General features: G+C 41.5%; 46 protein-coding genes and 2 tRNA genes (1 of these 48 cut by a window edge). 29 read left to right on the top strand and 19 right to left on the bottom strand.

Going from position 1 to position 57671, the window contains the following annotated elements:
• Positions 1-155: 155 nt before the first annotated feature.
• Genes DW121_RS11040 through DW121_RS11030 form a run of 3 tightly spaced genes read left to right on the top strand, consistent with a single transcriptional unit; the run spans position 156 to position 4320 of the window.
• Entirely contained in the window at positions 156-1295 is a 1140-nt protein-coding gene (locus DW121_RS11040) for a glycosyltransferase family protein (RefSeq protein WP_117713106.1), read from the top strand.
• A gap of 47 nt (positions 1296-1342) precedes the next feature.
• Positions 1343-3391: an RNA degradosome polyphosphate kinase gene (locus tag DW121_RS11035; protein ID WP_118323767.1), complete on the top strand. Its 2049-nt coding sequence runs from the start codon at positions 1343-1345 to the stop codon at positions 3389-3391.
• A gap of 26 nt (positions 3392-3417) precedes the next feature.
• Positions 3418-4320 carry a Ppx/GppA family phosphatase gene (locus DW121_RS11030; protein WP_118323766.1) on the top strand — a complete coding sequence of 301 codons (903 nt, stop codon included), beginning with the start codon at positions 3418-3420 and terminating at the stop codon, positions 4318-4320.
• Positions 4321-4341: 21 nt separating this feature from the next.
• Here DW121_RS11030 and DW121_RS11025 read toward each other — a convergent pair whose 3' ends face one another.
• Positions 4342-8781, bottom strand: a complete 4440-nt coding sequence (locus DW121_RS11025; RefSeq protein WP_118323765.1) for a translocation/assembly module TamB domain-containing protein — start codon at positions 8779-8781, stop codon at positions 4342-4344.
• Between the two features lie 203 nt (positions 8782-8984).
• Between DW121_RS11025 and tsaD the strand changes: the two genes are divergently transcribed.
• The 19 genes from tsaD to DW121_RS10930 all read left to right on the top strand — a co-directional run bounded on the left by tsaD (position 8985) and on the right by DW121_RS10930 (position 25804).
• The gene (gene tsaD, locus DW121_RS11020) at positions 8985-10004 is read left to right on the top strand and encodes a tRNA (adenosine(37)-N6)-threonylcarbamoyltransferase complex transferase subunit TsaD (protein WP_118323764.1); all 1020 of its coding nucleotides are present in this window, start codon (positions 8985-8987) and stop codon (positions 10002-10004) included.
• A 20-nt stretch (positions 10005-10024) separates the two neighbouring features.
• Entirely contained in the window at positions 10025-10492 is a 468-nt protein-coding gene (locus DW121_RS11015; RefSeq protein ID WP_118323763.1) for a CinA family protein, read from the top strand.
• Positions 10493-10613: 121 nt separating this feature from the next.
• Positions 10614-10874, top strand: a complete 261-nt coding sequence (gene rpmB, locus DW121_RS11010) for a 50S ribosomal protein L28 (RefSeq protein WP_004291052.1) — start codon at positions 10614-10616, stop codon at positions 10872-10874.
• Between the two features lie 21 nt (positions 10875-10895).
• The gene (gene rpmG / locus DW121_RS11005; protein ID WP_002560155.1) at positions 10896-11084 is read left to right on the top strand and encodes a 50S ribosomal protein L33; all 189 of its coding nucleotides are present in this window, start codon (positions 10896-10898) and stop codon (positions 11082-11084) included.
• Between the two features lie 13 nt (positions 11085-11097).
• Positions 11098-11256: a DUF4295 domain-containing protein gene (locus DW121_RS11000; RefSeq protein WP_005654275.1), complete on the top strand. Its 159-nt coding sequence runs from the start codon at positions 11098-11100 to the stop codon at positions 11254-11256.
• Between the two features lie 159 nt (positions 11257-11415).
• Positions 11416-12375: a signal recognition particle-docking protein FtsY gene (gene ftsY / locus DW121_RS10995; RefSeq protein WP_117713100.1), complete on the top strand. Its 960-nt coding sequence runs from the start codon at positions 11416-11418 to the stop codon at positions 12373-12375.
• Positions 12372-13670 (top strand): 30S ribosomal protein S12 methylthiotransferase RimO, encoded by a 1299-nt coding sequence (rimO, locus tag DW121_RS10990; protein ID WP_117713099.1) that lies wholly within the window; start codon positions 12372-12374, stop codon positions 13668-13670. Before ftsY ends, rimO begins: the two co-directional genes overlap by 4 nt.
• An 80-nt stretch (positions 13671-13750) precedes the next feature.
• Positions 13751-14023, top strand: coding sequence for an HU family DNA-binding protein (locus DW121_RS10985; RefSeq protein ID WP_117713098.1), 273 nt, complete (start codon positions 13751-13753; stop codon positions 14021-14023).
• Positions 14024-14049: 26 nt separating this feature from the next.
• Positions 14050-15219, top strand: coding sequence for an HU family DNA-binding protein (locus DW121_RS10980; RefSeq protein WP_117713097.1), 1170 nt, complete (start codon positions 14050-14052; stop codon positions 15217-15219).
• 190 nt (positions 15220-15409) lie between these two features.
• Complete coding sequence (locus DW121_RS10975; RefSeq protein ID WP_117713096.1) at positions 15410-16405, top strand: AAA family ATPase; 996 nt, start codon at positions 15410-15412, stop codon at positions 16403-16405.
• A 181-nt stretch (positions 16406-16586) separates the two neighbouring features.
• Positions 16587-17456, top strand: a complete 870-nt coding sequence (locus tag DW121_RS10970; protein WP_118323762.1) for a DUF58 domain-containing protein — start codon at positions 16587-16589, stop codon at positions 17454-17456.
• A 7-nt stretch (positions 17457-17463) separates the two neighbouring features.
• Positions 17464-18537 carry a hypothetical protein gene (locus DW121_RS10965; protein ID WP_118323761.1) on the top strand — a complete coding sequence of 358 codons (1074 nt, stop codon included), beginning with the start codon at positions 17464-17466 and terminating at the stop codon, positions 18535-18537.
• Between the two features lie 57 nt (positions 18538-18594).
• Positions 18595-19578, top strand: coding sequence for a vWA domain-containing protein (locus DW121_RS10960; RefSeq protein WP_117713093.1), 984 nt, complete (start codon positions 18595-18597; stop codon positions 19576-19578).
• A 76-nt stretch (positions 19579-19654) separates the two neighbouring features.
• On the top strand, positions 19655-20683 hold the full coding sequence (locus tag DW121_RS10955) for a VWA domain-containing protein (protein ID WP_117713092.1): 1029 nt from the start codon (positions 19655-19657) through the stop codon (positions 20681-20683).
• A complete protein-coding gene (locus tag DW121_RS10950) occupies positions 20680-21387 on the top strand; it encodes a tetratricopeptide repeat protein (RefSeq protein WP_118323760.1) in 708 nt (235 codons plus the stop codon). The genes DW121_RS10955 and DW121_RS10950 overlap by 4 nt, the downstream gene beginning before the upstream one ends.
• Positions 21388-21409: 22 nt before the next feature.
• Positions 21410-23251, top strand: a complete 1842-nt coding sequence (locus tag DW121_RS10945) for a BatD family protein (RefSeq protein WP_117713090.1) — start codon at positions 21410-21412, stop codon at positions 23249-23251.
• A 13-nt stretch (positions 23252-23264) separates the two neighbouring features.
• The gene (locus DW121_RS10940) at positions 23265-24107 is read left to right on the top strand and encodes a tetratricopeptide repeat protein (RefSeq protein WP_117713089.1); all 843 of its coding nucleotides are present in this window, start codon (positions 23265-23267) and stop codon (positions 24105-24107) included.
• A 199-nt stretch (positions 24108-24306) separates the two neighbouring features.
• Positions 24307-24588 (top strand): DNA-binding protein, encoded by a 282-nt coding sequence (locus DW121_RS10935; protein ID WP_117713088.1) that lies wholly within the window; start codon positions 24307-24309, stop codon positions 24586-24588.
• Positions 24589-24673: 85 nt separating this feature from the next.
• The gene (locus tag DW121_RS10930) at positions 24674-25804 is read left to right on the top strand and encodes a universal stress protein (protein ID WP_117713087.1); all 1131 of its coding nucleotides are present in this window, start codon (positions 24674-24676) and stop codon (positions 25802-25804) included.
• Between the two features lie 215 nt (positions 25805-26019).
• On the opposite strand, the gene DW121_RS10925 is transcribed toward DW121_RS10930, so the two are convergent.
• Together DW121_RS10925 and gyrA are read right to left on the bottom strand one after the other, a co-directional pair.
• Entirely contained in the window at positions 26020-27234 is a 1215-nt protein-coding gene (locus DW121_RS10925) for a tetratricopeptide repeat protein (protein ID WP_187120028.1), read from the bottom strand.
• Positions 27235-27265: 31 nt separating this feature from the next.
• Positions 27266-29794 carry a DNA gyrase subunit A gene (gene gyrA, locus DW121_RS10920; protein WP_118323759.1) on the bottom strand — a complete coding sequence of 843 codons (2529 nt, stop codon included), beginning with the start codon at positions 29792-29794 and terminating at the stop codon, positions 27266-27268.
• Between the two features lie 465 nt (positions 29795-30259).
• Between gyrA and DW121_RS10915 the strand changes: the two genes are divergently transcribed.
• From DW121_RS10915 to DW121_RS10895, 5 genes are all read left to right on the top strand, one after another.
• On the top strand, positions 30260-32791 hold the full coding sequence (locus DW121_RS10915) for an ATP-dependent Clp protease ATP-binding subunit (RefSeq protein ID WP_118323758.1): 2532 nt from the start codon (positions 30260-30262) through the stop codon (positions 32789-32791).
• A gap of 111 nt (positions 32792-32902) precedes the next feature.
• A complete protein-coding gene (gene htpG / locus DW121_RS10910) occupies positions 32903-34951 on the top strand; it encodes a molecular chaperone HtpG (RefSeq protein ID WP_118323757.1) in 2049 nt (682 codons plus the stop codon).
• A 285-nt stretch (positions 34952-35236) separates the two neighbouring features.
• The gene (locus DW121_RS10905) at positions 35237-37534 is read left to right on the top strand and encodes a patatin-like phospholipase family protein (RefSeq protein WP_117713082.1); all 2298 of its coding nucleotides are present in this window, start codon (positions 35237-35239) and stop codon (positions 37532-37534) included.
• A 75-nt stretch (positions 37535-37609) separates the two neighbouring features.
• A tRNA-Arg gene (locus DW121_RS10900) sits at positions 37610-37683 on the top strand.
• 21 nt (positions 37684-37704) lie between these two features.
• Positions 37705-37778: transfer RNA gene (locus tag DW121_RS10895), tRNA-Arg, on the top strand.
• 315 nt (positions 37779-38093) lie between these two features.
• On the opposite strand, the gene dapA is transcribed toward DW121_RS10895, so the two are convergent.
• Both dapA and ligA read right to left on the bottom strand, forming a co-directional pair.
• Positions 38094-38987: a 4-hydroxy-tetrahydrodipicolinate synthase gene (gene dapA / locus DW121_RS10890; protein ID WP_117713081.1), complete on the bottom strand. Its 894-nt coding sequence runs from the start codon at positions 38985-38987 to the stop codon at positions 38094-38096.
• A gap of 103 nt (positions 38988-39090) precedes the next feature.
• Positions 39091-41088, bottom strand: a complete 1998-nt coding sequence (gene ligA / locus DW121_RS10885) for an NAD-dependent DNA ligase LigA (RefSeq protein ID WP_118323756.1) — start codon at positions 41086-41088, stop codon at positions 39091-39093.
• A gap of 97 nt (positions 41089-41185) precedes the next feature.
• Here ligA and trmD point away from each other — a divergent pair, with 97 nt between their 5' ends.
• A complete protein-coding gene (trmD, locus tag DW121_RS10880; protein WP_022219095.1) occupies positions 41186-41863 on the top strand; it encodes a tRNA (guanosine(37)-N1)-methyltransferase TrmD in 678 nt (225 codons plus the stop codon).
• 92 nt (positions 41864-41955) lie between these two features.
• Here the strand turns inward: trmD and DW121_RS10875 are convergent, their stop codons facing one another.
• The 5 genes from DW121_RS10875 to DW121_RS10855 form a co-directional block, all read right to left on the bottom strand.
• Positions 41956-42867, bottom strand: a complete 912-nt coding sequence (locus DW121_RS10875; RefSeq protein WP_005654228.1) for a dihydroorotate dehydrogenase — start codon at positions 42865-42867, stop codon at positions 41956-41958.
• Complete coding sequence (locus tag DW121_RS10870; protein ID WP_118323755.1) at positions 42855-43631, bottom strand: dihydroorotate dehydrogenase electron transfer subunit; 777 nt, start codon at positions 43629-43631, stop codon at positions 42855-42857. The genes DW121_RS10875 and DW121_RS10870 overlap by 13 nt, the downstream gene beginning before the upstream one ends.
• Before the next feature lie 72 nt (positions 43632-43703).
• Positions 43704-44162: a helix-turn-helix domain-containing protein gene (locus DW121_RS10865; RefSeq protein WP_117713078.1), complete on the bottom strand. Its 459-nt coding sequence runs from the start codon at positions 44160-44162 to the stop codon at positions 43704-43706.
• An 879-nt stretch (positions 44163-45041) separates the two neighbouring features.
• Positions 45042-46061, bottom strand: coding sequence for a DNA polymerase III subunit delta (gene holA, locus DW121_RS10860; RefSeq protein WP_117713077.1), 1020 nt, complete (start codon positions 46059-46061; stop codon positions 45042-45044).
• An 11-nt stretch (positions 46062-46072) separates the two neighbouring features.
• Entirely contained in the window at positions 46073-46849 is a 777-nt protein-coding gene (locus DW121_RS10855; RefSeq protein WP_117713076.1) for an AMP nucleosidase, read from the bottom strand.
• A gap of 96 nt (positions 46850-46945) precedes the next feature.
• On the opposite strand from DW121_RS10855, the gene DW121_RS10850 reads away from it, so the two are divergent.
• Positions 46946-47395 (top strand): type I restriction enzyme HsdR N-terminal domain-containing protein, encoded by a 450-nt coding sequence (locus DW121_RS10850; protein WP_118323754.1) that lies wholly within the window; start codon positions 46946-46948, stop codon positions 47393-47395.
• A 5-nt stretch (positions 47396-47400) separates the two neighbouring features.
• On the opposite strand, the gene bla is transcribed toward DW121_RS10850, so the two are convergent.
• The 9 genes from bla to DW121_RS10805 all read right to left on the bottom strand — a co-directional run.
• Positions 47401-48315, bottom strand: a complete 915-nt coding sequence (gene bla, locus DW121_RS10845) for a class A beta-lactamase, subclass A2 (RefSeq protein WP_118323841.1) — start codon at positions 48313-48315, stop codon at positions 47401-47403.
• A gap of 72 nt (positions 48316-48387) precedes the next feature.
• Entirely contained in the window at positions 48388-51507 is a 3120-nt protein-coding gene (locus tag DW121_RS10840; RefSeq protein ID WP_118323753.1) for an efflux RND transporter permease subunit, read from the bottom strand.
• A gap of 37 nt (positions 51508-51544) precedes the next feature.
• Entirely contained in the window at positions 51545-52642 is a 1098-nt protein-coding gene (locus DW121_RS10835; RefSeq protein ID WP_117710567.1) for an efflux RND transporter periplasmic adaptor subunit, read from the bottom strand.
• Positions 52643-52691: 49 nt separating this feature from the next.
• Positions 52692-54116 carry an efflux transporter outer membrane subunit gene (locus DW121_RS10830; RefSeq protein WP_117710174.1) on the bottom strand — a complete coding sequence of 475 codons (1425 nt, stop codon included), beginning with the start codon at positions 54114-54116 and terminating at the stop codon, positions 52692-52694.
• 80 nt (positions 54117-54196) lie between these two features.
• Positions 54197-55027 (bottom strand): zinc ribbon domain-containing protein, encoded by an 831-nt coding sequence (locus DW121_RS10825; protein WP_117710175.1) that lies wholly within the window; start codon positions 55025-55027, stop codon positions 54197-54199.
• 5 nt (positions 55028-55032) lie between these two features.
• Positions 55033-56127: a Nif3-like dinuclear metal center hexameric protein gene (locus DW121_RS10820; protein WP_117710176.1), complete on the bottom strand. Its 1095-nt coding sequence runs from the start codon at positions 56125-56127 to the stop codon at positions 55033-55035.
• A gap of 44 nt (positions 56128-56171) precedes the next feature.
• Positions 56172-56978 carry an ABC transporter permease gene (locus DW121_RS10815; RefSeq protein ID WP_117710177.1) on the bottom strand — a complete coding sequence of 269 codons (807 nt, stop codon included), beginning with the start codon at positions 56976-56978 and terminating at the stop codon, positions 56172-56174.
• Positions 56979-57120: 142 nt separating this feature from the next.
• Positions 57121-57399, bottom strand: coding sequence for a hypothetical protein (locus tag DW121_RS10810; protein WP_117710178.1), 279 nt, complete (start codon positions 57397-57399; stop codon positions 57121-57123).
• A gap of 19 nt (positions 57400-57418) precedes the next feature.
• Positions 57419-57671, bottom strand: partial view of an ATP-binding cassette domain-containing protein gene (locus DW121_RS10805; RefSeq protein WP_118323752.1) — the end only. It continues 371 nt past the right edge of the window; 253 of the gene's 624 nt are visible here — the last part of the coding sequence; its start codon lies off the right edge, out of view; it ends in the stop codon at positions 57419-57421.

Genomic DNA, 57671 nt, shown 5'->3' with positions numbered 1-57671 from the left:
GTTTTCGGACATCTTTGTATCGTTAAAAAGAAAAGAGATATTTCATCCTTTTTACGTATGACAATTCCATAAATTCTCTTGAAGTCATACCTGTGCGACGCCGGTGTGACTTTTTATAGAAAGCGTAAAGTAAACAAAATATAAACTGTATCAAGATGAAGGTTCTTTTTATTGTTCAAGGAGAGGGGAGGGGACATCTCACCCAAGCGATTACCATGGAAGGGCTTTTGCGCCGCAACGGACACGAAGTAGTGGAAGTGTTGGTAGGCAAGAGTAACTTCCGTCATTTGCCCGGATTCTTCAATCGTAGCATTCATGCCCCGGTGAAGCGTTTTCTCAGTCCCAATTTTCTGCCTACACCTGCCAATAAGCGGGTGAGCCTTTCGCGCAGTGTGGCATACAATTTCATAAAAGCGCCTTCTTATTTGCGCAGTATGCACTACATCCATCAGCGCATCCAAGAAACCGGGGCGGAATTGGTCATCAACTTTTATGAGCTGCTGACCGGGCTGACTTATCTGCTCTATCGTCCGTCTGTACCCCAAATCAGTATAGGACATCAGTACCTCTTTCTGCATCGTGATTTCGAGTTTCCCGACAAAGGCAGGGGCAGCCTGTGGCTTTTGCGTTTCTTCACCCGCCTCACTTGTATAGGAGCCTCCCAAAAACTTGCGCTCTCTTTTCGTGACATGGAAGATGACGAGTACGCCCGTATTCGCGTCGTGCCGCCACTGCTTCGTCGTGAAGTGCTTTCCTGTGAGGGTATGGAGGGTGATTACTTGCATGGATATATGGTGAATTCCGGTTTTGGTGAAAACATAAAGGTGTGGCATGGGGAGCATCCGCAAGTTCCGCTTCATTTCTTTTGGGACAAGCCGGACGAAGCTGAAGTGTGCAAGGTGGATGACACGCTGAGTTTTCATCAGATTGACGACGTGAAGTTTTTGCGCTACATGGCAGGCTGCAAGGCTTATGCCACGACTGCCGGGTTTGAATCGGTTTGTGAAGCGATGTATTTGGGCAAACCTTTGCTGATGGTTCCCGCGCATATCGAACAGGATTGCAACGCATACGATGCCGCCCGTACGGGTGCGGGTATTGTCTCTGACGGATTTGACTTACAAAAATTGCTGGACTTCTCCGAAAGTTACAAGCCGGACGCGCAATTCCGTTATTGGGTACGGAGTTGTGACCGGAGGATTATGAATCATATAGAGGCAGGGATGTCCTTGTCACATTATCCGGCACGGAATTTTCCTTATCCGTATTGTAATATGCCCGATATGGCATTGTAATACTTGTTGCATATTTTTGCCGCCGAATCATTGATAAATATATACAGATGATTAATAAGAAAACATTATCGGAAGCGTACGTGGCACGTGATTTGAGTTGGATGTACTTCAACCGGCGTATCTTGCAGGAAGCTACCAAACCACAAGTACCTTTATTGGAGAGGTTGAGCTTCCTCGGCATTTATTCCAACAATCTGGATGAGTTTTTTCGCGTCCGCATGGCTACGCTCAGCCGTATTGCCGAGTGCGAGGATAAAAGCCTGCGCTCGGAGCGAGAGCAGGCGCGACAACTCATCAAGCAAATCAACAAGCTGAATAACAAGTACGCCAAAGAGTATGAACACGCCATTCACGAAGTGACCCGGCAGTTGAGTGAGGAAAACATCTTCCTGATGAAAGAGGACGAACTGGACGAAGGACAGCAACGGTTTGTACGTCAGTTTTACCGTCAAAGGTTGAGTGGCTTTGTCAGCCCTGTATGGCTTTCGGCAGTCAGGCAACTGACTGATGAGACGGATGAAAACATCTATTTGGCTGTCAAGATGCAGGCCGAAGGACGGAAAAGTTTTGATTATGCGCTGATTGCGCTCCCCGTAGCTGAGTGCGGACGTTTTGTGCGTTTGCCGGACAAGGAAGGCAGGAATTATCTGATGTATCTGGATGATGTAATCCGCTACTGCTTGCCGATGATTTTCTCCGGGCTGAATTATGTCTTTTTCAAGGCATATGCATTCAAATTTACAAAGGATGCGGAAATGGAGATAGACAATGACTTGCGCAACGGTATGCTGCAAAAAATATCCAAAGGAGTGAAGAGCCGCAAGAAAGGTGATGCCTTGCGAGTGATTTACGATGCCGATATGCCGAGGGATGTGTTGAAGCGTGTGATGAACAAACTGAATCTGGACAAGCTGGATACGGTATTGGGCGGCGGACGCTATCACAACCATAAGGACTTGATGTCGTTTCCGGATTGCGGACGCAAGGATTTGAAATATCCAGCATGGGAGCCTGTTATAAAACCGGAACTGGACAGTAATGAGAGTCTGCTGAGGCTGATACAGAAAGGAGACCGCTTTATCCATGTGCCTTATCACAGCTTCGATTATTATATTCGCGTGTTGCAGGAAGCCGCGGTCAGCAAAGAGGTGAAAAGCATCAAGACAACACTCTATCGTCTTGCCAAAGACTCAAAAGTGGTGAAAGCCCTTATCTGTGCCGCCCGTAACGGGAAGAAGGTAACGGTGGTTATAGAACTCTTGGCACGGTTTGATGAGGCATCCAACATCGGTTGGTCTAAAAAGATGCAGGATGCAGGCATTCATGTAATCTTCGGAGTGGAAGGTCTGAAAGTCCATTCCAAGATTACCCATATCAGCATGAAAACAGGGAATGACATAGCTTGTATCAGTACGGGAAACTTTCACGAGGGAAATGCGCGTATGTACACCGACTATATGCTGATGACCGCTGCGCGCAATGTGGTGCATGATGTCAATTCCGTATTTACATTCATCGAGAAGCCTTATTCACCTATACGTTTCAAGGAACTGTTGGTTTCGCCCAATGAGATGAAACAGAAGCTCGTAAAGCTGATAAACGATGAAATCAAGAACAAACAAGCCGGAAAACCGGCTTATATCTTTGCCAAGATAAACCATATCACGGACGCGGCTATGGTGAAAAAACTCTATGAGGCTTCTGCCAACGGTGTGCCTGTCGGGCTGCTGGTACGCGGCAACTGCTCCCTGGTAACGGGTATTCCCGGTGTGAGTGACACGATACGCATCAACGGCATTATAGATCGCTATCTGGAGCATTCGCGTATCTTTATCTTTGCGGCGGGCGGAGAGGATAAGACTTTCATCGGTTCTGCCGATTGGATGCCGCGCAATCTGGATAATCGGGTGGAAGTGATAACTCCCGTGTACGATGCGCAGATTAAAGCCGATTTGCGTAAGGTCATCGAATTCGGCCTTCGTGATAATTGTCAGGGAAGTATTGTCGATGGAAGCGGAGAGAATCGCTCTTGGACTACGGAAAGTGATGTCCCGTTCCGTTCGCAAGAGGAACTTTATAAGAGCTACAAAGAATAGAATGTATTAAAATATAAGTAAAGAGAATGAATGGGAAATGTTACGCTGCTATCGACATCGGTTCCAATGCCGTGCGGCTGCTTATTAAAAAGGTGAAAGAAGATGAGAATTTGGTGAACAAGCGTCTTTCTAAAGCGATGCTTCTCCGTGTTCCGCTGCGACTGGGCTTTGATGTTTTTGCTTTGGGAGAGGTTTCCGATGTAAAGGCCGTGAAGCTGCGCCGCTTGATGAAGGCTTTCCGTCAGTTGATGAAGATATACGAGGTGACGGATTATCGTGCGTGTGCTACCTCTGCCATGCGCGACGCGAAGAATGGAAAGTCTATCATCAAAAAGATACTGAAAGATACGGGCATCAATATTGAAGTCATTGACGGGCAGGAAGAAGCGCGGATGATATACAATAATCATATAGAATGTCTGGAAGACCGTATGGGAAATTACATCTATGTGGATGTAGGCGGCGGAAGTACGGAAATCAATTTGCTGACAAACGGTGAACTGGTACAGTCGCTTTCATATAATATAGGTACGGTGCGTATGCTGAGCAATGCTGTTAAGGCGGAGAGCTGGCAACAAATGAAAAATGACTTGCAGCGTCTTACAGCAGACTTCCAAGGAATCAATATCATCGGTTCGGGCGGTAATATCAATAAACTGTATCGCCTTGCCGATAAAAAGGACAAGAAGAAACTACGCCTGCCCGTTCAGTCTTTACAGTCTTTGTATGACGAACTGCAACCGCTTACTCCCGAACAGCGTATGGAAACTTTCAGTCTGAAGGCCGACCGTGCAGATGTTATTGTGCCTGCCGCAGAGATTTTCCTTACAATTGCAGAGGTGGTGAAAGCGGAATATATCCATGTGCCTGTCATAGGTTTGGCAGACGGTATAATTGATAATTTGTACGCTAAGAGCTTGCCTCAATAGTCACACATCAGAACTTTCTGATTATTTTCTTTCCCGTTTGGATTGCGATTCCGAACGGGAATCTTTTAATCTTTTCAGTTTCCACTTGTTCCAGAAAAGTAACTCGTTCCACTTATTGAAGTCTTTCTTAAACACGATGCCTATGCCTTGGGTGGTGAGGTTGGTCTTGGTGTAGTAGCGGTCGTTGGTTTCGTTATACGCTTTCAGGCGTATATCGCCGGAACGGTTTACGAGCCATTCTGCTTGGAAGTCACCCACAAAGTTCGTGTTTGCCATCGGGTTGTCGCGATAGCCGAAGTTGCCGTTGATAAGAAGGCGGTTGTTCAAGAGTTGCCCGGAAAGCATTGTCTCAAACTCCATATCGGTCCAGCCTTTTTCTCCAGTACTGAAGTTTGTGCCGAAATTCCAGTTGTTGCTGTCGATAATCTGTGAAAGTGCATTGTTCAACTGTCCGGAAAGGGTAGAAGACAGTACGCTCGACATCATGTTGGAGTTGCCGGTAGCATCCACATTCTCCGGGGTATAGAACTTGCCGATACCCAAGAGATAGAGTATCTGCATATTCATCTGTTCGTCCGTAGGAATGTAGTTCCGAACCAACGCCTGCACTTCATCGCGTTCGTTGGGCAGTTCCAGGCTCATTTTGATGTCCGGTGAGGTGAGTTGTCCGGTCAGAGCCATAAGGCAGTTCACCTTGATGCTGGTCTGGTTGACGTAGTGGCTGGCATCGGGTATGAGGTCGTTCAGCGAAGCAGAGTTCACAAGGTAGCCGGCCTGAATGTCGAGGGTGGCATCGAGGGGCGGCCCGTTGAAGGTGATGGTACTTCCGTCTTTAATGATGAAGTCCTTGCGGATTACTTCCTGCAAGCTGAATTTGTAGACTCCCTGGCTGATGCGGTAGCTGCCGAACATTTTCACATCTCCTTTATTATAGAATTCGGTGCGGATATTTCCCGTACCTTTTCCGCTGATGTAGTCGCCTGCAATGGGGTCCATGATGATTTTCATGGTAGCGTCCGGGGTGGCGTCTATCAAAAGGTTCAGGCGGATGTCGGTATCGCTTTCTTTTTCCCGGACTTCTCTCTGTGCCTGCTCGTATTCGGACATAAGCACGATGGAATCTTGGAGCACACGTCGGGGGGTCTTGTCTACGAAATGTATGAACTGGTTGCTGACTGCCGAAGCGACTCCCTCTTTCATATAGGTGAAGTTGGTGTTGCGGTTGGTAGTCATTGCCACGTCGATGTTTACTCCCTCTGCCGCATTACCGGCAATGGTGGCATTGCCTGTGCCATATACCGTGCCGTAGAAGGGGAAGTCGGGAGACTCTTTAGTGTTCATTACCAACATATTGTTGACGTCAAACTGGAAGCGGTATTCCAAGTTCTTGAAATGTTGGTAGTGCAGGTAACCGTTGGCTCTTCCCTGATGCCCTTGTGTGTCGAAGATGCGGTTGTTGCGGAAAGTAAGTCCGCCCGGTTCGATAAGTATGCTGTCTTTCAGTGAGAAAGTGGTGTTGAGTACATCTACTTTTAGGGAAGCGTCACCGAATACACGTCCTTCCATTGTCAGCGCCTTGAATTTGCCGTAGAAATGCACATGGCCGCTGGCACGTCCGTTGAATTCGGGAGTGATGCTTTGCATATAGTGGTGGATGAATTTCAAGTTGGTGCTGTCGGCTTCTATCTGCAAATCGAGCGAACTGGTGGGCTTTATGGGGTAGATATAGCCGTAGACATGGCTTTTGGCGATGTCTTCCTCGCGGATATGGGCATCCAGATAGATACCTTTCACGTCGTGATGCCACTCACCGTGTATATTGGCATCACCCAAAAGCCCTTCGTTCAAACCGAGATTGCGGATGAACAGGTCTGTGCTCATCACCGGTGTTTTAAGTACGCCGCTGGCGTATGCAGGACCGGTGGCTTCACCTTTGAAGTTGACACCTAAGTCGGCAATATCGAATACATAGCCTATATTTATCTCTTTCAAATTCAGGCGCACGGTGTCCTCCGGTTGTTCGGATACGGTTCCGTTGATACGCAAGTGACGCTCTTTGTGGCTGAAATAGAAATTGTTGACGTGTATCTTGCCCGAATCGACTACGATTTGTGACGGGTGTATCTTCCAAATAGTGTCGTTGAGGATTACGTTTGTTTCCTGAACGTTGACAATCGTCTTCAAAGCGGGAATGTCTTTCTTGCCTTTGTGAGTGGGGTTTGTATGTTGTTTATCATTATCCGCTTTCTGAGACGATTCGCGGATGAATTGCGTTACGGCTGCCAGTTTGCCGCTATACGTCACAGCGCTACTGTTTCCCCAGTTGAAAATGGCTTGTATCCGGTCGTCTTTGGCTTTGGCTTCCAGAGCGACATTCACTGCGCCGGTTGTCTTCCGATTGGTAAAGCGGATTTTTGCCTGAAACTGTTCGCCCGGATTCTCACAGAGGATTACTCCCGATTCAAAGAACTTCTCTCCGTAACTCAGCCGCGGGAAGTAGCCTTCTACACGCAGTCGTTGAGCCTTGTCGTTGAAGTAACCTTTCAGTGTGGAGTGGGTGTATATTTTCAGCGGTATCTGGAATACGGTGGACAGTATCTCCGTATTGTAGATATGCAGGTCGAAATAGAAGTTGTTTTCGGTTTCCTTAGGTTTCTTGTCCGGTAATATCAAGGCGGGAATATAGCGTCGCATGATGTTGAGCACACTGGTGGGCAAGGTTTGATAGGAGTAGTCTCCTTCGATAGTGCCCCGCAGGAAATTGGAGTTGATAGTCAGATGTTTTTGACGCTCGTCATTCTGGGTGGCGGCAATCCGCAGGTTGTCCATGAAGAAATTTTGGTCGGGAGCGATGTATTGCAGGCTGTCTATGTTTATTTCACCATTCATGTCGTCGATGGAACTGCCGGTGAAGTCGGCCTTTATTTTTACGGATACTTCCGTGTCTTTGTATTTGGGGGTAAGATGAAGGGTGTTTGGACGGAAATGGTTGATGGCGGCGCGAAAGTTGAATGTCGGAGTCTTGCCGGCTGTGTTGATAGAGCCATTCAGTTGTATAGCGCCGTTCTCATCGTCGAATGATACGTTTCCATCGAAGCCGCCTTGTTTGTACTCTCCGTCCAAAGTGATATTTTCGTAAGTATAATCACTGTAATCTATGGATGCAATGAGCCCTTTCATTGTAATGGACGGGTATCTTTGGGCGTAATGGTTTCCTTTGACATCCATGTTGAAGGTTACTTGCCCGAATTTGTCGTTACCCAACAGTTTGCCCAGTCCGAACTCCGAGGTCTTTACTGCACCGGAATAGGAGAAATAACCCTTTTCCTTATCGGAACTGAGCTTGAGGTCTGTCTTTATGGTACCTATATCCGTACGTACTTCACCGTAGGTAACCAAATCCGTGAAGTACCCGGAAATCTCACCTCGGAAGGATACCGTACCCAAATGCCGCAACGCCGGCGGAACTCCCTTGTAGTCTTTGCTCAGGTTGCGGACAAAGAATGCGATGCCTTCCGGGTCGGCGTATAAGTTGGACAGATTGCCGAATATATAAGCGTCCTGAGGGTGTGACAGGTCTTGCAGGGATACATCGCCTTTCAGCAGGAAATGATTGTCGGCAGAGATTAGCAACTTCGGGCAATAAAGTTGGTTCACTGTTCCGCTGGCTTCCGTTTCCAACCGTAGCGTTTCTTTGAAAGGTTTGAAAGCGGGTACAAAGGCTGCCAAGTCTTGCAACACGACTTCCGAAGGCAGCATACGGAATGAGAAGCGGACATCATCGGTGAAATTGCCGAGAGAGCCCAGACTGTCATACTCCATACGGATAGTGTCCATTGTCAGGGAAGTGTTGGGCAAATCAATGGCAAAGTTCTCTATCCGCATCTTTTGGTCATTGGCTACTATCTTAAGGCTCAGTTTCTTCAACTCAAAGCCGGAGTGTTCCTCTTCAACGCTCATTCGCTTAATGGCGGCATTGATAGAGTCGCTTTGAAGCGCCTTCAGTGAAATGTTGGCAAGGATATTGGACAGGCGGATGTGTTGCGGATTAAATTTCCCCGGGGTCTTTCCGGCCGAGAGGACATCATAGGATACCCTTCCGCGACGTATCAGCAGTGAGTTGATGCGAAGGTCCAGATTACTTTTTTTCTTAACGGTGTCTTTGGAAGCAAAAGCGTCGAGTATAAACTGGAAATTGGTTTTAGCTTGAGGGGTAGGTCTTTCCAGATTGGCGTTGAAACTGAACAATTGCACGTTTCCGATGGATATTCTTCCGTTGAACAAGGGGAGTATCTCGAACTTGGCCGACAGACGCCCTATTTTCAGCAACTCTTTTCCCGATTGGTCGTTCAGCATCAGGTCGTCAATGATAATTCGGTTCAGCAGACCTATATTTATCCGCCCGACAGTAAGCCGGCTGCCCAGTACGGAGCTCAGTTCATTGGCTACGAGTACAGACATCTGGTGCTGGACATAAGGAATGTTCAGCAATAAAATTATTCCGATATAGAGTCCCAATACTATACCGATTACCCAGCGTACTGTCGTTTTCAGCGTTCTGATAGGCGATTAATTTTTTGTTCAGCCAACAAAAATATGAAATAATACGTTATGGATACTACTTTTATCACTACTTTTGCAGCGTTTAAACGTAAATAAACACTATGAGTACAATAATCTTAGGAATAGAATCTTCATGTGATGACACTTCTGCAGCAGTCATCAAGGACGGCTACTTGCTATCGAATGTCGTGGCCAGTCAGGCAGTTCATGAGGCTTATGGCGGGGTAGTACCCGAATTGGCTTCACGTGCGCATCAACAGAATATAGTGCCGGTGGTGCACGAGGCGTTGAAACGTGCCGGGGTTACTAAAGAGGAGCTGAGTGCCGTAGCGTTTACGCGTGGTCCGGGATTGATGGGGTCTTTACTGGTAGGAGTATCGTTTGCCAAAGGTTTCGCCCGTTCTTTGGGTATTCCTATGGTAGATGTTAATCATCTGACGGGTCATGTGTTAGCTCATTTCATTAAAGCGGAAGGTGAAGAAAATGTACAACCTGAATTCCCTTTCCTTTGCCTGTTGGTTTCCGGTGGAAATTCTCAGATTATTTTGGTGAAGGCTTACAATGATATGGAAATTTTGGGACAGACAATTGATGATGCTGCAGGTGAAGCCATTGACAAGTGTTCCAAGGTCATGGGGCTGGGCTATCCCGGCGGACCGATTATCGACAAGCTTGCACGTCAGGGAAATCCCAAAGCGTTTACTTTCAGCAAACCTCATATTCCGGGGTTGGATTACAGTTTCAGCGGACTGAAGACCTCATTCCTGTATTCTTTGCGGGACTGGATGAAAGATGATCCCGATTTCATAGAACATCATAAGACGGACTTGGCAGCTTCGTTGGAAGCTACTGTCGTTGATATATTAATGGATAAATTGCGCAAAGCTGCAAAACAGTATAATATAAAGGAAGTGGCTGTTGCAGGCGGTGTGTCGGCCAATAACGGCTTGCGCAACTCATTCCGCGAGCATGCCGAAAAGTATGGCTGGCATATATTCATTCCTAAGTTCAGCTATACAACGGATAATGCCGCAATGATTGCCATTACCGGATATTTTAAGTATTTGGATAAGGACTTCTGTTCGATAGAGGCTCCGGCTTATTCACGTGTTACTTTATAAGACTCTATATATAATAAGGTATGAAACTAGAAGAGGAGATAGGAGAACTGTTGAAAGCGAAGAATTTATCCCTTTCCACCGCTGAAAGTTGTACCGGTGGCGGAATAGCCGCCCTGATAACTTCGGTTCCGGGGAGTTCGGAGTATTTTAATGGCGGTGTTGTGGCGTATTCCAATGAAATAAAGAAGGATTTGCTTCATGTCTCCTCTGAAACCTTGGCCAAATATGGCGCAGTGAGCCGGGAGACTGTTATTGAGATGGTGAAAGGTGCGATGAAAACGCTGAAAACGGACTGTGCGGTTGCTACCTCGGGAATTGCAGGTCCCGGTGGCGGTACACCGGAAAAACCGGTAGGTACAGTGTGGATAGCAGCTGCATATAAAAATGAAATCGTAACCATGAAGCAGGAAGGAGACTGCGGAAGAGCGGGGAATGTACAGTCGGCTATTCAAAATGCTCTGTTGATGCTTTATGATAGGCTAAAATGAGGAAAAAATGTTCTCGCACAATGAATTATTTTGGGAAAAACTTGTTTTATAACGATAAAAGTGCTTACTTTGCGCTCTGTTTGAAATAAGTATAGATAAAAACTATAAAATAAAGATAGAAATGTCGAAGATTTGTCAAATTACCGGAAAGAAAGCCATGATTGGCAACAATGTTTCACACTCAAAGAGAAGAACAAAAAGAACCTTTGATTTGAACTTGTTTAACAAGAAGTTCTATTATGTAGAACAAGACTGCTGGATCAGTCTGAGCATTTGCGCTAACGGCCTGCGCATTATTAATAAAAAAGGTTTGGATGCTGCTTTGAAGGATGCAGTAGCTAAAGGTTATTGTGATTGGAAAAGCATTAAAGTAATTGGCTAAAAGTAGAGGAGAATACTGATTATGGCAAAGAAAGCAAAAGGTAACAGAGTACAGGTGATTCTGGAATGCACAGAACACAAGGATAGCGGTATGCCGGGAACTTCTCGTTATATTACGACGAAGAACAGAAAGAATACTACCGAAAGATTGGAGTTGAAGAAATACAACCCGATTCTGAAAAGAGTAACAGTACATAAAGAAATCAAATAATATAGTATAACCCATGGCAAAGAAAACAGTAGCAAGTTTGCACGATGGTTCTAAAGAAGGTCGTGCTTATACGAAGGTTATCAAGATGGTTAAGTCTCCGAAAACCGGTGCTTACATCTTCGATGAACAAATGGTTCCCAACGAAAAAGTACAAGACTTTTTCAAAAAATAAGATGAATACAGTTGCTGCGAAGCACTGATTACTTATAAAGCTCCTCTCACCGGATAATCGGTGGGGGGATTTTTTTTGTTATTAAATCGCTTCAACTTTTATTATTTGTTAGTTTTGTTATATCTTTGTAGCATAATGTATTGTACAAAAAGGTAGACTATGGGATTTTTTAGTTTTTTCTCAAAAGAAAAGAAGGAAACGTTAGATAAAGGATTATCTAAAACAAAGGAAAGTGTATTCGGCAAGATAGCCCGTGCAGTGGCTGGAAAGTCGAAGGTGGACGATGAAGTTCTGGATAATCTGGAAGAGGTCTTGATAACTTCGGATGTGGGTGTGGAAACTACGCTGAAAGTTATTGAGCGTATAGAGAAACGTGCCGCAGATGAAAAATATATGAACGCGCAAGAGTTGAATATGATTTTGCGCGATGAAATCGCAGCTTTGTTGACTGAGAACAATTCGGATGATGTAGATGATTTTGAAACTCCGATTACAAAGAAGCCTTACGTTATCATGGTAGTGGGAGTAAATGGTGTAGGGAAAACTACAACCATAGGTAAGTTGGCCTATCAGTTTAAAAAAGCAGGTAAGTCAGTTTATTTGGGTGCGGCCGATACTTTTCGTGCAGCAGCAGTGGAACAGTTGGTGATATGGGGGGAACGTGTAGGAGTTCCTGTCATCAAACAAAAAATGGGTGCTGATCCGGCCTCTGTGGCATTCGATACTTTGAGCTCTGCGGTAGCCAATAATGCTGATGTGGTGATTATTGATACAGCGGGACGTCTGCATAACAAGGTGGGCTTGATGAACGAGCTGACTAAGATTAAGAATGTAATGAAGAAGGTTGTGCCAGATGCTCCTAATGAGGTGTTGCTTGTGTTGGATGGCTCCACCGGACAAAACGCGTTTGAGCAAGCCAAGCAGTTTACTTTGGCAACAGAAGTTACGGCAATGGCTGTGACTAAGCTGGATGGAACGGCTAAGGGCGGTGTTGTAATAGGAATTTCCGATCAGTTTAAAATTCCGGTAAAATACATCGGCTTGGGAGAAGGCATGGAAGATTTGCAAGTGTTCCGTAAAAAAGAGTTTGTTGATTCATTGTTCGGTGGAAACGCATGAAACGAAAAACTATCGATATCATAACATTGGGATGCTCTAAAAATTTAGTGGATTCGGAGCATTTGATGCGGCAATTGGAGGAAACGGGATTTAATGTAACGCATGATGCCGAACGTCCGAGAGGGCAGATTGCGGTGATTAATACTTGCGGTTTCATCGGCGACGCAAAGGAGGAATCTATAAATATGATTCTTGAATTTGCACAGGCAAAGGAAGAAGGGAATTTAGAGAAACTCTATGTAATGGGTTGTCTTTCGGAGCGTTATTTAAAAGAATTGGCCGTTGAGATTCCCCAAGTTGATAAGTTCTATGGTAAGTTTAATTGGAAAGAACTGTTGCAAGATTTGGGCAAGGCATATCATGATGAACTGCACATAGAACGCACATTGACTACTCCCAAACATTATGCATATCTGAAAATTTCGGAAGGATGCGATCGCAAATGTTCGTATTGTGCCATTCCTATCATCACAGGCCGGCATATATCCCGTCCGATGGAAGAGATTCTGGATGAAGTGAGATATCTTGTGTCTCGTGGGGTGAAAGAATTTCAGGTCATTGCGCAGGAATTGACTTACTACGGGGTGGACTTGTATAAAAAGCAGATGTTGCCCGAATTAATCGAAAGAATATCTGAAATTCCGGGCGTGGAATGGATACGTTTACACTATGCCTATCCGGCTCATTTTCCTATGGATTTGTTTCGGGTGATGCGCGAACGAGCTAATGTCTGCAAATATATGGATATTGCTTTGCAGCATATCAGTGATAATATGCTGGATAAGATGCGCCGCCATGTGACAAAAGAAGAAACCTATAAACTTATAGAGAAATTCCGTGAAGAAGTTCCCGGGATTCATTTGCGCACCACACTCATGGTGGGGCATCCGGGAGAAACGGAAGCTGATTTTGAAGAATTGAAAGAGTTTGTCCGCAAAGCGCGTTTCGATAGAATGGGGGCATTTGCATATTCCGAAGAAGAAGGCACATATGCCGCTGCCCATTATGAAGATGCTGTTCCCCAAGAAGTGAAACAGGCTCGTTTAGACGAATTAATGTCCATTCAGCAAGGTATTTCCGCGGAATTGAGTGCGGCAAAAGTGGGTAAATGCATGAAAGTGATAATAGACCGCAAGGAAGGTGAGTACTACATTGGACGCACTGAATTTGATTCTCCTGAAGTAGACCCGGAAGTGCTGATTAAGTGTGAAGATAAGGCATTGGAGATGGGTAACTTTTATCAGGTAGAGATTATAAACTCCGATGACTTCGACCTTTTTGGTCGGATTATTTGAATATTTTCTCCGAACTTCTTGTGTATATGGAGAAGATTTGCTAATATAGCACCGTAGTTCACAATTTTAAAGCTTGGATTTTGAATAACAAAGAATTTACTTCTGAATTGTCACGACGATTGGGATATACTTTAAAGGATACCTCGGAATTGGTTACATCCTTGTTGTCGGATATGACGCGGCAGTTGGAAGAAGGAAATACAATTTCCGTACAAGGCTTTGGAACATTCGAGGTGAAAAAGAAAGCGGAACGTATATCTGTGAATCCAACGACTAAGCAGCGTATGCTGGTTCCGCCTAAATTAGTATTAACCTACAAACCCAGTACGTTGTTAAAAGATAAGTTTAAGTAATCCTCCTTATTAAATCTTCCATAATTATGAATGAAAAACTAAACATACAGGACCTGATTGACTTGTTGGCTGAAAAGCATGGCATGAGCAAGAAGAATGCTGATAGTTTTGTGAAGGAGTTTTTCCAGTTGATTGAGGAAGCGTTGGAAAAAGATAAATATGTGAAGATAAAAGGATTGGGAGCCTTTAAACTGATTGATGTTGAAAGTCGTGAAAGTATTAACGTCAATACCGGAGAGCGTTTTGAGATACAAGGACATACTAAAGTTTCGTTTACCCCGGAACCCGCTCTGAAAGATATTATCAATAAGCCATTCTCGCATTTTGAAACGGTTGTGCTCAATGATGACACTGTTTTGGAAGACACCCCTATAGACAATGGCAATGAGGATGAAGAAGAAACAGAACAAAGAACGGAAGAATGCGTACCGGGTGTGACAGAAAAATCTCAAGATGTGACAGAAGCGGCTGTTGATACCTCTGAGGAAGCAGTAACTTTGGAAGAAATGGAGATTCGTTCGGAGGAAGTAACAGTATGTCCGGGTGAAGAGATTGCGGAGACACCTTCCGTTGTTTCGGAAGAGACAGCTGGTGCTGAGGAAACGGAAGTAGTGAAGACGGAAGTGCCGGCAGAATCTTCTACCATGAAATATTTTATCGGTATTGTAGTTCTTGTTGTGCTGTTGTGTTCGGGAGCAGTTGTTTATTTATATTATCCGGACTTATTTGATAAATTATCAACCAAACCACCGGTAGAAGAGATTGTAGATGCCAAAGTTAATAAACAGACAGATAATAAGGTTTTAACGGACAGTATTTCTGTCAAAGACACTACGGCTGTTGCAAAGGCGGATACAGCAGTCCCAAAGAAGCCCGTAGATAAACCTGTAATTAAGAAACCGGACGCAACGGTTGTTGCCAAACAACCTGTCGTTGTTGCTGCATCTGCATCCCAATCCCCAAAACAGTCCGGAGCTGCGTATATTCCCGATTCCACCAATTACACTATTGTGGGAACTGAGGCAACATATACAATTCAGCCCGGAGAAACATTAACCAAAGTGGCCCTTCGTTTCTATGGTACTAAAGCCCTTTATCCATATATAGTAAAACATAATCCGAATGTTATCAAAAAGCCGAATAATGTGCCTGCCGGTACAACGATAAAAATACCGAAATTAGCAAAGAAGCAGTAAAATTTTACTGCTTCTTTTTTTGTTAAATACTAAACTCTATGAAAGTAGTTTAATCTAAAGGTTTCACATCGTTTTTTAATAAAAATTAGTTGCTATGGTTAATTTATTCCTGTACTTTTGGGAGCAAAATATAATCAACGGTATCTAACCGGACTAAAATGAAAATTAAACACTAAAAATACATTGATTTATGGCTGAAACAATTGATATCCGCGAACTGAACGAGCGGATTGAAAGACAAAGCGCTTTCGTTACCAACCTTACTACGGGCATGGACCAGGTTATTGTAGGACAAAAGCACCTGGTAGAGTCGTTGTTAATCGGTTTGTTGTCTGACGGACACGTATTGTTGGAAGGTGTGCCGGGCTTGGCAAAGACTTTAGCTATCAAGACACTGGCTTCATTAATCGATGCGCAATATAGCCGCATTCAGTTTACGCCGGACTTGTTACCGGCAGACGTTATCGGTACAATGGTTTACAGTCAGAAAGACGAGACTTTTCAAGTAAAGAAAGGGCCTGTATTCGCTAATTTTGTGTTGGCGGATGAAATTAACCGTGCTCCTGCCAAAGTCCAGAGTGCATTATTGGAAGCCATGCAGGAACGTCAGGTTACCATAGGCAAGGAAACCTTCAAGTTGCCCGAACCTTTCTTGGTACTTGCAACCCAAAATCCCATTGAGCAAGAAGGTACATATCCATTGCCGGAAGCACAGGTAGACCGTTTCATGCTGAAAGTAGTCATCGACTATCCTAAATTGGAAGAAGAAAAACTGATTATACGCCAGAATATAAATGGAGATAAGCTGAATGTGAAACCTATCTTGAAAGCTGACGAGATTATCGAAGCGCGTAAGGTTGTGCGTCAGGTATATCTGGACGAAAAGATTGAGAAATACATTGTCGATATTGTATTTGCAACCCGTTATCCGGAGAAATACGACTTGAAGGAACTGAAAGATATGATTGGATTCGGCGGTTCACCCCGTGCATCCATTAACCTGGCACTGGCTGCCCGCAGTTATGCTTTCATCAAGCGTCGCGGCTATGTTATTCCGGAAGATGTGCGTGCCGTGGCACATGATGTACTGCGCCACCGCATCGGCTTGACCTATGAGGCTGAAGCAAGCAATATGACTTCGGACGAAATCGTCAGCAAGATATTGAATAAGGTTGAAGTGCCCTAATGTAAACATATATCGTAACCGCAAGGTAGATGCTGAAAGAGCGTTCCTGTTGTTTTACTAAAACAAGGGAAGAGATTTACTAAATCTTTGCCGACGTTTTAGTAAAAGAGGAAGATAAATTTAGTAAAATACGTTTGTAGTATACTAAGTGATTGTTTACTAAATATTTATGTATTACTGAATGGAAACCACTGATTTGTTAAAAAAAGTCCGTCAAATTGAGATAAAAACACACGGATTATCCAATAATATCTTTGCAGGCCAGTATCACTCGGCTTTCAAAGGTAGAGGTATGGCTTTCTCCGAAGTGCGCGAATATCAGTTTGGCGACGATATACGCGACATAGACTGGAATGTAACGGCTCGTTTTCATAAGCCTTTCGTGAAGGTGTTTGAAGAAGAACGTGAACTGACCGTAATGTTGCTGGTAGATGTTTCCGGTAGTTTGGAATTCGGTACGGTGAAGCAGATGAAAAAAGACATGGTGACGGAAATCGCTGCTACATTAGCTTTTTCTGCTATCCAGAACAACGATAAAATAGGTGTTATCTTCTTTTCCGACCGGATAGAGAAATTCATTCCACCTAAGAAAGGACGTAAACACATACTATATATTATTCGTGAGTTACTTGATTTTCATCCGGAAAGCCGGCGGACAAATATACGTCTCGGCTTGGAATACCTTACGAATGTTATGAAACGTCGTTGCACAGCTTTTGTCTTATCAGACTTTATCGACCGGGAAAACTTTAAAAATGCCATGACCATTGCCAATCGCAAGCATGATGTCGTAGCTATTCAGGTTTATGACCGTCGTGTAGAGGAGTTGCCGGCCGTAGGTTTGATGAAGATTAAGGATGCGGAAACCGGGCATGAGCAATGGATTGATACTTCTTCGCGTGCTGTGCGTCGTGCCCATCATGATTGGTGGGTGAACAAGCAGGTGGAGCTGAACGATACGTTTACCAAGAGCAATGTTGACAATGTGTCGGTACGTACGGATCAGGACTATGTTAAGGCATTGATGAATTTGTTTGCAAAACGAAATTAATCGGATAATGAAAAGATATTTATTTCTGATAACGCTGTTGGCAGCATTGACGGGCAAGACGGTAGCCCAGTCTGTGACGGTGGATGCTACAATTGATTCCTTGCAAATCCTCATCGGGGAGCAAGCCAAAATTAAGCTCCAAGTGTCATTGGACACAGACAAGCGTGCTATTTTTCCCGCCTATACCGATACTTTGGTGCGTGGAGTGGAAATTATAGACATAGCCAAGCCGGATACGCAATTGCTGAATGACGGAAGACGCTCGTTGATAACTCAGGAGTATACTGTTACTTCTTTTGATTCGGCGCTGTATTATTTGCCGCCAATGGAGGTGCTTGTCGATAACAAGGCATATCGTTCCAAGGCTTTGGCGTTAAAGGTATATTCCATGCCGGTAGATACGTTGCATCCCGACCAGTTCTTCGGGCCGAAACCGGTAATGAAAGCACCTTTTGCATGGGAAGATTGGTATATGTCTATCACTTGTGCCGTGCTGCTTGTTCCGTTTCTGCTGTTGCTGGTATATCTCGTGAAACGTATTCGTGACAATAAGCCGATTATACGTAAGGTGAAAGTGGAGCCCAAATTGCCGCCGCATCAATTGGCTATGCAGGAGATAGAACGCATCAAGAGTGAGAAAGTATGGCAGAAAGGACAGTCGAAGGAATATTATACGGAGTTGACTGATGCTATTCGTACTTATATAAAAGATCGTTTTGGCTTCAATGCTTTAGAAATGACTTCTTCTGAAATCATTGATAAGCTGTTGGAAATGAATGATAAGGATGCTATATCAGATTTGCGTGCTTTGTTCCAAACCGCGGATTTGGTGAAGTTTGCCAAGCATAATCCGTTGATGAATGAGAATGACGCTAACTTGATTAATGCGATTGACTTCATCAATGATACGAAGGAGAAGGAGGACGAAAATGCTAAACCGCAACCTACTGAGATTACTGTTATTGAGAAACGCTCTTTGCGTACCAAGATATTACTTGGTGCAGGAATCGTTGCTTTAGCGGCAGCTCTTGTCGGTTCGCTGATATATATCGGTTTGGAGTTGTACAACTATTTTGCCTGATGGTAAAAGTAGAAGTCCGCTTCAAGCTAAATCGTAATTTGTAAAATTGTAAATATCATGGTTTTTGCCAATATTGAATATTTATTTCTGCTATTGTTGCTTATACCTTATATAGTATGGTATATCATGAAGAGGAAGAATAGTGAAGCCACGCTTCAGATTTCGGATGCTCGTGTATATGCACATACCCCTAAGAGTTATAAGAACTACCTGCTGCATGCACCGTTTGTATTGCGGATAGCTGCTTTGGCATTGATTATTATTGTTTTAGCCCGTCCGCAAACTACCAACAGCTGGCAGAATAGTGAAATAGAGGGTATTGATATAATGCTTGCCATAGACGTTTCTACCAGTATGCTGGCTGAAGATTTGAAACCTAACCGTTTGGAAGCCGCTAAGGATGTTGCGGCAGAATTCATCAATGGCCGTCCGAATGATAATGTCGGTATCACGCTGTTTGCCGGAGAGAGTTTTACACAGTGTCCGTTGACAGTGGACCATGCTGTTCTTCTGAATCTGATAAAAGACGTGAAATGTGGTCTTATTGAGGATGGTACGGCAGTGGGAATGGGTATTGCCAATGCGGTTACCCGACTGAAAGACAGTAAAGCCAAATCGAAAGTAATCATTCTGTTGACAGACGGTACGAATAACAGGGGAGAAATATCTCCGTTGACAGCTGCCGAGATTGCAAAAAGTTTCGGTATCCGTGTCTATACTATTGGTGTGGGAACTAACGGTATGGCTCCATACCCTTATCCGGTAGGCGGAACAGTGCAATATGTCAATATGCCGGTTGAAATTGATGAAAAGACTCTGACGCAGATTGCCGGAACAACGGATGGTAATTATTTTCGTGCTACGAGCAATTCAAAGTTGAAAGAGGTATACGAGGAAATAGACAAGCTGGAGAAAACAAAACTGAATGTGAAAGAATACAGTAAGCGTCAGGAAGAGTATCGCTGGTTTGCGCTGGCGGCTTTCTTATGCGTACTGTTGGAAGTTTTGTTACGTAATTCTATATTGAAGAAAATACCGTAACAGTTACACTGAATTTTCCTCGGATATATTTTGTATCGTACCCAAATTAGTAAATTGTAAATTAGTAAAAAAGAAGATGTTTCGATTTGAAGAACCTGCATATTTGTACTTGTTGCTGTTGTTGCCTTTATTGGCAGCTTTCTACTTGTATTCCAATTATCGGCGGCGAAAGAATATCCGTAAATTCGGAGATCCGGTACTAATGGCACAGTTGATGCCGGATGTATCCAAGTATCGTCCCGATGTGAAATTCTGGATGGTGTTTGCAGCTATCGGGCTGTTTGCCGTACTGTTGGCTCGTCCCCAGTTCGGCTCTAAATTGGAGACAGTGAAGCGCCAGGGAGTGGAAGTTATGATTGCACTGGATATTTCTAATTCAATGTTGGCGCAAGATGTGCAGCCCAGCCGTTTGCAGAAGGCAAAGAGGCTGGTGGCGCAGTTGGTGGATAAAATGGAAAATGACAAGGTAGGTATGATTGTTTTTGCGGGCGATGCATTTACACAACTTCCTATTACAAGTGACTATATATCTGCTAAAATGTTCTTGGAATCCATTGACCCTTCATTGATTTCTAAACAAGGTACAGCCATTGGAGCAGCCATTAATTTAGCTTCCCGGAGTTTTACTCCTCAAGAAGGGGTGGGGCGCGCGGTAATTGTCATAACTGATGGTGAAAATCACGAAGGCGGTGCGATAGAAGCGGCTAAGGCGGCTGCAGAGAAAGGCATTCAGGTGAATGTGCTTGGCGTGGGTATGCCCGAAGGAGCGCCTATCCCGGCAGAGGGAACCAATGATTATCGTCGTGACCGTGACGGAAATGTGATTGTGACTCGTTTGAATGAACAGATGTGTCAGGAAATAGCTAAGGCCGGCAATGGCATCTATGTACGTGTGGACAATACAAACGGTGCTCAAAAGGCAATCAGTCAGGAAATCAATAAAATGGCGAAGGCCGATGTGGAAACACAGGTATATACAGAGTTCAATGAGCAATTTCAGGCTGTAGCATGGATTATTTTGTTGTTGCTGTTGGCTGAAATGTTGGTATTGGAACGTAAGAACCCTTTGTTCCGTAATATTCATTTGTTTTCCAATAAGAAATGATGCGTATGTTACAGAGAAAATATATAGGATTGATTTTATTGCTGCTAATGGCAGTTACGGTTTCGGCTCAGAAAGCCGAACGTGATTTTATCCGTAAGGGAAACCGCTTTTTTAAAGATAGTGTGTATGTCAATGCTGAAGTGAATTATCGTAAGGCTTTGGAAGTAAATCCTCAGTCTACAGTTTCCATGTTCAATCTTGGAAATACATTGGCACAGCAGAATAAATTGCAAGAAGCTATGGAGCAATATGTTGCAGCCACAAAAATAGAAAAAGACAAGGGTGATTTGGCACAGGTCTATCATAATATGGGCGTGATTTTTCAATCGCAGAAAGATTACGCAAAGGCCGTAGAAGCATACAAGCAGTCTTTGCGCAACAATCCGAAAGATGATGAAACACGTTATAATTTGGCTTTGGCTCAGAAAATGCTGAAAGACCAACAGCAGAATCAGCAAAACCAAGATCAAAACCAACAGCAACAGCAGCAAGATAAGCAAGAGGATAAGAAAGAACAGAATAAAGATCAACAACAGAATAAAGACCAGCAACAACCACCTCAGCCACAGAAAAAGGATAATGAGATGTCTAAGGAAAATGCCGAACAGCTTTTGAACTCTGTGATGCAGGATGAGAAAGACGTGCAGGATAAAGTAAAGAAACAACAGGTTATTCAAGGTGGGCGTCTGGAAAAGGATTGGTAATAAATATAATAGGAAATAATATATGAGAAAAATCGTTTTCTTATGGATGGTACTGATAACAGTCAGTTTACATACTTTTGCCGATGGTAAGGTATCGTTTACTGCATCTGCCCCCGATGCTGTGGCGGTAGGTGATCAGTTCAGACTGTCATATACAGTGACTACGCAGAAGGTGAGAGACTTTCGGGCTCCTTCTATAAAAGGATTTGAGGTGCTTATGGGGCCCAGCCGTTCACAACAGAAAAGTGTGCAGATTATTAATGGGGAAACAACCTCTACCAGCAGTATAACATTTACATATATCTTGATGGCTACTGCGGAAGGAAGTTTTACTATTCCCGGGGCTACAATAACAGCAGATGGTAATCAGATGGTTTCCAATGCTGTACATGTTAATGTGCTTCCATCAGATCAGGCAAATGGAGCGTCTTCCGGAAATAATGGAAGGCAGAGCGGTTCGGCAAGTCGCGCTTCGTCGGGAGCGTCAGTATCAAATAGTGATTTGTTTATTACAGCTACAGCCAGTAAGACAAATCTGTATGAACAAGAAGCATTCTTGTTGACATACAAGATATATACTTTAGTAGACTTAAGAGGTTTCGACAATGTGAAACTCCCTGATTTCAAGGGATTTCATTCACAGGAAGTTGAATTGCCAAATGATCGCAAGTGGAGTCTCGAACATTATAAAGGAAGAAATTATCAGACAACCGTATATCGTCAGTTTGTGCTATTCCCACAACAATCGGGAAAGATAACAATTGATGCGGCACGTTTCGATGCATCTATAGCTAAAGCTACTCAGGTTGCCGATCCTTTTGAAGCATTCTTCAATGGTGGTAATAATTATGTGGAGGTAAAGAAAACATTAGTAACTCCCAAATTGACGGTTGATGTGAAAGCTTTGCCGGAAGGTAAGCCAGTAGGATTCTCCGGCGGAGTGGGAGAGTTCAGCATTTCTTCTTCTATAAATAGCACGAACTTAAAAACGAATGATGCTGTTACCGTGAAGCTTATTATTTCCGGTACAGGTAATCTGAAATTGATTTCTACTCCGGAAGTAAAATTCCCGGAAGATTTTGAAGTTTATGATCCGAAGGTAGATAATAAGTTCCGTTTGACAAATGCCGGGCTTTCCGGCAGTCAGGTGATAGAATATCTTGCCATTCCTCGTAACGCAGGAACCTATAAGATTCCCGCTGTGAAGTTCAGTTATTTTGATATTAAATCTCGTACTTATAAGACTCTGACAACTGAGGAATATGAGCTTCATGTTGAGAAAGGAAGCGGTAATGCTGCCCAAACGATTGCCAATTTTACTAATAAAGAAGATTTAAAGGTATTGAATGAGGATATCCGTTATATTAAGCAGAATAATGTAACTCTTTCTCAAAAAGGTGATTTCTTCTTTGGCTCTTTGCTTTGTTGGTTATTCTATATTGTGCCTGGTGTTGCATTTATCTTATTCTTTATTATTTATCGTAAACAAATTGCAGCCAATGCTAATGTGGCTAAGATGCGTACGAAGAAAGCAAATAAGGTTGCGGTTAAACGTATGAAGTTGGCCGGTAAACTATTGGCAGATAATAAGAAAGATGCATTCTATGATGAAGTATTGAAGGCCTTGTGGGGATATATCAGTGACAAATTGAGTATTCCGGTTTCACGCCTGTCTAAAGATAATGTTGAAGGGGAACTTCGTAATTATGGTGTGAATGATGCACTGATAAAAGATTTTCTTGATACTTTGAATAATTGTGAGTTTGCTCGTTTTGCTCCTGGGGATGATAATCAGGCTATGGATAAGGTTTATTCGGATTCTTTGGAAGTAATCAGTAAAATGGAAAGCTCTATAAAACATTAATTGGGAGGACACTATGATGAAGAAAATAATATCCTTAACATTTACTATGTTGATGACAGTAGTTGTTTGGGGGCAAGGTACTGTTGAAGCAGATACTTTATCTGCAAAAGACTCTGTTTCTATAGGTTCGCATACTGAGTTTTCTGCTGCAAAGTTATTGGAAGATAATGTAACTAAAGCACAAGGTGATAGTGCATATATGCGAAATGATTATGCTTCTGCCATTCAAATTTATGAAAGTTTGTTGAAAAAAGGAGAAGCGTCAGAAATTTACTATAATTTGGGTAATAGCTATTATAAGGCTGATGATATAGCAAAGGCTATTTTAAATTATGAACGTGCTTTATTGTTACAACCTGGTAATGCCGATATTCGTGCTAATTTAGAGATTGCACGCTCTAAAACAGTAGACAAAGTAGCTTCAGTTCCTGATATATTTTTTGTTGCTTGGACTAAATCTTTGATAAATTGTTTAAGTGTGGACGTATGGGCTAAGTTAGGAATCGTATTTTTTATTCTTTTGCTTGTATCATTTTCTCTTTTCTTCTTTTCCAAACAGGTTGTTTGGAAGAAAAGCGGATTTATAGCGGGTGTTATATTTTTGGTATTTGTTATTCTGAGTAATATTTTTGCTTCAGAACAAAAAAATGAGTTGATGAATAGAAATAAAGCCATAATATTGTCTCCCAGTGTTACAGTAAGAAGTACTCCGAGTGAAAGTGGTACAAGTTTGTTTGTTCTACATGAAGGGCATAAAATTGAAATTAAAGATAATTCCATGCGTGAATGGAAAGAAATTCGTTTAGAAGATGGTAAGGTAGGGTGGGTCCCTACTTCTGCATTGGAAATAATTTAGAATGGCCTGTTGCTGGATATAAAGCTCGTATAGAGGTAGAAGGAATTAATTTTCTCATACTTTATACAGGCTTTTTTAGTATTTATGAGAATGTTAAACATATGATAGAAAAATACAAGCAAATAGTTTGTTTTATCTTTTTTTTTCCTTAAGTTTATAGCGTGATAAAGAAATATCCAAAGTATTAACCATTAAATTTATGAATATGAGAACAATAACATTTAATGAACTTCGTAAGATTAAAGACTCATTACCTAGTGGTAGTATGCATAGAATAGCAGATGAACTCGGACTTAATGTTGACACTGTAAGAAATTTTTTTGGCGGTCATAATTTTAAGGAGGGGAAGAGTGTTGGAATCCACTTGGAACCTGGTCCGGATGGTGGTTTAGTAATGATTGATGATACTACTGTTCTTGATCGGGCTTTAAAAATTTTAGATGAAATGGCAGGTGAAACTGCTGAACCTGTTCGGGCTTAAGAAAAGAAAGTAAAAGAGGATCCCAATTGCTGAGAAACAATTGGGATTTCTTGTTTGTTTTATAAACAATATAATTAGAAAACTTATGGAAGATAAATTAGTAACATTAGCAATTCTGACGTACGCAAAAGCACAAATACTGAAGAATGTTCTTGAGAATGAAGGTATTGAGACTTACATTCATAATGTAAACCAAATACAGCCGGTTATATCTTCCGGTGTACGTGTTCGTATCAAAGAGAGTGATCTGCCACATGCTTTGAAGATAACTGAAAGTTCTGCGTGGCTATCTGAGGAAGTAGTGGGAGGGAAGGCTCCAAAAATAGAGAAGGGTAGCAACAAAGTTGTAATCCCTGTTGATTTTTCAAATTATTCATTGAAAGCATGTGAGTTTGGCTTCAATTTTGCAAAAAATATAGATGCTGAAGTAGTTTTACTTCATGTTTATTTTACACCTATTTATGCAACATCGTTACCATACGGTGATGTTTTTAACTATCAGTTAAGTGATGAAGAGAATGTAAGAACTATATTACAGAAAGTACATGCTGATTTAAACACTTTATCCGACAAAGTAAAAGCTAAGGTTGCTTCTAATGAGTTTCCTAATGTAAAATATACATGTGTATTAAGAGAAGGCATCCCGGAGGAAGAAATATTACGCTATTCTAAGGAAAATCGGCCGAGGATTATTATCATGGGAACACGTGGTAAGAATCAAAAGGATATTGATTTGATTGGTAGTGTGACGGCTGAGATTATTGAGCGTAGCCGTGTACCAGTTTTGGCTATTCCTGAGAACACGCCATTTAAGCAATTTAGTGAGGCAAAGCGTATTGCATTTATTACAAATTTTGATCAACGTGATTTAATAGCTTTTGATTTATTAATTAATAGCTTGAAACCATTTCAGTTTTCTGTATCTTTAATCCATTTAGCCGATGTAAAAGATACTTGGAATGAGATAAAATTAGGCGGCATTAAAGAGTATTTCCAAAAACAATATCCACAATTAGAAATTCATTATGATGTGGTGAAAAATGATGATTTTCTCAATAGTTTGGATAACTATATTAAAAGTAATCATATAGATGTTATTACATTAACGTCATATAAGCGAAATATATTTTCTCGTTTATTTAATCCAGGCATTGCAAGAAAGATGATTTTCCATTCTGATACACCTTTATTGGTTATTTATGGACGTCCAACTTGATTTCTATTGTTTAGTAAAGAAAGTGCCATAACTTTAATTATTAGTTACGGCACAAACATAAGTATTACTTTTGTTAATTATGCAATATCAAGATTATGTTTAATATAAAAAAGAACCTATAAAAATTATACAACTATTACTCCCATAATAAATAATATTTAAATCAATAATAAAAAGAGAGATAGCTTGAATTCAAGCTATCTCTTTTTTTATTATTATTGCATCATTTTCTCAATTTCATCAAATTCAGAACCCATTTGTAAGTTATAGTATACTCTGTACAAACCATTTAACCATAAATCTTTTTGATCAGGTTTTAATTCTCTTGCTTTCTCATAATTAGGTCTAGCCTTTTCATAAAAAATCTTCAATGTAGCTTGGTCTTCTTTGTATTTCGGATCATTAACATCAGTAGTAGCCTTTTCTGAGAAGTCTTGTGCTTGTAAACAGTATATTAAACCTAAATTAGAATATGCTTCTGCATAATTAGGATCTACTTCAATAGTCTTTTTGTAAAATTCAATAGCTTTATCGTAATTCTTCATGTTATGATAAAGATATCCTTTCACATATAGGTAGAATGTGTTATTAGGATCTTTAGCCAGCATATCATCAGCAAATTGCATTGCTTCATCAAACTTATTGCTATTGCTATAATAATCAATTAAATGACCAAAGAAGAATGAATGCTCTGGATATTTTTGAATACCATCCTTTAAAGATGCAACCCATTTAACCGTATCACCTTGAGCTTTTAATGCTGTAGAAATAAATTCCATGGCATATTTTCCTACTTCTTTATCTTCTTTTGCATATTGAGCATACTTCAACACGCTTGAATAATCTTCCATTTTGGCTGCGGCCAAGCTTGCATAATATGCAATTTGAGGTAATACAGTATCTGTTTGAAGTAGATTTTCTTTCTCAAACATCGGATTAATAGCAATGTCTACATAGGTTGCAAAGAAGTCAAGGGCTTCTTTATTCTTGTCTAAGTTAAAATATTGAATACCACCGTTAATCAAATTAGGGCGTGCAGATAATATGGCAGCGCTATTAGATTTTCTGTATTTATTCTTGATCTTACCTTTTTCATTAGGAATTTGTGCAAGCTCGTCACATTTAAAGTAGTATTTGCACATATTTAATGCGCTGTTATATACTTTAAGAGTATCATAAGGCTTTCTTAAATAGGCGTTCTCCATTTCCTTTTCATTGATTCTCTTTTGAATAAAGCCAGCTACATCCCATGTCTCAGCATTGTCCTTGGTTTCAGCATTGGTCAAGGCACCGTTGATAAGTTGCTCTGCTTGGGCAAAGTTTGGTTTTACTTCGTTAGCGATGCTTTTAGCTTCTTTTACACTCTTTTCTTGGGCGAAAGTGAAGCCTGCGGCAAGTAGTAAAACCATTGAAAATAGTACTCTTTTCATGATTGTAGAAAAATTTAAATTAATATTATGTCTATTCTTCATTTTCATTATTTATTTTGCTCTGAGGGTTTTCTGATGTGGTATCATCTTCTTCTGTAATAATATCCTCTTCATTCTCAGAGGTTACCTTACATACCGAACCGATCTCATCATTACGCTTTTCAAGATTTATCAGTCGTACTCCCTGTGTGGCACGTCCCATGATGCGGACGTCAGCTACTTTCAAGCGGATAGTGATACCTGATTTATTGATAATCATTAAATCATTCTCATCTGTTACAGACTTGATTGTTACCAACTTACCGGTCTTATCAGTGATATTCATGGTTTTTACACCTTTACCGCCACGATTCGTCTTACGATAATCTTCAATATCAGAACGTTTACCATACCCTTGCTCTGAAACCACCATGATTGTTTCAGCTTCAGGGTCTTTGATACAAATCATTCCAACAATTTCGTCTTGTCCATCTTCATCAAGCGTCATACCACGTACACCGGTAGCTGTACGTCCCATTACGCGTACTGCATTCTCGTGGAAACGAATGGCGCGTCCGTTGCGATTGGCGATGATAATCTCATTATTACCGTTAGTCATACGCACCTCGATTACGCGGTCGTCTTCACGAATGGTAATGGCGTTGACACCATTCTGGCGAGGGCGGGAATACTGTTCGAGCAATGTTTTCTTGATAACACCATTCTTTGTGCAGAACAGTACATAATGGCTGTTGATGAAATCCTGGTCATTCAAGTTCTTCACACGCAGATATGCATTTACAGCATCATCGGAGTCTATATTCAACAGGTTTTGAATGGCGCGTCCCTTAGAATTCTTCGTTCCTTCGGGTATTTCATAGACTTTCAACCAATAACACTTACCTTTTTGGGTGAAGAACATCATTGTATTGTGCATTGTTGCAGGATAGATATGTTCTACGAAGTCCTCATCGCGTGTTTCTGTTCCCTTAGAACCTACCCCACCACGGTTTTGAGCACGGAATTCGCTTAACGGCGTACGCTTGATATATCCCATGTGAGAAATGGTAATAATCATTTCATCGTCTGCATAAAAATCTTCCGGATTGAATTCTTCCGATGAATAAACAATTTCAGAACGGCGTTCATCACCGTATTTATCTTGAATCTCGATTAATTCATCTTTGATAACCTTGCGGCAGAGTTCATCGTTAACGAGGATTTCTTCCAGATAAGCAATCTGCTTTTGTATTTCCTCATACTCGGCATGAAGCTGATCCTGCATAAGTCCGGTTAACTGACGCAGACGCATTTCTACAATGGCACGTGATTGGATTTCAGTCAATTCAAAGCGTTCTATCAAGCCGCTGATTGCGTCATTCGGCGTTTTTGCGGCACGGATAATTTTGATTACCTCGTCAATATTGTCTGATGCGATAATCAAACCTTCTAAAATATGGGCGCGTTCTTTAGCTTTACGCAAATCGTATTGTGTACGGCGGATAACCACGTCGTGACGATGCTCAACGAAATACTTGATAAGGTCTTTCAAATTTAATAAGCGGGGACGTCCATGTACCAATGCCACATTATTTACACCGAAAGATGTCTGCAACAATGTCATCTTGTACAGCTTGTTCAGCACCACACTGGCGTTGGCGTCACGCTTCACGTCGATGACGATACGCATACCTTCACGGTCAGACTCATCATTGGCGTTGGAAATGCCCTCTATTCTCTTTTCGTTGGCCAAATCAGCAATGGACTTGATTAATTCGGCCTTATTTACTCCGTAAGGAATTTCGGTAACGATAATCTTGTCGTGAGTAGAAGTTGTCTCAATCTCCGCTTTGGCACGCATTACGACACGTCCGCGACCTGTCAGATAGGCTTCGCGCACACCGCTCATACCATAGATATAACCGCCTGTCGGGAAGTCTGGAGCTTTGACATAGGTCATTAAGTCCTCAATGTCAATATCGTTATTGTCAATGTATGCGATGCAGGCGTCTATCACTTCAGATAGATTATGAGTCGGCATATTTGTGGCCATACCTACGGCGATGCCGGAAGCACCGTTTACGAGTAAATTTGGAATGCGGGTAGGCATTACGGTCGGTTCCAGCAACGAGTCGTCGAAGTTGGTTTGCATGTCAACAGTCTCTTTATCAAGGTCCTGCATCATTTCTTCTCCAATCTTCTGCAAGCGACACTCTGTATAACGCATAGCGGCTGCACTGTCGCCGTCTACAGAACCATAATTACCTTGTCCGTCCACAAGCATGTAGCGCATGGCCCAAGGCTGTGCCATACGGACGAGAGCTCCGTATACGGAAGAGTCACCATGCGGGTGATATTTACCTAATACCTCACCAACAACTCTCGCAGATTTCTTATAGGGTTTATCCGACGTATTTCCCAGTCCCATCATACCGAAAAGAATTCTTCGGTGAACAGGTTTAAAACCATCTCTAACATCCGGAAGGGCACGTGAAACAATGACCGACATAGAGTAGTCAATGTACGAAGACTTCATTTCCTCCTCGATGTTAATCTTTATAATTCTGTCTTGTTCAAGCATTTAAAAAGATTATTAATTATACATTTTCGGGTTTGTAAAAAACCACGCTAAAGTACTGCTTTTTTACGATATACAAAAGTTTTCCTTCATAAACTTTGTTGTAGATTTGCATACTTGCAACCTTGTTTGGGCGCCCTCTTTCCTGCTGAAGATATAACCGATTAGAAATAAGGCAAATACAAGTACCAAACGAATACCACCCTTTGGTACGCGGTGTACCTTACTAAGGTACGAGCCGTACCAAGCTTAGGTACATGAAGTTCCTTAGGATGGTATCGGTCGTACCAATCGTTGGTATGACCGATACCTTTTTCGTGCATTATAATATAAGGTATAGAAAGGAAAACGGAAGATAATGATTTATGGCACGGGATTTGTACATTATTAATTCAGATTATGGTACGCAATATGAAGAAATGCGTATCTTTGTAAATTCAAAACCTTTAATTAAGGAGATAAAAATATATGAATAATCAATTTTCACAAAGAGTTTCTGATATTATAACTTATAGCAAGGAAGAAGCTAATAGACTGAGAAATAGATATATCGGTCCAGAGCATCTTCTACTCGGCATGTTGCGTGACGGTGGTGGAAAAGCTATTGAGATATTGATGAGACTTGATATAGATTTGAAGCAAGTAAAAAAACGCATTGAAAGCTTCTTGAAAGATGCCGAAGATGATACCCTGCTGCCCGATGCGGAAGTTCCATTGTCACCAATGGCTGCTAAGATATTGAAGATGTGCATTTTGGAAGCACGTATTTTGAAGAGTGCACCTGCCGATACCGAGCATGTGCTATTGGCTATACTGAAAGATGGGGATAATCTGGCTGCTACTGTCTTGGAAGAGAATCATGTAAGTTACCAGTCAGTATTTGAGCAGCTTACAATGCAGTCTACTAATCCGAGTGCAGGTATGGGATTTCCGGAAGAGGAAGAAGAGGACGATGATGACATGAATATGTCGTCCCATTCTTCTCACAATGCAGGACCGGGGGCGGCTTCTTCCGCACAGACTGCATCGAAGAAGTCTTCTAATGATACTCCTGTATTGGATAATTTCGGTACAGACATGACTCGTGCTGCAGAGGAAGGCAAGCTTGATCCTGTTGTAGGGCGTGAGCGTGAGATAGAACGTTTGGCGCAGATATTGAGCCGTCGTAAGAAAAACAATCCTGTGTTGATTGGTGAGCCGGGTGTCGGCAAATCAGCTATCGTGGAGGGGTTGGCATTGCGCATTGTTCAGAAAAAAGTATCCCGTATTTTGTTTGACAAGCGGGTTGTTATGCTCGATATGGCTTCTGTTGTGGCAGGAACTAAATATCGTGGACAATTTGAGGAACGTATTCGTTCTATTATCAATGAGTTGCAGAAGAATCCGAACGTAATCTTGTTTATCGACGAGATTCATACTATTGTAGGTGCCGGTGCTGCTGCAGGTTCTATGGACGCAGCTAATATGTTGAAGCCTGCTTTAGCTCGTGGTGAAATACAGTGTATCGGTGCTACCACTCTTGATGAATATAGGAAAAATATTGAGAAAGATGGTGCTTTGGAACGTCGTTTTCAGAAAGTTATAGTAGACCCCACTACTCCGGAAGAAACACTCCAAATATTGAAAAATATAAAAGAGAAGTACGAAGATCATCATAATGTGAGTTATACAGATGAAGCATTGGAAGCTTGTGTCAAGTTGTCAGAACGTTATATAACCGACCGTAACTTCCCGGATAAGGCTATTGACGCTTTGGATGAAGCCGGTTCACGTGTGCATCTGACGAATATCAATGTCCCCAAAGAGATTGAAGAACAGGAAAAATTGATAGAAGATGCACGTGTTTTGAAAGCTGAAGCTGTAAAGTCGCAGAACTTTGAACTGGCTGCCAGTTATCGGGATAGAGAGAAAGAACTTTCGGTTCGTTTGGATGAAATGAAGGTAGAATGGGAAGCACGTCTCAAAGACAACCGCCAGATTGTTGGTGAGGAGGAAATTGCCAATGTCATATCAATGATGTCCGGTGTTCCGGTGCAACGTATGGCCCAGGCGGAAGGTCTTAAGCTGGCAGGAATGAAAGAAGATTTGCAGGCAAAAGTTGTGGCTCAAGATGCTGCAATAGAAAAGCTTACTAAAGCGATTCTGCGTAGCCGTGTGGGTTTGAAAGACCCAAACCGTCCTATCGGAACGTTTATGTTCCTCGGACCTACCGGTGTGGGTAAAACCCACTTAGCTAAACAGTTGGCTAAATATATGTTTGGCTCCAGTGATGCGTTGATACGTATTGATATGAGTGAGTATATGGAGAAATATACGGTGTCTCGTATGATTGGAGCAGCTCCGGGGTATGTCGGTTATGAAGAAGGCGGACAACTAACGGAGAAAGTGCGTCGGAAACCTTATTCAATAGTATTGTTGGATGAAATAGAAAAAGCTCATCCGGATGTGTTTAATATCTTGTTGCAGGTGTTGGATGAAGGACGTCTTACTGACAATTATGGCAGAACGATTGATTTCAAAAATACGGTTATTATCATGACTTCCAATATTGGTACTCGCCAATTGAAGGAATTTGGCCGTGGCGTAGGATTTGCTGCACAGGCGCGTACGGATAATAATGAGCACTCACGCAGTGTAATCCAGAAAGCCTTGCACAAGACCTTTGCTCCTGAGTTTCTGAATCGCTTGGATGAAATCATAACGTTTGATCAGCTTTCGTTGGATGCCATCACAAAGATTGTAGACATAGAGCTGAAGGGGTTGTATGGTCGTATTGAAGCTATTGGTTATAAGATGATTGTAGATGATGAAGCCAAAAGGTTTCTTGCAACCAAAGGCTACGATGTACAGTTTGGTGCACGTCCGTTGAAGCGTGCCATTCAGAATTATCTGGAAGACGGGCTTTCAGAACTCATTGTATCTGCCGGATTACAACCCGGCGATACGGTTAATGTCTCCGTCAATCCGGAAAAAGACGAGTTGAATATAACCAAAGCATAATAAGTCATTATTAATAAAACAGCCAAAATGTCAGTTCTTCGGGACTGGCATTTTTTTTGTGTTCTGTTTGCCAAAACAATAAAAATATAAATCTAAAAATATAAACTTAGTATGCAAAAAGGAAATATTGGGGTAACTACAGAGAATATCTTCCCCGTTATCAAGAAGTTTTTGTACAGTGATCATGAAATCTTCCTTCGCGAGTTAGTTTCTAATGCCGTTGACGCTACTCAGAAGCTTAAAACGCTCGCTTCTATTGGCGAATTCAAGGGTGAAGTCGGTGATTTGACAGTGCACGTATCTTTAGGTAAAGATACGATTACCGTATCAGATCATGGTATCGGTCTGACAGCAGAAGAAATAGATAAATATATTAATCAGATTGCATTCTCAGGAGCCAATGACTTCTTGGAGAAATATAAGAATGATGCTAATGCTATTATCGGTCACTTCGGACTTGGCTTTTACTCAGCTTTCATGGTTGCCAAGAAGGTTGAAATCATCACTAAATCCTATCAGGATGGTGCTAAAGCCGTAAAATGGACTTGCGACGGTAGCCCGGAATTTACAATTGAAGATACGGACAAGGCAGAACGCGGTACGGATATCGTTCTTTATATAGACGATGATTGCAAGGAATTCCTTGAAGAGGCACGCCTCTCTTCTCTTCTGAAGAAATATTGCAGCTTCCTTCCTATTCCTGTTGCATTCGGTAAGAAAAAAGAGTGGAAAGACGGCAAGCAGGTTGAAACGACCGAAGATAATATCATTAATGACGCCAATCCGCTGTGGACACTGAAACCCAGTGAATTGAAAGACGAGGATTATAAGAAGTTCTATCGCGACCTTTATCCGATGTCCGATGAGCCTTTGTTCTGGATACATCTGAACGTAGATTATCCGTTCCATCTCACTGGTATCTTGTACTTCCCGAAGGTGAAAAGTAATATAGAGTTGAACAAGAATAAAATCCAGCTTTATTGCAATCAAGTATATGTAACAGATTCTGTAGAGGGTATTGTTCCGGACTTTTTGACATTGCTGCATGGTGTACTTGATTCTCCGGATATTCCGTTGAATGTATCCCGTTCTTATCTGCAGAGTGACTCTAACGTGAAGAAAATTTCTACATATATTACGAAGAAAGTGTCCGATCGTCTGCAATCCATATTCAAGAACGACCGCAAACAGTTTGAAGAGAAGTGGAATGACTTGAAGATTTTCATAAACTATGGAATGCTCACACAAGAGGATTTCTATGATAGAGCAAAGGATTTCGCTCTTCTCTCCGATACAGACGACAAGCATTATACTTTTGAAGAGTATAAGACCTTGATAAAGGATAATCAGACAGATAAGGACGGTAATCTGATTTATCTGTATGCCAACAATAAAGATGAGCAATACAGTTATATTGAGGCTGCCAAGAACAAGGGTTATAATGTATTGTTGATGGACGGACAACTCGACGTTGCCATGGTAAGCATGCTGGAGCAAAAGTTTGAGAAAGTACGTTTTACCCGTGTAGACAGTGATGTCGTTGACAACTTGATAGTTAAGGAAGATAAGAAGGGTGATGTTTTGGAAGCCGGTAAGCAAGAAGCTCTCTCTGTTATCTTCAAGAGCCAGCTGCCACAGATAGAAAAGACAGAGTTCAATGTGATGGCTCAAGCTTTGGGTGAAAATGCTTCACCGGTCATGATTACGCAAAGCGAGTATATGCGCCGTATGAAAGAAATGGCTAATATCCAGGCTGGAATGAGCTTCTATGGTGAAATGCCGGATATGTTCAATCTGGTATTGAATGCTGACCATAAGTTGGTAAAAGAGATTTTGGCTGATGAAGACAAGGAATGTGCGGTTGCTGTTGCTCCGATTCAAAAAGAAATGGATGATGTAAACAACCGTCGCAATGATTTGAAGAAGAAGCAGGAAGGCAAGAAAGATGAAGATATTCCTACGGCTGAAAAGGATGAAGTGAACGACTTGGATAAGAAGTGGGAAGAACTGAAGGCTCAGAAAGAAGGTCTGTTTGCCAACTATGCTGCCCAAAATAAAGTTGTCCGCCAACTTATTGACTTGGCATTGCTTCAAAACGGCATGCTGAAGGGTGAAGCTCTGAACAACTTTGTTAAGAGAAGTATCGACTTGATTAAATAAGCCCCTTTAGATTTTATTATATAGAGGTGTGTCAAAATGTAAAAGTCCTATCATTCTGTCATTCAGAGGAGCTTGCGACGAAGAATCTCCTCTCTTATGTATGCAGAGAAGAGATTCTTCACTGCGTTCAGAATGACAGAATGATAGGACTTTTACATTTTGACACCTTTTTTGTTTTTTTTTCGTAATGGATATGTTTTTTTCCGTTGGATACGAGGTTTTTGGAAACTATTGTTTATATTTGAGCATTGAATAAATTAGTATATTTCACTCGAAACTGTATTCATGAAAAGATTTCTTTTGTTTTTATCAGTCTGTTTATTGCTTCTGCCGCTTGCGCAAGCCCAGAAAGTAGGACTTGTTTTGAGTGGCGGCGGTGCAAAGGGCATGACGCATATCGGCATTATCCGTGCTTTGGAGGAAAATAATATCCCTATCGATTATATCACCGGTACTTCCATGGGGGCTATCATCGGTTCGCTATATGCTATGGGATATTCTCCTGATGACATGGAGGCTTTGTTGCGTTCCGAAGACTTCAAACGCTGGTATTCGGGGCAAGTAGAACCTAAATATGGATACTATTTTAAGCAGAACCGACCGACTCCGGAGTTTTTTAATATCCGTTTCTCTTTTAAGGATTCGTTACACATCAAGCCTCAGATACTTCCTACAAGTATGGTAAATCCCATTCAGATGAATTTGGTCTTTGTGGAATTGTTCGCTCGCGCTACGGCAGCGTGCAACGGTGATTTCAATCGGTTGTTTGTGCCTTTCCGTTGCATCGCTTCCGATGTATATAATAAAAGGCCGTTGATTATGCGTAAAGGAGATTTGGGAGATGCGGTACGTGCTTCCATGAGTTTCCCGTTTGTCTTCAAACCGATAGAGATTGATAGTGTTTTGGCTTATGACGGTGGTATTTACAATAATTTCCCAACGGACATTATGCGTGAGGACTTCCGGCCGGAAGTTATTATAGGCAGTGTGGTGGCAGCTAACCCCAGTAAGCCGAAAGAGAATGATTTGATGAGCCAGCTTGAGAATATGATTATGCAGAAGACGGATTATACCCTTCCGGATTCTTTAGGCATTATTATGACATTCAAGTACGATGATGTAAGTCTTCTGGATTTTGACCGCCTGCAAGAACTGCATGATATTGGTTACAATCGGACTATAAGTTTGATGGACTCCATAAAAGGCCGTATCCATCGGAGGGTAAATGCTGAGAATGTGCGTTTAAGGCGTCTGGTATATCGAAGTAATTTACCCCAATTCCGTTTTAGAGACATCTATATAGAGGGAGCGAACCCACAGCAACAAGCATATATCAAGAAAGAATTTCATGATGAAGACCATGAAGTGTTTACATACGAAGATTTGAAACGTGGCTATTTTCGTTTGCTATCCGACAATATGATTTCGGAGATTATCCCTCATGCGGTTTATGATACTAAAAGTGACCTGTATTCACTGCATCTGAAGGTTAAGATGGAAGATAATTTCTCTGTACGGATGGGTGGAAGTGTTTCGACCACCAGTTCCAACCAGATTTATTTAGGATTGGGCTATCAGAACTTGAATTACTATTCCAAGGAAATCACTCTCGACGGTCAGATTGGCAAGGTGTATAATAATGCGCAGTTTATGGCTAAAATAGACCTTCCTACCCGTGTTCCGACTTCTTATCGCCTTATTGCTTCTTTAAGCACGTTCGATTATTATAAGAAAGACAAGCTTTTTTCTAAAAACGATAAACCCTCTTTCAATTCTAAAGACGAGCGTTTTGTAAAGTTGATGGTAGCCTTACCTTTTTTGGCCAACAAACGAGCGGAGATAAGTATCGGATACGGAAAGTTGCAAGATAATTACTTTCAATCCAGCGTAATCAATTTTGATAAGGACCGTTCGGATAAGAGCACTTATAACCTTTTGGGCGGAGCTATCGGATTTTATGGGAGTACGTTGAATGCGCGACAGTATGCTACTAAAGGGTATTTTGAAAAGTTGGTGGCACAAGTCTTTAGCGGGAAAGAAAGATTCATACCGGGAAATCCGACAGAGACGAGCGTTACAACTAAAGAGCGGCAGTCTTGGTTGCAGATTTCTTATATGAAATATGCCTATCATACCATGAGCCCTAAGTTTACTTTGGGGTGGATGGCGGAAATGCTGTATTCATCGAAGAATTTTTCAGAGAATTATACGGCAACAATGTTGCAGGCGGCGGATTTTTCTCCTACTCCTCATAGTAAGCTGATGTATAATGAGGCGTTCCGGGCTAATCAGTTTTTGGCTGCCGGGGTCAAGCCGATATTTGTTTTCAATGATATGTTTCAGTTCCGTTCTGAATTTTATGGTTTCATGCCGATATTTCCTATCAAAAAGAATGCTTTGAACAAGGCTTATTATGGAAAAGCATTCTCACGCTTTGAATATGTGGGAGAAATTTCTGTGATATGTCAATTGCCTTTCGGAGCAATCTCTGCATATGTAAATCATTATAGTTCACCGAAAAAGGAATGGAATGTAGGGTTGACACTCGGTTGGCAACTGTTTAATTACCGATTCATCGAGTAACTTTCTTCAAAAAAAGTTTGCGTATCGCTTGCTAATTCGGAAAAAGTGCGTATCTTTGCACCCGTTAAACAAAAAGGCCGCGTAGCTCAACTGAATAGAGTAGCTGACTACGGATCAGCCGGTTACAGGTTTGAATCCTGTCGCGGTCACACTTTTGTTAATAATAAAAAGGTCGCGTAGCTCAACTGAATAGAGTAGCTGACTACGGATCAGCCGGTTACAGGTTTGAATCCTGTCGCGATCACAAGAAACCTCTGCAATATGTTTGTAGAGGTTTTTTGTTTGTGTTTATAGAAATCGTATATCGGATCAACGTAAAAACCTGAGGGATTTTCTTTTTTATGCATACAACATAGTCAGTCTATATAAAAAGAAAGCCTTATCTTTTAACCTGCATGAAAAGATTTTTTTCATCGTATGAAAAATAGATATGATGTATATCAAACCGGATTTTGATATACATCATATCAGTCTACAAAAAATATAGAGAGTATAGGCTATTCTTGCAATAAAAAAGCCCCGTATAATCTACGAGGCTTACAGCTTATATAAGTTGCATTTAGCATTTAATATTCAATTCGTCCAATATTTTGCGCATAGCTTCAAAAGTAGTGATTCTGGTGGGCACTAAAGGTAAACGAAGTTTATTTTCAATCATTCCCATTGCATTTAGCATGGCTTTTACTCCGGCAGGGTTGCCGTCTACAAAGAGCAATTTAAACAATTCTGCAAATTTGTGATGTATAGTCAACGCATTTTGATAGTCTCCTTGCAATGCCAGACGTACCATGCGGCTAAATTCGCGCGGAAAGGCATTTCCAATGACCGAGATGATGCCAACTGCCCCTAAGGTAATTAAGGGGAAGGTAATGCCGTCATCGCCCGAAATAACGTCAAAATTAGCTGGTTTGTTTTTTATGATGTCGTCCATCTGGCTGATATCGCCTGATGCTTCTTTAATTGCGATTACGTTCTTAAAGTCGCGTGCAATACGCAGGGTTGTTTCGGCTTTCATATTTACACCGGTACGTCCCGGTACATTATAGAGCACAATCGGAAGGTCGGTAGCCTCGGAAATCGCTTTATAGTGCTGGTATATTCCTTCTTGAGAAGGCTTATTGTAGTATGGAACAACAGATAGAATAGCATCTACCCCTGTAAAATCATCATTTTTCAGAGTTTCTACTATAGCGCGAGTATTATTTCCGCCTACTCCAAGCAGAATAGGTATTTTTCCATTCACACGCTCGATAACCATCTTCTTGATTTTCTTTTTTTCCTCTTCATTCAGAGTTGGAGTTTCTGCCGTAGTGCCAAGCACGCATAAAAAATCAGTGTTGTTTTGAAGCTGATAGTCTACTAAACGCATCAATGCATCGTAATCAACGCTTTCATCCTCTTTAAATGGAGTAATCAGCGCTACCCCCATTCCTTTCAATCTAGTTTGTATCATGAGTATTATAAAGTAATCTCTAATTAAACGACTCGCAAAAGTACGATTTTTTTCGATTTGCCATACAAATATAAGCCATAAAAAAGTTTTTTGTAGAAATTTGTTAGGATATAAGCGTTAAAAACTCATCTTCGCTCATAATCCTTATGCCCAGCTTGTGAGCTTTCTCCAATTTGGCCGGACCCATATTTTCCCCTGCCAGTATAAAACTGGTCTTGGCAGAGATACTGCCGACATTCTTTCCGCCATTTTTTTCTATCAACTCTTTGTATTCGTCTCTTGAATGATGTGTGAACACACCGCTTATAACAATAGCCTGTCCCGCCAGTTTATCCGTATATCCGCTTAAATCCTCTTCTCTGCGATAGAGTTGTAATCCGGTGGATTTCAAACGTTCTACCAACTCTCGGTTCAATGGGTTTGCGAAGTATGCCAGAATGCTTTGCGCTATTTTTTCCCCGATTTCATCGATATTTATCAGTTTTTCGAGGTTTGCATTTTCCAGTTCGTCTATATCGTTAAAGGATTTGGCTATTTTCTTGGCTACCGTTTCTCCTACAAAGCGGATACCCAAGGCAAAGAGCACTCTTTCAAATGGAACTTCTTTGCTCGCTTCGATTCCTTTGATGATATTCTCCGCTGATTTCTCACCCATACGATCCAAGTTTTTAATATCATCTGCCGTGAGCTGATATAAATCTGCCGTATTCTTAATTAAGCCCAAACGATAGAACATATCTACAGTTTCCGGGCCTAATCCGTCGATATTCATAGCCTTACGGCTGATAAAATGCTCTATCTTACCTTTAATCTGAGGTGGGCAGGACGTTTCGTTAGGACAGTAGTGGGCAGCTTCTCCTTCGTAGCGTATCAACTTGCTGCCACATTCGGGACAATGAGTGATAAACCTCACTTTTTCGCCGATAAGCATACAGCGTGCATCTTTGTCTACTCCCGTGATTTTAGGAATGATTTCCCCGCCTTTCTCTACGTAAACCATGTCTCCGATATGTAAATCCAGCCCTTCGATAATGTCGGCATTGTGCAGAGAAGCCCTTTTTACAATAGTACCGGACAGTTGTACCGGGTCTAAATTAGCGACGGGGGTTACAGCTCCGGTGCGCCCTACTTGATAAGTGACTTTATTTAGGCGAGTCAAAGCCCGTTCTGCCTGAAACTTATATGCTATTGCCCACCGGGGAGATTTTGCAGTAAAACCGAGATTTTTCTGTTGGCGCATACTGTTGACTTTTAGAACAATACCGTCTGTCGCTACCGGCAAGTTCTTGCGTTCGGTATCCCAATATCTGATATATTCAAATACTTCCTCAAGGCTGTGCGCCTTTTTCGTGTGTTCCGAGATTTTAAATCCCCAGCCGGCTGCTGCCTGCAGATTTTCATAATGACCGTCACAAGGTAGCTCTTCTCCCAGCAGATAGTACAAATAGGCATCAAGCTTCCGAGAGGCTACAATGGCGGAATTTTGCAGCTTTAAAGTTCCGGAAGCTGCATTGCGTGGATTAGCGAAAAGCGGTTCCTCACGCGCTTCCTTTTCCCTGTTCAACTTTTCAAACACTTCCCAAGGCATTAATATTTCTCCTCTGATTTCAAATAACGGAGGGTAATTGCCGTGGAGTATTAATGGTATGGTACGGATTGTTTTTACATTATCCGTTACGTCATCTCCTTTTTCACCGTCACCGCGAGTTACGGCACGTACCAGTTTGCCATTTTCGTAAGTCAGTGAAATGGATGTACCATCGTATTTTAGCTCACAACATATCTCAAAATCTTCATTCAAGGCTTTCTTCACTCGGTCGTAAAAGTCTGTCACTTCATTTTCTGAATAGGTATTTCCCAATGAAAGCATAGGGTATTTGTGAGCTATCTGAGTGAAATTCTTATTCAAGTCACTTCCCACACGCATGGTAGGTGAATTTTCGTCTTGGTATTCCGGATGTTCTTTTTCAAGTTCCTGTAATTCACGCATCCTGTCATCGAACTCTTTATCAGATATTTCGGGAGCATTCAATACGTAATAATTATAGTTATGCCGATGTAAGTCGGCGCGCAGTTGGTCTATCTTTTCTTTTATTGTCATAATGATTCTGGAGTTTGAACGCAAAAATACGGGTTTCTCCCGAATATTTTTTGCTTTTACTCTTAACTTACACTATTTTTGCGGAAAAATTAAATATATGCGTATTGACATCATTACTGTTTTGCCGGAAATGATTGAAGGATTCTTCAATTGCTCCATAATGAAACGTGCTCAGAACAAGGGGCTTGCAGAAATCCATATTCATAATCTTCGTGATTATACCGAAGATAAATATCGCCGGGTAGATGATTATCCTTTTGGCGGGTTTGCCGGAATGGTTATGAAGATAGAACCCATAGAACGTTGTATCAATGCCTTGAAGGCGGAGCGGGAGTATGACGAGGTGATTTTTACAACTCCGGACGGCGAACAGTTCAATCAGCCTATGGCTAATACGCTATCTCTCGCAAAGAATCTCATTATCCTTTGCGGACATTTCAAGGGGATTGATTATCGTATTCGCGAACATCTCATAACGAAAGAAATCAGTATCGGAGACTATGTGCTGACTGGTGGCGAATTGGCGGCTGCCGTTATGGCCGATGCGATTGTACGTATTATACCGGGAGTTATCTCTGATGAACAATCAGCCCTTTCCGATTCTTTCCAAGATAATCTTTTGGCCGCTCCTGTCTATACGCGTCCGGCTGATTATAAAGGTTGGAAAGTTCCGGATATTTTACTATCAGGCCATGAAGCTAAAATAAAGGAATGGGAGTTGCAACAATCTCTTGAGAGAACCCGGAAGTTACGTCCTGATTTGTTAGGCGAGTAATCTGTAAGATGTAAATAAAAAGAAAAAGGACATTCAATTTGAATGTCCTTTTTTATGAAAATAGCTTGCGAATGGCTATGCTTTGTAATTTGTCATACCTCAAGTGCGCCAATTATTTCTTTAACAGACTTATATCCATGTCTATTTAGGTAGTCATCAATACCTTCTGCAACCTTCACAGTAATTGCCGGATCGATAAAGTTTGCTGTACCAATCTGGATAGCTGAGGCACCTGCGAGCATAAATTCTACGGCATCTTTCCAATTCATGATGCCCCCTAAACCTATGACAGGTATTTTTACTGCCTTAGCAACTTGCCATACCATACGGAGTGCAATAGGTTTCACTGCCGCTCCGGACATACCGCCTGTCACCGTAGAAAGGATGGGACGTCTGCGTTCTGCGTCTACAGCCATTCCCAATAGGGTATTGATGAGCGATACGCTGTCCGCACCGCCATTTTCGGCTGCACGTGCTATCTCTGTGATGTCTGTGACATTGGGTGACAGTTTTACGATAAGTGTCTTTTTGTAAACTGAGCGTACGGCTTTTACCACTTCTTCAGCTCCTTTGGCTGTAACACCAAATGCCATTCCACCTTGCTTCACATTAGGGCAGGATATGTTTAGTTCTATGGCAGGAATATTTACAAGTTCATTAATGATTGCAGCTGTTTCCATGTAATCTTCAATAGCAGAACCTGAAACATTTACAATCATATTGGTTTTTATATCTTTAATACGCGGATAGATATGTTCAACAAAGTAATGTACACCCTTATTTTGCAGTCCCACAGCGTTTAACATACCGGAAGGAGTCTCTGCCATACGCGGATATGGGTTTCCTTCACGTTTGTGAAGAGTAGTGCCCTTTACAATAATACCACCTATTCGCGATATATCGATGAAATCGGCGAACTCTTCACCATATCCAAAGGTTCCGGATGCTGTCATTACCGGATTTTTCATTTGCAATTCGCCAATGTTTACACTTAAATCTGCCATAATAGTTTGTTTATATTAAAAACCGGACCTTCTTTACATACACATAAATGACCTTCTGTAGTGTTTTCCACACAACATAAACAAGCGCCTATGCCACATGCCATCATGTTTTCTAAAGATACTTCACAATTAATGCCTTTACTTTTGGCATATTTAGCTACAGATATCATCATTGGTTTAGGACCGCAGGTATATATTTGCTCGAAGTTCACCTTATTTAATATGGAATGTTGGGTAACATATCCTTTTTCGCCATGACTACCGTCTTCCGTGGTAGTATATACTTCTCCGTAGGCAGCAAATTCTTCTAATTGCAGCAAATCCTTGTCGCTTTTGGCACCTAATAAGAAGATGGGTTTGCTTCCGTTTTTAGCCAATTGCTCGCCTAAATACAACATCGGTGCCGTACCTACACCACCACCCACTAACAAAAGCTTCTCTGAGGGCTTTTCAGGCATTGTGAAGCCATTTCCTAATGGAAGCACTACATTGATTACATCTCCTTGTTTTGCTTCACCTAAGCGCCTGGTTCCATCTCCTACAAGTTGAATTAGGAACCATACCTCATTCCTTTGTTTATCTACATAATTAATAGAGATAGGGCGTCGCAAGAAAGTACTGGGTGAACTGTCTACGCGAATCTCTGCAAATTGTCCCGGAAGCATTTCCGGGAGCAGGGACGAGGAAGTCAATTTCAGCAGCACATAGTTGGTATGCAGCCGGACGTTCTCAGTCACTGTCAGATCTAAAATATATTTTTTCATATTATCTATAAAGAAGAATTATCTTTTGGCTGCAAAGATACGGGAATTTGTGTAAATAGCCGTAGTTGCCCTTTAATTTTCCGGTTTGAATGTCTCATACGTATTATCATCAAAGAATATTCTTATTTCAGTTATTTTTCTGGGTGGTCTTTCTTTATAGATAATCTCCTGTTTTACAATCTCTTTAGGTGCTTTTTGTACCGTTTCTAATGCGATTTCCTTGCGATTTTCCGGTATATCCGTCTTGTTGGACAGGTTTTCCGGATTGTCAGCGAATAAAGGGTAGTCAAATCCGCCATCGTCAGCAGTTGGAGAGTTATTGCTCATATTTCCTTTTCCTGTCAGAAGCCATTCAAGGTTGATGTCATTATATCGCTTGTGCAGTTTTAGAATGACTTCCGTACTTGGATTATTACGGGAACTTAAAATATGGGAGATAGTAGCTTGAGCTACATCTATGCTTTCAGCAAATGCTCCTGCAGTCAATTGTTCCCGGTCCATTATCATCTTGAATCTGTCCTTTATACTCATGTCGTAGATATTATTACAATTGTATCTCTTTTTAATTTAATCACAAAAGTAAAAAATAGAATTTACAAAAGCAAATTAAAAATGTGATATTAATAAAATTACAAAAGTATTCTATTGCTTTACATATGTGTTGTTTTGTTTTGTAAATGCTTGGAATATACAAAAAACAACTACGATATAAACTTTAATATATTTGTATATTATATTGATATATAATAATATATATCAATATAAAACTTGTTATAAGGCATTAATTACAGATGTTTTAGTCATATCTCTAGTGTTTATAATCTATTAGTACAATAAAATATTGTATACATCAGGTTTACAGTGTAGTAAATATATATATTAGTGTAGTTAATAGTTTATTCGATGAAAATGTAATGGTGTGTATTGTGTTTGTAAATAATTTATTTTACAAATATATTAATACTGATGTATTTATGTTTGTAATATATTACAGTTGTGGTATGTATCTGTGTATCTGTCCTTTTTTTACATAGGTGATATATCATGGTTGTGTTATACAACTATTTCTCCCATTAAGTTTAATAAACTCAATGGGAGAAATTCTTTTTAAATGAAAATGGGTGACAAAATAGAGATGAACTAATCTTTTACTAATTTGTAATGTCGCAAAATGAAATCTTTGCTTTCTTTCTGTATAAAAGTCCGAATGATTAGAAAAAAACGATTCTCAGAGGATTATATTCTATGTATTTTATTGTATTACAACTTATTATCTCTCTCTTTATACTATCGAGAAATCATGATAATAGAAAAAAGGGGGAAATCCCCCCTAAATGTGACAAAATGATATAGAAATGAGTTATTTTTATATTTCCTTCTTTTATATAAAGAGAAGCATAAATGTGGAAATCAATGCAAGATTTTAAAGACCAACTCTCGCAATAGATTGCCATCGTTTAATGAAGAGTTTCCTACTCCTTTAGATTTGGCATCTGTATATCGTATTTCTCCAATGATTTGCATGGTCTTTACCCCATTATATTTCCGCATGGCACTGAGATATTCACGAGACTGCCATGGACTTTTTAAACCTAAGAATGCGGCAATACCCTGCTCTGACTTTTCAGGAGCATAATAAGCCAGCATTAAGTTGGAAAAGAAGCCAAAAAGTAAAGATAAAGTCATTTGAATTGGATTGGTTTTTGGATTTTCTTCAAAATATTTTATTATTCTATTAGCCTTTAAAACATCCTTTTCTACAATGGCGCTACGAAGTTCAAAGTTATTATAATCCTTGCTGATTCCGATATTATGCTCTATTAGTTCAGGGGTGACTCGTGTCTGACCTTTTGGAAGTGTAATAATAAGCTTTTCTAGTTCACCGGTAAGGCGGCTGAGATCGGTTCCTACAAAGTCGGCAAGCATGGAAGTTGCTTTGGGTTCAAGGTCTACTCCCTTACGCTTCATATAAGATGTGATGAATGCCGGCAGTTGGGCATCTTTTACTTTTTTGGATTCAAACAGTATACCGGACTTCTCTATTTCAGCAGCAAGCTTTTTCCTTCTGTCCAATACGCCATGTTTGTGGCATATTACCAATATGGTGGATAGCAAGGGCTTTTGAAGATAGTAGGAAAGTTCCTCCATATTGCGTATATTCTGTGCTTCCTTCACTACTACTACTTGGTGTTCGGACATCATTGGATAGCGCTTGGCGGCATTGATGATTGTAGCCACATCTACATCTGCGCCATATACAACGGTTAAGTTGAATTCCTTTTCGGTTTCGTTCAGTACGTTATTTGTTATATAATCTGAAATGAGATCGATGTAATACGGTTCTTCCCCCATTAAATAGTAGATAGGGCGATATTGTCCGGTTTTTAGCTCCTTTATGATGTCGTCACATGTAATTTCTTGCTTTGCCATGTTTCTTGGTTTTACCAGTCGAATTTTAGATGTTTTACCGTTTTCTTTTCATCAATAATCATACGTAGAGATGCGATACCTATTTCAACATGCTCTGTTACATACTTTTGAGTTACTATGCTATCGCTTTTATCGGTCTTGACGCCTTCCGGAATCATGGGCTGGTCGGATACTAACAGTAAGGCACCGGTTGGAATATGATTGGCAAAGCCGCAACTGAACAAGGTTGCCGTCTCCATATCGACTGCCATGGCACGGGTTTTCTTGAGATACTCTTTAAAATCTTCATCATGCTCCCAAATGCGGCGGTTGGTGGTGTATACAGTACCGGTCCAGTAATCGCGGGCATAGTCACGGATGGCAGAAGAAACGGCACGCTGTAACATAAATGCCGGCAGCGACGGCACTTCCGGCGGAAAATAGTCGTTTGAGGTACCTTCACCGCGGATAGCGGCGATTGGAAGGATAAGATCCCCTATTCTATTTTTCTTGTCTATGCCTCCGCACTTGCCTAGAAACAGACATGCTTTGGGTTTGATGGCACTTAATAAATCCATGATAATGGCGGCATTAGGGCTTCCCATTCCGAAGTTGATAATAGTCATGCCTTCCGCACTGGCAGAAATCATATTGGCGTCTTTGCCAAGAATAGGAACATTGAATTTTTCAGCGAAAATTTCTACATACTTGTTGAAGTTAGTCAACAGGATATACTCTCCAAAATCTTCCAGGTTACGTTTTGTGTAACGGGGTAGCCAATTAGCTACGATTTCTTCTTTTGTTTTCATAAGATTTTATTAAATTTGTTCCCTAAAGTCATTAGGAAGCGATTATTTAACTCACAAAAATACAATAAAAAAGTAAAAACAAGAAATTAAAGTAGAATGTTCTCATTGAATCTGCCGGCGTTTGATGCCAAGATTATTGCCAGGGATGGAAAAAAAAGTATTTTTGATGTTATCCGTCGCCGATATGTTGCTTTGACTCCGGAGGAGTGGGTACGACAGCATTTTGTGCACTTTCTTATGGCACATAAGGGTTATCCGCAGGCACTTATGGCAAACGAGGTACAGGTACAGTTAAATGGTACTAAAAAACGTTGTGATACAGTGCTTTACAGAAGAGACCTTACAGCGCGTATGATTATAGAATATAAAGCTCCTGAAGTAGAAATCACTCAAAAGGTTTTCGATCAGATTACCCGCTATAATATGGTGCTGAAAGTGGACTATCTGATAGTGAGCAATGGTATCAGGCATTATTGCTGTCGTATGGACTATGAGCGGAATAATTATACTTTCTTACAAAACATTCCTGACTACACAAGCCTTTGATATACTCATCTTTCTCCCTCTAAGGACGGCTTCCAGATAGGTATTTCATCGTATACCATTCGAGAGATACGGGCGATAATGGCGGCATTCTCATCGTCTGTCTCACTTGAGTTCATTACAAAAACAGCGATATAATATTTCTTTCCATCAGGCATGATTACGACTCCGGCATCATTATCTGCAATTTTCACACCCTCCGAATTACGATCGGAAGAGCCTGTCTTATGCCCTACAATTGCGTTGGAAGGTAATAATCCCTTTAGTTTATTGCTCCCGGTACTGGTTGCTATCATGGTATTCCATAAAAAATCCTTGTATACGGGGGCAAATAGTTCCTTTTCGTCAGCTATTCTTAGCAGTTGTACCATTTCATAGGGAGTACTCCAATTCAGATATGCCTTTGAGGGATTCCGGTGCATGGAATCTTCCGTTTCGGACAAGTTGAAATCATTAATATCTAACTTCTTAATGTACTGATGGATATGCCCTATTCCACCGGCATATTTTATGAGAATATCACAAGCATTATTATCGCTTAGAGAGATGCTGTATTGTAAAAGTTCTCCTAATGAGATATTGAGGTCTTGATTGGGGTATTTTTGCCGTAACGGGCTGTAAGTATTTGGCTGTAACTGAGATGCTTTAACATGGATGATGTGGTCTAATGGAGTTTCCTGTCTATTCATCTTGTCTAATACAGCCAGGGCTACGTGGAACTTGAATACGCTTAGCAACGGATAGTTCATTTTGTTATTGTACAGTAGGATTTCGTTCCGGTCTGTCAGTACAGCCACGCCCACCGTGGCTTTTTTCCCTTTGAGGAAATTGTCAATTTTGCTTTCTAATGTTTGCTGTTGCGCTTGTAAAGCGATGCTTATACTGAAATACAACACATATATAAAAGTATATCTAAGCCCCATATTATTAATTTCATACATTTGCTTAATCTGCAAATATATGGAATTAATTCAAAATAGGGAAACTGTATTTTTTTATTTACCTTTATTCTTTCCGAACTTTTCTTGCAGTTTTTGCATTAGTTCATAGAAATTGGGGATATAAACCGTTGCAAGTAATGTATTTAGTGCCATACCGAACACTACTGCCGCTCCAAGAGCAACACGACTTTCCGCTCCTGCTCCTGTAGCGAACAGAAGTGGCATAACTCCCAGTACAAATGCCAATGAGGTCATCAGAATAGGACGAAGCCGGATGTGTCCCGCCTGGAATGCAGCATCACGGATACTGTTGCCTTGTGCACGAAAATCACGTGCGAATTCCACAATCAGGATACCGTTTTTGGCGGATAGCGCCACTAACAGAATTATACCGATCTGAGTGTAGATGCTGACCGGAGTTCCCATTACATAACAACCCAGCATTGCGCCGAGCAATGCTACCGGAAGCCCCATTACAGCAGATACCGGGCTGGTCCAGCTTTCGTATTGTGCGGCGAGTACGAGGAAAGCCACTAATAGCGCCATGATAAAAACGGCAGTTGTAGTTGTTCCCGCCTGCGTTTCTTGATAGGCAACAGAAGTCCATTCGTAGCCGAATTCATTGCCGAGTTGATTCTTTATTAGACTCTCCGCTTGCTTGATAGCTTCTCCGGAACTGCTTCCCGGAGCTGCATTGCAGGTAATGGATGCGGTAGAGTACATATTATATCGGTTGATTTGATCCATACCCAGTTGTTCGTCTATCTGTGTGAAAGAAGAGAAAGGGACCATTTCTCCCGAAGCATTAGGTACACTTAATTTGAGTACATCGTCAATAACACGTTGGGCGCGGTCGCCGGCCCCCAGCTTCACTTGATAAATGCGTCCGAACTGTACGTAGTCGTTAACATAGGCTTCCCCCATATAATATCCTAAGGCGGTGAAAACGCTGTTCAACTGTATGCCCATCAATTGCACTTTGTCGCGGTCTATATTCAGGAAATACTGAGGTACATTTGCTTGATATTGGCTGCTGACAGATGCCAGGGCCGGATACTCACGATAGTGTTCCATTAAAGTTTCTACGGCACGTTGCATTTCGGTGGCACCAAGGTTGTTATGGTCTTCCAATTGCAGTTGCAACCCGCCGGTGGCCCCCAGTCCGGGAATGGCAGGTGGAACCATTGCAAAGACCTCAGCTTCCTGAATGCTGTAGGCTTCCATATTGAAACGGTTGACGATGGCTGATGCCGTATGTTTCTTCCCTTTGCGTTCATCCCAATTTTTCAGAACAACGAAGTAGGTGGCGGCATTGCTCTGTTCTCCCCCGCCCATAACGGAAAAGCCGGATATACCGATATAATCCTTTACTTCGGGATAAGTGTCGAGCAAAACATTGATTTGTTTTCCCACTTCTTGCGTGCGTTCCAAGCTTGATGCCGGTGGAAGTTGCACAACAGCGAGGAAATATCCGTCATCTTCTTCCGGTATAAAAGTAGAGGGCCACTTAACGAACAACAACACAGCGATTATTGTAAATACAGCATAGGAAGCTACTGCAACAAGAGGTCGTTGCAACAAATGGCCCACAATTTTGTCATACACTCTTTGCGTCTTGTCGTACAAAAGGTTAAATCCTTTATACAGAGGGAACTTCGAGGGTTTGGTGGGTTGAAGCATTAATGCGCAGAGTGCAGGTGTCAGTGTCAGTGAGTTGATACCGCTTAGTACGGTACTGGCTGCAATGGTCAAGGCAAACTGTTTGTACAATTGTCCCGATATTCCGCTGACAAGCGTGGTAGGGATAAATACGGCAAGCAATACCAAAACCACCCCCACGATAGGACCTGTAATCTCTCCCATTGCTTCCGTTACGGCTTGCCGTGCCGTATATCGCCCGGTATCCAACAGACGCGTGGAGTTTTCTACAACCACAATAGCATCATCCACCACGATGGCAACCGCCAATATCAGTCCGAATAGTGTTAATGTATTGATAGAGAAACCGAATAACGACATGATTGCCAGCGTACCAATCAGTGAAACAGGTATCGTGATACAAGGAATGATAACGGCCCGCCAGTTTTGCAGAAAGAGGAAGATTACAAGTACTACCAATAGCGTTGTTTCAAAGAAAGTTACCATTACTTCATCAATGGACGCATGGATAACGTCTGTTGTGTCGAGCGTTACATTATACTGTATACCTGCCGGGAAATTCTGTGATAATTCCTGCATTTTTGCTTTGACGCCTTTTGATACGTCCAATGAATTGCTGCCCGGTTGTTGATAGATGGCGATGGCAGCCGTAGGATTCCCGTCCAGCTGAGAGACAACACTATAAGATGCCGAGCCCAGGTCTATATGGGCTACATCACGCAGACGGAGAATCCTCCCGCCGCTTTCCGTACGAAGGATAATGTTACCGAATTCTTCGGGTGAGGTTAGCCGCCCCTTTACAGTCAGGCTGTATTGATAGGCATTTTTGTTGTCATTTCCGGTAGATTGTCCTACATTTCCGGCACTAACCTCTACATTTTGTGTCTGAATAGCCTGATAAACATCTGTAGGCGAGAGATTGCGAATACGCATAGCGGCAGGGTCAAGCCAGATACGCATGGAGTAGTCCCCTGCCCCCATTACATTGACTGCACCCACACCGGATACACGGGTCAATTGGTCCACAAGATTCAGTTTTGCATAGTTGCTGAGGTAAAGACCATCGTAATTTTTGTTGTCAGACTTCATTGTCAGGAACATAACGATATTACTAGATTTTTTCTGTACCGTAACTCCCTGTACCACTACAGGGGTGGGCAGTGATGACTGAGCCACACTAACTCTGTTTTGCACTTGTACGGTAGCCATGTCGATATCTGTACCTACTGCAAAAGTGATGGTAAGCGAATATGCTCCTGATGAGGATGAATTGGAGGACATATAAAGCATCCCGTCTACTCCGTTGACTTGCTGCTCAATAGGAATGCCGACGGTTTGAGCCACCGTCTGGGCATTGGCTCCGGGATAGACAGCGCTTACCTGTACGGTAGGCGGTGTAATGTCCGGATATTGCGCAATGGGTAGAATGCCCAGTGTGACCAATCCTGCTACGACGATGAGTAATGCCAGTACAGTTGAGAATATGGGACGGTCTATGAAGAATTTTGAAAACATAATTTCTTGGTTTGAGTGATTATATATACAGTGTGTATTATTGAACGGGCTTTATCCGCATGCCGTTTCTGACTTTCATCAAGGCTTTCGTTACATACCGTTCCTGCGGTGAAAGTCCTTGCTTGATTTGGCGCAGACTATCCTCTATCAGTTGTCCTATTTCTATGTGACGGTAGTGTACGATGTTCGAGTCATTGACTACATACACATATTTACCCAATTGATCTGTACCGATAGAAGCGTCAGGTATGAGGATTGCATTCTTTTGTTTTCCGTAGGGTAGTGTGATACTGACATAGAGCCCGCTTTTCAAGATACCTTTGGGATTGTCCACTCGGGCACGAATATTTAGTGTTCCGGTATTCAAGTCTACATTAGGTGAAAGGTAATCCAACTGTGCCGGGTAATTCAGTATACCGTCTTTTCCCAGGCTGACATTGACCTGTTTGGGAATGCTGTCTCCTTGCTGCAGCAACATGGCAAGCCATTGATTGTCTGCTACATTAAAATAAGAATACAGATGGTCGTCTTTATAAATGGTAGCCAATGTTATAGGCTGTGTACTACCGTTTATATAACTTCCCGCATCTGTGAGATTGCGGCTGATTGTTCCGTCAAACGGAGCGCGTACCGTACAGTAATCTAAGTTGGTGCGTGCAGTATTTAATGCAGCTTCAGCATTACTTACGGCTGCCAATGAAGTAGCTACATTTGACTTGGATTGTAGTACCTGTATTTGACTGACGGCATCCGTTTTTGCCGCTTCCTGCATACGTGTATAATTGCTTTGTGCATACTCAAGATTTGCGCGTGCTGTATTGAGAGCAGCTTCTGCTTGTCGCACATTATTTTGATAAATGGTTGGTTCAATTTGGAAGAGTACTTGTCCTTGGTATACCCGGTTACCGGGTGAATAGGCAATACTTTGCAGCGTTCCGCTGACTCTGCCTACTAAATCTACGGTTTTTTCAGAAGTCAGATAACCAGGGTAACTTTTAGTAAGTGTAATATCTTGCACACTTGGGTGAGCCACATTAATTTCCGGGGTGGGTATTGTATGTGCCATTTCTTTTTTATTCCCGCATCCAGCCAGTAAGGGTAGAATAATCAGGGTAATGTACATTTGATTTTTCATATATATGGTTCTGTTTAATTTTAGAGATTTATAATCTACTACTTTAGGTTTAATCTCCATATCCTCCTCCCAATGCTTTATAGAGTGATATGAGTTCTTGTAGTGAGCTACCCTGTGCCTGTGTTAACTGATTCTGATAAGTCAGTAATGAACGGAGGGCATCCAAAACATTTTGAAAAGGAGTCAATCCTTGTTTATAGAGGTCTAATGAAAGTTTTAAAGTTTCTTCTCCTTGATTACATACTTCTCGCAGGGCGACAATTTGTTTGATAGAACTACGATAACCGTTCATAGCATTATCAGTCTCTTGTACGGCTGTGAGTACTGTTTGGTTAAACTGATGAATAGACTCATCCAATTGCGCGCGTGCCAATCGGCTGGCATTCACCAGTTTTGTACCACTAAATAGCGTCCAGCTAAGGCTGGGGGCTATTTCAAACGTCATACTGTTCCGTTTCGTAAAATTCTTTAACTCATGAGATGCGTAACCAATGGAGCCTTTCAGGAAAACCTGTGGTAACCAATCGCTTTTGGAAGCACCAAGTAAGGCTGCTTGTACATTGACTTGTCGTTCTGCCTGGCGGATATCTGGACGGCGAAGTAGCAAGTCCGCGGGGATACCGATACCTATAGGCTCTATATAATCGGGAAGCTTACCATTTTGTTCCAATATGGGACGAATGTCTTGAGGGTAAGTTCCAAGTAGAATTGCTAAGGTGGTAATATATTGGTTGATAGTTGATTCCAGTTGTGGAATGGAGGCTTTGGTACTATAATATACTGATTTTGCTTGAGATACGTCCAGTTTGGAAACTAATCCCGTTTTATAGCGGACTTGGGTAATTTCGAGGACCGCAGCTTGTGTATTACAGTTATGGGTAACAACATTTAGTTCTTGTTGTAATTCACGTAGCCCGATGTAGGCTGATGCCACTTGTGCGCATAGTGAAATCATGACGGAGATGTATTCTTCCTTGCTGGCGGCAAAGTTTTCCCGTTGTGCCTTTACCCGTTGCCGGATGCTGCCGAATATATCCAGCTCCCAACTGGTATTGAGTGAGGCACTGTATGCTCCGGTTATCGTTTGCGGCGCTTCACTTATATTTCCACTACTCTGCTGGCGTGACCAGCCCCCATTTAGGGAAATGGCAGGAAAGAAACTCCCCCGCTCTATTCGCCAATTGGCTTTAGCCATATCCATGCGGTTTATGGCTGAAAGAACTGAAAAATTTTGGGTAGATGCTGTTGCTATCAGCGAATCCAATATCGGATCATCAAAAGCTTTCCACCATTTATCATCTACAGGTTGTATTTGACTGTTGAACAGACTATCATCTCCAGTAATGGCATGAGTAATGTCAGTTCTCCAACCTTGTGGAAGTGGATTTTCTAAGTAACGGTTGCTTTTTTGTGCCCATGCCACACAAGAAAAACATAGAAAGAACAATGTACTGTTCCAAGCTTTTATACTCATAAAAAAAAGTTTAGGTTGTTATTTTATGGGATTGATAACAACCTAAACCTTTATTTGTTTATTGCAATTCTTGCAGAAATTTATTCAGCGTCTGCCGCTTTTTTTCTACTTCTTGTCGTTTTTTCCTTTACCGGCTCTTCCTTCACTTCTGGAGTAATGCCTGCCAGTTCTGGGTCAATCATGATACGTCCGCAGTATTCGCAAACAATGATTTTTTTACGTGAGCGGATATCCAATTGTCTTTGGGGCGGAATTTTGTTGAAGCAACCGCCACAAGCGTCACGCTGTACGTAAACGATACCCAAACCGTTGCGTGAGTTCTTACGGATACGTTTGAAAGATTGGAGCAAACGCGGCTCTATTTTAGTTTCGAGTTCTTTAGCCTTATCTCTCAACTTTTCTTCTTCCTGTTTGGTTTCAGAGATGATTTCGTCCAACTCATTCTTCTTCACGTCGAGGTCTTTTTGCCTTTCCTCCAAAGCAGCTGTACTTTCTGCTGCTTCCTGAGACTTAATTTCTTCATCAGCCAAAAATTCTTTAATTCTCTTTTCGCAAAGTTCTATTTCCAAAGTTTGGAACTCAATTTCTTTACTCAAGAAGTCGTATTCGCGGTTATTACGTACATTTTCCTGTTGCTCTTTATATTTTGCTACAGAAGCTTTTGCGGTTTCAATTTCCACTTTTTTGGTTGCGATAGCAGATTTCAATTCGGTAACTTCCGACTGGATTCTTTCGATGCGGGTACTCAGACCGGCAATTTCATCTTCCAAGTCTTGCACTTCCAAAGGAAGCTCGCCTCTCAACGTCTTGATTTCATCAATTTTAGACAACATGGTCTGTAGTTGGAACAAGGCTTTTAGTTTCTGTTCCACTGTCAATTCCTGGGGATCTTTTTTTGCTTCTTTAGCCATTTTAATTACATGTATTTTATGGGATTTGTATTCACTTTGCTCTGTTGAACTTCAACATTAGGAAATAAATCCCGGATTATTGTATAAAATATTTCTTTTGTATATTGTTCGCTTTCATAATGTCCTATCTCTGCCAGCAGGATATCTGTATCATGGCCGAAATAATCGTGATATTTTATCTCACCGGTAATAAAAACATCGGCATGGTTGCGTATGGCAAGCGGCATAAGAAAAGCTCCTGCACCACCACACAGAGCAACTGTTTGTATTTCACGCCCGGTCAGTTTGTTGTGCCTCAGACAACCTACTTCAAAGATTTTTTTGATACGCTTTAAAAACTCTAACTCTGTTTCCGGAGTTTCCAATTCACCGATAACGCCTGCTCCGACTTGCTGCCAAGAGTTTTGCAACGGATATAAATCAAATGCAGGTTCCTCGTATGGATGCGCGGCAAGTAATACTTTTATTACTTCTGCTTTTCGATAAGCCGGTAGAATGGTTTCAACACGTACTTCTTTTTCTATATGCAATTCACCTATTTCGCCGCAATAGGGATTGTCACCTTCACGTGCACGAAACATCCCCTCGCCTTCTATATTGTAGCTGCATGAATCGTAATTACCGATACATCCGCATCCGGCGGATGACAATGCCGTGCGTACTTCTTCCGCCCGGACTGTAGGGACAAATGTAACTAACTTTAGCAAAGCATTTTCTTTAGCTTCCAATATACGTACATTCTTTAACCCTATTTTTTCGGCAATCTTGAAGTTCACCCCTTTCGATGCATTATCCAGATTAGTGTGGGCGGAATATATGACAAGGTCATTCTTGATAGCCTTCAAAATACAACGTTCCACGTAATCCTTTCCTGTAATGGACTTGTAACCTTTAAAAATAAGTGGATGGTGCGATATAACAAAATTATATCCTAACGCAATCGCTTCATCCAACACGGCTTCGGTAACGTCAAGACACAACAAAGCCCCTGTTGCTTCCGCATCTGTCAATCCAATTTGCAGACCGGCATTATCAAATCCGTCTTGCAATGGCAGAGGCGCGAACCGTTCAAGGGCGCTTACTATCTCCTTAATTTTCATTATCAGTAGAAAATTTGGTTGCAAATATACGAAAAAGTAGTGAATTACGGCTTACTTTTAGTTTTTTTTTCTACCATGATAGGACATAGCTTTCCGTAAGCATCAAAAGACTTACGCGAAGCCAATGAAATGGTTATCATTAGTGAAAGCATAGATGCTGTAAATGTGATAACCATAATCATCATTTGATATTTGATAGCGACATTCGGACTGCTTCCTCCCAGTATCTGTCCAATCATTGTTCCGGGAAATGCCACTAACCCCATGACGGAGATATTGGCAATGAGCGGACTGAAAGCCTTGATGATGGCCTGACGGATAAACGGCGCTTGCGCTTCGGTACGGGTAGCCCCGTTGCCAAGCAGATAGCGGTAAAGTTGCTGTTCGCGTTTCAATCCGCTATAATAAGTATTTAGGGCTATAACATTGCTGGATAGCATATTTCCCATCAGTATACCGAAAATAGGAATGAAGTATTGAGCACTGAACACATTTTCAAGACGCAGTACGATTCCGATAAAATACATACCCACACATACTACGCTACACAGAAAGCCTACGGATATAGGCATCAGTAATATTTTGCGTTTCAGTTGTGTGCGTGCTAATGCCGTTTGCGAAGCTACGAGTATCATGACGATTACCCATAGAAAATTAATCCACGGATTATTCCAAAGGAAAAGGTATTTCAGATAAACGCCGATGAAGAAAAGTTGCACAATCATACGTGCTGTACCAATAAGAGTTGCACGTAGCAGACCGGTTTTGAACTTCCATATATAAAATAAGGGTATTAATAATAACAATAGTCCTATGCCCAGACTAAGATATGATATGTCAATAGTTCCCATGAGTGTATCCAATAGCTTCTGATGCAAAGGTAACGCTATTAATGAATTATGGAAGAGTTTATTAATGAATTTTCGGGAATCTATTTAATAAATTTTGAAAAATTTATTAGTATTTCGGTAGCCCTCTTTTTTTCCTATGGAATTAGTGAGTAAACATGAAAACCAATACAGACGCAGTAAGAATACAAATCCCTATAATAATCAGTGTCATTTGCACAGTATGTTTTTGCTCAGAATATTCCTTTTGCCGGGTAAGTTTGGTTATTTCTTCCATCTCCTCTGCAGTAGCATTTTGAGGTATACTGCGTCCTTTATACATTTTATCTAAACGTTCATTGAGACGTTTCCGGCGAAGAAGGCGTAAATTGCGATTCTCCTTATCACGGTGTATCATATCAAAAACAAATCCGGCAAAACTCATGGCTTTATTTTTAGCAGGTTTATTGCATTATTATATGTAGGTTGCACCCTTCAGCAAAATCCTTGTCGTGTGATACAGCCAGCACGGCGGTTCCCTTTTGGGTTTGGTGTCGTAAAAAGGCAAGTACTTTCTCCGTAGAGTCCGAGTCAAGCGCAGAGGTTGGTTCGTCCACAACGATTAGAGGCTTGTTAATCATGGAAGCTACAGCTATCATCATACGTTGGCGTTGTCCACCGGATATTTCGTTTACACGTTTATAATATAGTTCCCTT

Origin of the sequence: Bacteroides sp. AM10-21B (assembly GCF_003472565.1) — a bacterium.
In the GTDB taxonomy this organism is placed as follows: domain Bacteria; phylum Bacteroidota; class Bacteroidia; order Bacteroidales; family Bacteroidaceae; genus Bacteroides; species Bacteroides propionicigenes.
This window is presented reverse-complemented; position numbering and strand designations above follow the sequence as displayed.

Coding starts and splice junctions, on each gene's coding strand:
- trmD (WP_022219095.1), top strand. CDS start 41,186: ATGCGTATTGACATCATTACTGTTTTGCCGGAAATGATTGAAGGATTC.
- DW121_RS10820 (WP_117710176.1), bottom strand. CDS start 56,127: ATGAAAATTAAGGAGATAGTAAGCGCCCTTGAACGGTTCGCGCCTCTG.
- ligA (WP_118323756.1), bottom strand. CDS start 41,088: ATGACAATAAAAGAAAAGATAGACCAACTGCGCGCCGACTTACATCGG.
- DW121_RS10815 (WP_117710177.1), bottom strand. CDS start 56,978: ATGGGAACTATTGACATATCATATCTTAGTCTGGGCATAGGACTATTG.
- DW121_RS10925 (WP_187120028.1), bottom strand. CDS start 27,234: ATGAAAAGAGTACTATTTTCAATGGTTTTACTACTTGCCGCAGGCTTC.
- DW121_RS10935 (WP_117713088.1), top strand. CDS start 24,307: ATGAATATGAGAACAATAACATTTAATGAACTTCGTAAGATTAAAGAC.
- DW121_RS10825 (WP_117710175.1), bottom strand. CDS start 55,027: ATGGCTAAAGAAGCAAAAAAAGATCCCCAGGAATTGACAGTGGAACAG.
- tsaD (WP_118323764.1), top strand. CDS start 8,985: ATGAGTACAATAATCTTAGGAATAGAATCTTCATGTGATGACACTTCT.
- DW121_RS10940 (WP_117713089.1), top strand. CDS start 23,265: ATGATGAAGAAAATAATATCCTTAACATTTACTATGTTGATGACAGTA.
- rpmB (WP_004291052.1), top strand. CDS start 10,614: ATGTCGAAGATTTGTCAAATTACCGGAAAGAAAGCCATGATTGGCAAC.
- DW121_RS10850 (WP_118323754.1), top strand. CDS start 46,946: ATGTTCTCATTGAATCTGCCGGCGTTTGATGCCAAGATTATTGCCAGG.
- rimO (WP_117713099.1), top strand. CDS start 12,372: ATGAAACGAAAAACTATCGATATCATAACATTGGGATGCTCTAAAAAT.
- DW121_RS10830 (WP_117710174.1), bottom strand. CDS start 54,116: ATGAGTATAAAAGCTTGGAACAGTACATTGTTCTTTCTATGTTTTTCT.
- DW121_RS11025 (WP_118323765.1), bottom strand. CDS start 8,781: ATGTCTGTACTCGTAGCCAATGAACTGAGCTCCGTACTGGGCAGCCGG.
- dapA (WP_117713081.1), bottom strand. CDS start 38,987: ATGATACAAACTAGATTGAAAGGAATGGGGGTAGCGCTGATTACTCCA.
- DW121_RS11040 (WP_117713106.1), top strand. CDS start 156: ATGAAGGTTCTTTTTATTGTTCAAGGAGAGGGGAGGGGACATCTCACC.
- gyrA (WP_118323759.1), bottom strand. CDS start 29,794: ATGCTTGAACAAGACAGAATTATAAAGATTAACATCGAGGAGGAAATG.
- DW121_RS10865 (WP_117713078.1), bottom strand. CDS start 44,162: ATGAGTATAAAGGACAGATTCAAGATGATAATGGACCGGGAACAATTG.
- DW121_RS10970 (WP_118323762.1), top strand. CDS start 16,587: ATGGAAACCACTGATTTGTTAAAAAAAGTCCGTCAAATTGAGATAAAA.
- DW121_RS10870 (WP_118323755.1), bottom strand. CDS start 43,631: ATGAAAAAATATATTTTAGATCTGACAGTGACTGAGAACGTCCGGCTG.
- DW121_RS10905 (WP_117713082.1), top strand. CDS start 35,237: ATGAAAAGATTTCTTTTGTTTTTATCAGTCTGTTTATTGCTTCTGCCG.
- DW121_RS10955 (WP_117713092.1), top strand. CDS start 19,655: ATGTTTCGATTTGAAGAACCTGCATATTTGTACTTGTTGCTGTTGTTG.
- DW121_RS10840 (WP_118323753.1), bottom strand. CDS start 51,507: ATGTTTTCAAAATTCTTCATAGACCGTCCCATATTCTCAACTGTACTG.
- DW121_RS10965 (WP_118323761.1), top strand. CDS start 17,464: ATGAAAAGATATTTATTTCTGATAACGCTGTTGGCAGCATTGACGGGC.
- DW121_RS10835 (WP_117710567.1), bottom strand. CDS start 52,642: ATGAAAAATCAAATGTACATTACCCTGATTATTCTACCCTTACTGGCT.
- DW121_RS10960 (WP_117713093.1), top strand. CDS start 18,595: ATGGTTTTTGCCAATATTGAATATTTATTTCTGCTATTGTTGCTTATA.
- DW121_RS11035 (WP_118323767.1), top strand. CDS start 1,343: ATGATTAATAAGAAAACATTATCGGAAGCGTACGTGGCACGTGATTTG.
- rpmG (WP_002560155.1), top strand. CDS start 10,896: ATGGCAAAGAAAGCAAAAGGTAACAGAGTACAGGTGATTCTGGAATGC.
- DW121_RS11000 (WP_005654275.1), top strand. CDS start 11,098: ATGGCAAAGAAAACAGTAGCAAGTTTGCACGATGGTTCTAAAGAAGGT.
- DW121_RS11015 (WP_118323763.1), top strand. CDS start 10,025: ATGAAACTAGAAGAGGAGATAGGAGAACTGTTGAAAGCGAAGAATTTA.
- htpG (WP_118323757.1), top strand. CDS start 32,903: ATGCAAAAAGGAAATATTGGGGTAACTACAGAGAATATCTTCCCCGTT.
- DW121_RS10975 (WP_117713096.1), top strand. CDS start 15,410: ATGGCTGAAACAATTGATATCCGCGAACTGAACGAGCGGATTGAAAGA.
- DW121_RS10855 (WP_117713076.1), bottom strand. CDS start 46,849: ATGAAAACAAAAGAAGAAATCGTAGCTAATTGGCTACCCCGTTACACA.
- DW121_RS10930 (WP_117713087.1), top strand. CDS start 24,674: ATGGAAGATAAATTAGTAACATTAGCAATTCTGACGTACGCAAAAGCA.
- DW121_RS10980 (WP_117713097.1), top strand. CDS start 14,050: ATGAATGAAAAACTAAACATACAGGACCTGATTGACTTGTTGGCTGAA.
- DW121_RS10915 (WP_118323758.1), top strand. CDS start 30,260: ATGAATAATCAATTTTCACAAAGAGTTTCTGATATTATAACTTATAGC.
- bla (WP_118323841.1), bottom strand. CDS start 48,315: ATGGGGCTTAGATATACTTTTATATATGTGTTGTATTTCAGTATAAGC.
- DW121_RS10945 (WP_117713090.1), top strand. CDS start 21,410: ATGAGAAAAATCGTTTTCTTATGGATGGTACTGATAACAGTCAGTTTA.
- DW121_RS10810 (WP_117710178.1), bottom strand. CDS start 57,399: ATGAGTTTTGCCGGATTTGTTTTTGATATGATACACCGTGATAAGGAG.
- holA (WP_117713077.1), bottom strand. CDS start 46,061: ATGGCAAAGCAAGAAATTACATGTGACGACATCATAAAGGAGCTAAAA.
- ftsY (WP_117713100.1), top strand. CDS start 11,416: ATGGGATTTTTTAGTTTTTTCTCAAAAGAAAAGAAGGAAACGTTAGAT.
- DW121_RS11030 (WP_118323766.1), top strand. CDS start 3,418: ATGAATGGGAAATGTTACGCTGCTATCGACATCGGTTCCAATGCCGTG.
- DW121_RS10950 (WP_118323760.1), top strand. CDS start 20,680: ATGATGCGTATGTTACAGAGAAAATATATAGGATTGATTTTATTGCTG.
- DW121_RS10875 (WP_005654228.1), bottom strand. CDS start 42,867: ATGGCAGATTTAAGTGTAAACATTGGCGAATTGCAAATGAAAAATCCG.